A 43,930-nucleotide genomic window follows, 5' to 3' on the forward strand; every position below is an offset into this window, starting at 1 on the left:
CTGCACCGCGTCGGCCCAGGCCATCGCCTGCGCCTCGTTGTCGCCCGCCCCTGCCACAGGCATCGGCGGATCGGGCACGACCAAGGCGAGCGCGAACGCGGGCAGGAACAGGAACGGTGCGGCGATCCGCAGCAGCAGGTCGCGGTCGCGCTTGAACAGGCTCCAGGCGTCGGTGAGGACGGTCGCGAAATCGAGCTTCATGGGGTGACGGATTTCTCTCTGACGGCGACATAGAGCTGCGCGGTGAAGACGGCGGCGAGCGCGGTGAAGGCGGTGGTGACGATCGTCGCGGCGATCCCCGACAGGAAGGTCGCAGTGGCGATCCCGTCGGCGCCGAGCGCGAGGCGGAAGAGGATCCCGGTGACCGCCTGCGCCGCCCAGGTGGAGACCAGCGCCACGATCGCGAACAGGATCATCACGCCGATGATCCGCCACGTCAGCCCCTTGGTCAGCCGGACCGAGCGCCGGATCGCGCCGATGCCGAGACGTTCGTTGAGGACGACCGGGTTGAGCAGCACCAGCCGCGCGCCGATCCAGATGACGGCGATCATGTAGGCGAGGCCGTACAGCCCGACGAACCCGGCCGCACCGGCGCTGGGCGGGGTCATCTGGGCGCTCGACCCGTTCGCGGCGGCGGTGAAGTCGAAGCCCGACTGGATCAGCACGACGATCGGCGGCACCACGAACAGCAGTGCGACGATCATCAGGATCACCGTGATGCCAAGCGCCGGCCAGACGCGCGCGCTGGCCTGACGTCGGGCCGCGGGTGCGTCGGTGGCCGGGTCGGTCGCGATCGCGACGATCGCGAGCTGCGCCCAGATCATCGCCATCAAGGCCACGATCGTCAGCACGCCGCCGACCAGCGCGAACATCGCCGTCCCCGGCGCCGAGAAGGCGACGAAGCCGTCCCGGACGACGCTGGGCAACAAGATGCCGAGCACCGCGATCGGCGCGATCATGCCGGTGCGCCCGTTGAGCACCTCGACCGTGCGATCCCAGACCGTTCCCATCTTCACCATGTGCCGTGCTCCCCCGGTTCCTGCTCTGCGCGAGTTAGCCCAAGCCCCCGCACTTGACCACAGGTTGCAAGTCGACGCGCGGGTGCGCAATTGGGGATCGTGACCACCCTGCCCCCCTCCGCCGCCGCCGGCATCGAATGGCGCACCAGTGCCGGCCTGACCCCCTATGCCGACGCGCTGGCGGAGATGGAGGCACGCGCGGTCGCGGTCGGCGCAGGCGAGGCGCGCGAGCTGTTGTGGATGCTCGAGCACCCGCCGGTCTATACCGCCGGCACCAGCGCGGAGGCAGGCGACCTGATCGACGCGCGCTTTCCGGTGATTCCGACCGGCCGCGGCGGCAAATACACCTATCACGGGCCCGGGCAGCGGATCGGCTATGTCGTGCTGGACCTCACCAAGCGCGGGCGCGACGTGCGCTGTTATGTCCACGCGCTCGAGTCCTGGGTGATCGCGGCGCTCGGCGAACTCGGCGTCGAGGCATTCGCGGTCGATGGGCGGGTCGGCATCTGGACGCTCGATCGGGGACGCGAAGCCAAGATCGGGGCGATCGGCGTGCGCGTGAAACGCTGGGTGACACTTCACGGCTTCTCGGTGAACGTCGCCCCGGACCTGTCGCACTTCGGTGGTATCGTCCCGTGCGGCCTGCCCGAATACGGCGTTACCAGCCTGCAATCGCTCGGCATTCCGGCCGACCTTGCAACTTTCGACGCCGCCCTTGCGTTGACGGTCGATGCTTTCCTTGAAACAGTTTCTTGTCCTCAGCAAAACGAGGCTTGAGGACAAAGCGTTATCGGATTAATGTCCACTACGATTTGGGTATTAAGGGCGAGCAGCCAGCCAAATCCTCTATCTAGGGAGCTTCCACATGCGTGCACTCATTTCCAAGGTCCTGACCGGTTCGCTGATCGCCAGCGCAGCACTCGCCGTTTCGGCTTGCGGTCCTAAGACCGAGACGACCACCGACAACACGATGGTCACCGACATGAACGCCACCGAAGGCATGGACACCATGACCGACAACATGACTGCCGTCGACGGCACGATGAACGGTGGCATGATGGCCAACGACACCATGATGGCGAACGACACGATGATGTCGAACGACACCATGATGACCAACAACGCAATGTAATCTCCGTGGAGATTGCCCGCTTCGGCAGGCAACCTCCGACCGGAATTACATGTTGTGAAAGGCCGCCCGGGCAACCGGGCGGCCTTTTTCGTTCCGGTGCTTCCACGCGTGGGTGGACGGACTTGCGTCACCTGCCGCGATCGTTTCGGAGGCGGCGAATCGAGTTGTGCGATACGCCGCGGACGATGTTCTGCCGATCACCGGAAAAGGTTAAATTCGCTTGGGAGTTTTGCGGAAACGCTCTAGATTCGCGGACTTGAAGTGTGCCCTGGGGAGGTTGGAATGAATGTGTTGCGTACCGCGCTCGCGCTATGCGTGGCGTCGAGCGGGCTCGCTGCGGCGCAGTCGGCGTCGGCGCAGTTCTTTTTGCAGTCGCGCGATTTTTCGGCCGCAGCTGTCACCGGGGATGAGGCCGATCTGGGCCAGCCCCTGCCGGGTGCGACCTCCGCGGAAACGCGCGCTGCGCTCGTCTGGCACATGCGCGCCGCGCTCAACGTCGCCGCGCTGCAATGCCAGTTCGAGCCGACGCTGCTGACCGTGCCCAACTATAATTCGATCCTCGCCGATCATGGCGAAGAGTTGAAAGGCGCGTTCGATACGCTGACCAAGTATTTCCTGCGCGTGAACAAGGCCGCCGGTGCCCGCGCCGGGCAGGCCGCGCTCGACCAGTTCGGGACGCGCACCTATTCCAGCTTCGCGACGGTCGCCGCGCAATACGGCTTCTGCCAGACCGCCGCCTCGATCAGTCGCGACGCGGTGTTCGCACCGCGTGGGCATTTCTTCGAGGTCGCGCTGGCCCGCTCGCGTGAACTGCGCAACAGCCTGATTCCGTGGGGCGAACAGCGCTTCCCGCGCTACATCGGCAACGAGCGGTCGGCGCCCATGATGGTCCGTCTCGACACGATTTGCTGGAACAAGAAGGGCGAATGGGTCGTGAAGAAGTGTGGCGCGCAGAACTGGCCGCCGGTCGGTGTCGGGATTGCCGGGCGGTAACGTCGCTACGGATCCGAACTGCTTCTTGCCGTAGCGTCTGAGGCCAACTGGCAGCGGGCGGCGATCGGTAAGAACGAACACCAGCCCCTTCCTCCAATCCGTCACCCCAGCGAAAGCTGGGGTATCTCACGAGGCGGACGACCGAAGCCGCAACGGGAGATCCCAGCTTTCGCTGGGATGACGGATCGGCGGGTTCTGGGGGAGCCGGCGTCCATCGCGGGACGCCTGCCCCAGCCGATCAGCGCAAACCCAGCAGCTTGTGCGTCTGGAGCGACAACCGCCACTGCGGCCGCGCCATCACCATTTCCACGCACGCCTCGCGGTTCGCCTCCGCGCGCGGATCGTCGAGCGGCTGGAGCAGCAGGTTCGCGAAGTCCCAGGTCTCGACATCGGCGATATCGGTCCCCGGCTGCGGCCAGACCAGCTTCAGTTCGTCGCCGGTGCGCTGCACGACGATGCTGCCCGCCTTGGGGCTGATGCACACCCAGTCGATACCGGGATGCGCGGCGATCGTGCCGTTGCTCTCCATCGCGATCCGGAAACCCTCGGCATGCAGCGCGTCGACGATCGCATCGTCGATCTGGAGCATGGGCTCGCCGCCGGTCAGGACGACGAAGCGGTCGTGCGCGCCCTCCCCCCAGAACCCCGCAACCGCCGCCGCCAAGCCTCGCGCATCGGCGAACTTGCCGCCGCCGAGTCCGTCGGTGCCGACGAACTCGGTATCGCAGAACTTGCACACGGCAGTCGCGCGGTCCTGTTCGCGACCCGACCACAGGTTGCAGCCGGCGAACCGCACGAACACTGCACGGCGACCGGCGTTCACGCCCTCGCCCTGCAGCGTCAGGAACATCTCCTTGACCGCGTAGCTCATCGCGTCAGACCGGCTTTACGGCGTAGCGGGTCGGATCGGCGATGCCCGCCTCGTCGAAACCGCGCGCGCGCAGGCGGCAGCTGTCGCACTCGCCGCAATGGAGCGAGCCCGGTGCCGGATCGTAACACGACCAGCTCAGCCCGAGATCGAGCCCGAGGCGCGTACCTTCGCGGACGATATCCGCCTTGGTCATGTTTTGAAGCGGCGCCTGGATACGGAACGGATCGCCCTCGACGCCGGCCTTGGTGGCGAGTTCGGCGAGACCTTCGAAGGCGGCGATGAACTCGGGGCGGCAATCGGGATAGCCCGAATAATCGAGCGCGTTGACGCCGATATAGATGTCGCGCGCGCCGGCTGCCTCGGCCCAGCCCAGCGCGAGGCTGAGGAAGATCGTATTGCGAGCGGGCACGTAGGTGACGGGGATGCCGCCGCCGTCTTCGGTGCCCACGCCGTCCTTGGGGACGTCGATATCGGCGGTCAGCGCGGAGCCGCCGAACGCGGACAGGTCCATCGGCAGGACGATATGGCGTTCGGCGCCGAGCGCGTCGGCGATCCGGCGCGCAGCGGCGAGTTCGACGCGGTGGCGCTGGTTATAGTCGAACGACAGCGCGAGCAGGCGCTGGCCGGCTTCGCGCGCCATCGCGGCGGATACCATCGAGTCGAGCCCGCCCGAAACGAGCGCGACCGCAAAGGGAGCAGGAGATGTCATGATGCGGAGTGCGCTAGGCCAGCGGCGCGCAAAAAGAAAGGGCCGCCCGGTGGAGCGGCCCTGAGGTTGGCGCAGATCGCGCCACAAGGGAGAAAAAACGTGCCGAATAAAAGCACGTGATCAGGGGTAGCGAAGAGGGGTGAAAAGGACGTTAACGGTCGTCTTTTCCCTCTCCCCTACGGGGAGAGGGAGGGAGCAGCCGCTTGGCTGCGGAAGGGTGAGGGGTAGTTGGGAATGGTGTCCCGAGCCTCACGCCCCTCACCCTCCCACGCGCAAGTACGCGCGGGCCCCTCCCTCTCCCCGGAGGGGCGAGGGTTTTAACCTTCCACCGGTACCGGGAATTTCTTCGCGCAGAACGCGCAGTCGACGACGATGAAGCCGGTCTCGTCCGCCATCGACTGACGCTCCTCGATCGGGAATTTCGAGATCACGCCCTTGATATAGTCCGGATCGCAGCGGCACCCGCGGACGATCGGGATATCCGCGAGGATGCGGACGTCCTCCTCCTCGTTGAACAGCCGCCATACCAAGGTCTCCAGCGGCAAGGTCGCGTCGGTCAGTTCGTCCGCACCCATCGTGTTGCCGAGCGTCGCCACATGCTCCCACTCGGGATGGTCGAGCTTGGTGTGCAGCCGTTCGCGGCCATCCTCGCCCTCGGGAAGATGCTGGAGGAACAGTCCCCCGGCGACACAGCGGCCGTCCGGGCCCTTCGCCATGCCGGTGCGGATCATCGTCGGGATCTGCTCGGACTGGGTGAAATAGCTCTGCGCGGCCTCAGACAGCGTGTCGCCGTCGAGGGGCACGATGCCCTGATAGCGCTCGTTGCTGCTCGCCATGTCGAACGTGATCGCGAGGTAACCGGCGCCGAACAGCGCGAACAGCGACGGCTCGGCGGGGGCTTCGGCGAGCTTGTCGGCATCGTACTCGATATAGCCGCGCACCTCGCCGCCCCGGTAATCGCAGACGAGCAACTGGACGACGCCGTTGTCGGTGCGCGTCTGCATCGTCAGCTGGCCGCTGGCGTCCTTCAGCGTCGAGCCGATCAGCGCGGCGAGCGTGAGCGCCTCGGCGAGCAGCTTCTCGATCGCGGAGGGATAGGCGTGCGCGGCGAGCACTTCGTCGAGCGCGGTGCCAAGCCGGACGATCCGGCCGCGGGCGCTGCGCGCGGGGATCGCGAAGGCCAGCGCGCGGTCGAGATCGGTCATGTTGGGGTCGTTCATCGGAGGGAAGATGGGGAGCGAAGGCGGCGGGTCAACCCGATTTACCATCCGTCACCCCGCCCCGCGTCCGTCACCCCAGCGGAAGCTGGGGTATCCCCGTTGGCGGACGTCGCGGGTTGCACCGGGAGATCCCAGCTTTCGCTGGTATGACGGACGGGGCGAGATTGTGGTCCCTTCACAGGCAGGCGGCGGCTTTTGCCCGTCATCCCCCATGTCCGTCACCCCGGCGGAAGCTGGGGTATCCCTGTTGGCGGACGTCGTGGCTCGTACCGGGGAGATCCCAGCTTTCGCTGGGATGACGGAGGGGCCGGCTGACGTAAACGGCGTGTTACCTCTGCCCTTTCAGCCGATCTGGCCAAAGCACCAGCGCAGCACCGACTTCTGCGCGTGGAGACGGTTCTCCGCTTCCTGCCAGATCAGCGACTGCGGGCCGTCGATCACCTCGGGCGTGACTTCTTCACCGCGATGCGCAGGCAGGCAGTGGAGGAACTTCGCATCGGGCTTGGCCAGCGCCATCAGCGCGGCGTCGACCTGATACGGAGTCAGAGCCGCCAGCTTGGTCTCGGCATGCGCCTGCCCCATCGAAATCCAGGTGTCGGTGACGACGATGTCCGCGCCCTCGACCGCCTCGCGCGGCGTCGACACGATACGCGCCCGGCCCTTGCCCCGCGCCACATCGGCTTCGGTCGGCATATACCCCTGCGGGCAGGCTGCGACGACGTCGAAGTGCATCAACCCGGCCGCCTCGACGATCGACGCCAGCACGTTGTTGCCGTCCCCCAGCCACGCGACCTTAAGGCCGGGCAGCGTCTTGCCGCTCTCGATGATCGTCAACAGGTCAGCCATGATCTGGCACGGATGCGAGGCGTCGGTCAGGCCGTTGATGACCGGCACCGAGGCGTAATGCGCCATCTCCTCGATCTTGGCGTGATCGTCGGTGCGGATCATGATCGCGTCGACATAGCCCGACAGGATGCGCGCGGTGTCGGCGACCGACTCGCCGCGCCCGAGCTGCATCGAGCCTGCGTCGGACACGATCGAGGTGCCGCCGAGCTGGCGGATCGCCATGTCGAACGAGAAGCGCGTGCGGGTCGAGTTCTTCTCGAACACCATCGCGAGGGTGTGGCCGGCAAGCGGCGCATCAGCGTCGGCGCGGCCCTTTGGGAAGCCGGCGCGGGCCGCCTTGCGGTCGAGTGCGTCGGCGAGCATCGCGGCGATGCCGTCGGCTCCGGCATCGGTGAGATTCAGGAAATGGCGGTTGCTCATGGTAACGGACCCCGTAAGAAGTTCCGTTCGTCCTGAGTAGGGGCTGAGCGAAGCCGAAGACCCATATCGAAGGACAGTGCCCCAAGCGGGCCAGTCCTTCGATACGCCACTTCGACTTCGCTCAGTGGCTACTCAGGACGAACGGCATTTAGTGACCGCGCAAAGGCGCTCAATCGTCGGCAGCCGGCACATACACCCGCGCGGCGGTCGACAGCTTGTCGATGCACTCGGCGATGTGGCTCTCGTCGATCACCAGCGGCGGCAGGATGCGAATGACGTTTTCGCCCGCCGATACCAGCAGCAGATTGTGATGATCGCGCGCGAACGCGACGAACGCGCGGCTGTCGCTCTTGAGCTTCAGCCCGAGCATCAGCCCGGTGCCTCGGACGCTGTCGAACAGGTGATCATGGTTCGGGATCATCTGTTCGAGCCCCTGCCGCAACCGGTCCCCCATCGCGGTGACGTTATCGAGGAAGCCGTCCTCGAGGATCACGTCCAGGATCGCCTCGCCTGCTGCCATCCCGAGCGGATTGCCGCCATAGGTGGAGCCGTGCGTGCCCGCGACCATGCCCTTGGCCGCTTCCTCGGTCGCCAGGCATGCGCCGAGCGGGAAACCGCCGCCGATACCCTTGGCGACGGACATGATGTCGGGCGTGATGCCGTACAGCTCGTGCGCGAAGAACTTGCCGGTCCGGCCATAGCCGCACTGGACCTCGTCGAGCACCAGCAACAAACCATGCTCGTCGCACGCCTTACGAAGGCCGGTCAGGAATTCGTGGCTCGCCTGGCGGATACCGCCCTCGCCCTGGATCGGCTCGACCAGGAACCCGGCGGTGTTGTCATCGATCATCGCGAGCGCGCCTTCGAGATCGTTGAAGTTGGCATAGGCGAACCCCGGCAGCAACGGCTCGAAGCCGTCGCGCATCTTGGCCTGATTGGTGGCCGAGATCGTCCCCAGCGTGCGCCCGTGGAACGCGGTGTCGAACGTGATCAGCGTGTGCCGCTGCGGATTGCCGTTGGCGAAATGATAGCGCCGCGCGGTCTTGATCGCGCACTCGACCGCTTCCGCGCCGGAGTTGGTGAAGAACACGGTGTCCGCGAACGTTTTGTCGACGAGCCGCTGCGCGAGATGCTCGCCCTGGGGCGATCCGTACAGGTTCGACACGTGCATCAGCGTCGCAGCCTGCTCGGCGATCGCCTTGGTCAGATGCGGATGCGCGTGGCCAAGCGCGTTGACCGCGATGCCGCTCGCGAAATCCAGATATTGCTGGCCATCCTCGCCATAGAGGTACGCGCCCTCGCCTCGGACCGGACGCACGCCACACCGCGGGTAGACGGGCATGAGCGGGGTGATGGTCACGACGGCAACTCCTTCAAACAGCAAGGGCGACCCGTACCGGCCGCCCGAGCCGTCTAATACGAGCGTGGCAGCCGACGCGTCAACCGGAGGGTTTGTCGACCGTAAGATCGGTCGCCTCTATCCGAGGCACATTCGAACGCACACGAATGTTAGACGCCTTTGCGGAAACCACGTCATAGATCAGGGAATAGCGTTCGATCCGTCGCAGTCCCGGCCTGTCAGCAGCCATGGCTAGCGGCCTGTACAGTCGCTTCGCCAGCGCCGCCTCGACCGCTTCTATCCAACGACCGCGAACGTTGTCGGATTGTCGCACGACATCGACATCCTGTACCGTACCGTCGGGCCGGACCATGAATGCCACGTCGATCCATTGCGGTTCGGGATCGCCGGTCATGAGCACTACGCCCGATCCACTTTTCGAACGCTCGGGCAACGTGACGGCCGGTGCATAGACTAGCACCGCCTTGTCGGTACGCTGCGCCAAAGGGGTCTTTGCGAGTTCGGTCTTTTCGACGTCATGCGCCTTGTTTCCCGCCTGCAGGTGGCGTTCGAGCGTTACCACCGCCTCGCGAAAAGGCGCGAGGTCGGCATCCGTCGTATCCTGTATCCTGCGGATCGCCTTGCGCGCTTGATAGTCATACGCCGGCTCCACGCTCGCCAGCGCCCCATAGAGGACGGCTGTGCGTAACAGGGCAAGCCCTTCCACCTCCTTCAGGCCTGCATCGGCGGCCTGCTTCGCGACCTTGCCATAGACTTCCACGGCCGCGTAAATGCGTCGTTCCTTGGCAAAATTATCACCGACGATAAGACGCTGCATCAGGACACGCGGATCGCTCTTGCCAAGCCCGCTTTTCAGAACGTCCAGCGAGTCGATCGCGTTGATCCGCGACGAATTCGTTTGGCCATTCAAACTGGCCAGTCGGCCATTCGCGCGGATCAGGTCGGCGACGTCAACGGGCAGGTCCTTTGCATATTTCTGGTTGCGGCTGCGCGCTTTCAGCAACGTCCGTCGGGATGCCACATAGTCGCCGGCCAGAAACTGGTTCTCGGCATGCGCAAGCGATGCGTCGATCTCTTCCTTGGGTGGGCAATTGCGCGCGATACATTCGGCCAAGGCGCGTTCGGTACTGGTTAGGCGCTGTCCTACGACGACGATGGTCTTGTCATTACCGAGTGCCTCGGCAGGCGTGGCTGCCGCGGCGGCGGCTTGAAGCATAACGGCGACGAGCAAGATCATCCGGCTAAGCCCTACCCGAGCAACATCCTGCGCCACTGTATCCAACCGTGCACGCTTGTCCATCGACCGTGTTTACAACGACGTCCGAGCTGAATTTACCGGCTCATGCGTCGATCGCTTCCTCGTCCATGCGGCCGGCGTTTTCCTGGATGAAGGCGAAGCGGTGCGCGGGATTGTTGCCCATCAGGCGGTCGACCAGGTCCTTCACCTGCGCGCGCTCCTCGTACTCCTGCGGCAGCGTGATGCGGAGCATGCCGCGGGTGGCGGGGTCCATCGTGGTTTCGCGGAGCTGGCTCGGGTTCATCTCGCCGAGGCCCTTGAAGCGGCCGACATCGACTTTCTTGCCCTTGAACACGGTGCGTTCGAGTTCGGCGCGGTGGGCGTCGTCGCGGGCGTAGACGCTCTTAGTGCCGACTGTCAGGCGGTAGAGCGGCGGTTGGGCGAGGTAGAGATGCCCGCGGCGGACGAGTTCGGGCATCTCCTGGAAGAAGAACGTCATCAGCAGCGTGGCGATATGCGCGCCGTCGACGTCGGCGTCGGTCATGATGACGATGCGTTCGTAGCGGAGCGTGTCGGGCGTGCAGTCCTTCCGCGTGCCGCAGCCTAGCGCGAGCGTCAGGTCGGCGATTTCCTGGTTGGCGAAGATCTTGGCGCTGGTCGCCGATGCGACGTTGAGGATCTTGCCGCGGATCGGGAGGATCGCCTGCGTTTTCCGATCACGCGCCTGCTTGGCCGAGCCGCCGGCCGAGTCGCCCTCGACGATGAACAACTCGGTGCCTTCGGGCGAGTTGGCGGAGCAGTCGGTGAGCTTGCCAGGCAGGCGCAGTTTGCGCGCGGAGGTGGCGGTCTTGCGCTTGACGTCGCGTTCCTGCTTGCGGCGCAGGCGCTCGTCCATCCGCTCCAGCACATAGTTCAGCAGCGCCTTGCCGCGCTCCATGTTGTGGCTGAGGAAATGGTCGAAATGATCGCGGACTGCCTTTTCGACGAGGCCGGCGGCTTCGGGGCTGGTGAGGCGATCCTTGGTCTGGCTCTGGAATTGCGGTTCGCGGATGAAGACCGACAGCATCAACTCGCTGCCGACCATGACGTCGTCCGCACTGATATCCTTGGTCTTCTTGTTGCCGACGAGATCACCGAAGGCACGAAGGCCGCGGACGAGCGCCTGGCGGAGGCCCTGTTCGTGCGTGCCGCCATCGGGGGTCGGGATGGTGTTGCAATACCAGCTGTACGAACCGTCGCTCCATAGCGGCCACGCGACCGCCCATTCGACGCGGCCCTGCGTCTCGCCGTTCGCGCTCGGGAAATCCTGCGAGCCGGAGAAGAAATCTGAGGTCGCGCATTCGCGGCCAGCGATCTGGTCGCGGAGGTGATCGGCGAGGCCGCCGGGGAACTGGAAGACGGCTTGAGCAGGCGTGTCGTCAGCGATCAGATCGGGGGCGCAGTGCCAGCGGATCTCGACGCCCGCGAAGAGATACGCCTTCGAGCGGACGAGCTTGTAGAGGCGCTGCGGCTTGAAGTTCAGTTCGGTGCCGAAGATCTCGGTGTCGGGCGTGAACGCGACGCTTGTCCCGCGGCGGTTGGGCGTCGGGCCGAGATGCTCGATCGGGCCGAGCGTCAGCCCCTTGGCGAAGCGCTGGCGATACAGCTGCCGATCGCGTGCGACCTCGACGACGGTGTCCGACGACAGCGCGTTGACCACACTGATGCCGACGCCGTGCAGGCCGCCCGACGTCGCATAGGCTTTCCCCGCGAACTTGCCGCCTGAGTGGAGCGTCGAGAGGATCACCTCCAGCGCCGACTTGTCAGGGAACTTCGGATGCGGATCGACCGGGATGCCGCGGCCGTTGTCGACGATCGTCAGGCGGTTGTTCGCCTCCAGCGTGACTTCGATCCGCGTCGCATGCCCCGCGACCGCCTCGTCCATGGCGTTGTCGAGCACTTCGGCGGCGAGGTGATGCAGCGCGCGTTCGTCGGTGCCGCCGACATACATGCCGGGGCGGCGGCGGACGGGTTCGAGGCCTTCGAGCACCTCGATCGAGGATGCGTCATAGGTATTGGCGGCGGTCTTGCCGGCGCCGGGCGTCGAGGGGGACGCGAACAGATCTTCAGCCATGGCGCGAGCGTAGCCGGACGCGTTGGACAAAGCCACAGGCTCTGTTTGTTCTCCCTGTTGCCAGAAAGTCACATCCGAGCAGATTGTTGTGCTCGCTGCATAATTTTCCGCGATCGGCCGTTTATGAAAAACCTGTCATGGAATTTCCGGGAGTGAATATGACTAAGACGATGATGGCGGCCCTTGCAGGCGTTGCCGCTTTGGGTTTCGCGGCGCCTGCCGCCGCACAGGACATGACCGACGATGCGCCGTTCAACGGCCTCTATGTCGGCGGCTCGTTCGGCTATGACGTGCAGCCTAACGACAATGGCGAGTCGATCGCATTCGATCGCAATCTGGATGGCGTCTTCGCCGACACCATCTCGACTGCGACCGTCGCCAACGCGTTCTCGCCGGGCTTCTGCAACGGTCGCGCGACCAGCAACACCGCGCCCGCCGCTGGGGGCCGTGGCTGCCGTAGCGACAAGGACGGCATCGGCTATTCGGCACGGGTCGGCGCGGATTACCAGCGCGGCAACATCGTCGTCGGCGTGGTCGGCGAGTTCGGCAAGAACGAGATCAGCGACAGCGTCTCGGCGTTCAGCACCACGCCCGCCTTCTACACGATGACGCGCGACCTGAAGTGGGAAGCATCGGCACGCGGTCGCCTGGGTTATGCGGCGAACACGACGCTGTTCTACGGCACGTTCGGCGTCGGCTATGCCAACATCGACAACAGCTTCACGACCGGCAACACGGCCAACACCTTCACCAGCAACGGTGGCAGCAAGGAATGGGGCATCGTCGGTGGCGGCGGCATCGAGCAGAAGCTGGGTCGCAACTTCTCGGTCGGTCTCGAATATCAGTACCACCAGTATCAGGACAACGACTACCGCGTCCGCGCAGCCGGCGGCCCCGCTGGCGGTCCGTTCACGCGTGGCAACGCGTCGGGCACCGACTTCCGTCGCGACTCGCAGGACTTCCGCTGGCACAGCCTGCGCGCCACGGCTGCGTTTAGGTTCTGAGGCGCAGGGCGGCCTGCACCAAGCTGGTGCAGGACTCGCCCAAGCCCGGCCGGCGCGGCTCGCCGTGGCCGACGACATGGGCTTTGCCCATGGCTAGCGTGATATGAAAAAGGCCGCTTCCTCGGACGAGGGAGCGGCCTTTTTCGTGTTCGCGACTTGTGAGCCAGCGATGGTCCACCCGTTTCGTCATCCTGACGAAAGTCAGGACCCAGAGCCACATACGTTGCCGCTCGGTATCCTGGGTCCTGACTTTCGTCACGATGACGAGAACGCGTTGAGGCGACGCTACTGGGTTACGGACCCCAGCTCTAGAACAGGCTCAACGAGGCCGCGGACCACCAAAGGGAAGCGGCGGAGTCGGGCGGCGATCGCGGCGGGGCAGCTGCGCCTGGTAGGCATGGCCGCAGTGATCGACGCAATACGGGAAGCCCGGGTTCACCGCCTTGCCGCAGAAATGGAAGTCGGGCTCGCCGGGATGACCCAATGGCCATTTGCAGATGCGGTCGTTCAGCTCGAGCAAGCTCGTCTTGTTCGCCATTTCGGGCGACGGCTTGGCGGGCACGAGACGACGCGGCGGCGCGGGCGTGCTCGGCGGCTGCTGTTCGCCGGGCGCCTGGCGCAGGAAGCCGCCGGGACCGACCGAGCGCAGGATCGGCTGCGGCGCACGGACAGGCGCGGGAACCGGAGCGACCTCATCCTCGTCCTCGTCGTCCTCGGGCTCGTCGACGACCGGCTCGGCCACGACCGGTGCGGCGGGCTTGGGCGCAGCGGCGACGGGCGGCGCGACGGGGGCGGGCTTGGGTGCTTCGACTTCGACCGGCTCGAGAGCCGCAGTCGCGATCGAGGCCGATGCCTCCGCCGCAGCAGCAGCAGCCTTCGCCTCGGGATCGTTCGGCTTCACCGGCGACGGACGCGCCTGCAGCTCGAGGCGGTGCGCCTTGCCGATCACGGCGTTGCGGCTGACGCCACCCAGGGCTTCGGCGATCTGGCTGGCGGTCTGGCCGGCCTCCCACATCGTCTTGAGCGTCTGGATGCGCTCGTCGGTCCAGGACATGTTCGTTCCTCAGTCTTGCTCAGCCGGGTTGCGGGCGGCAGCGGCAGCGATTACCCGCAACCCCTATGAGCAGCCAGCCCCCAATCGGTGAAATCCATTCGGCGGTACACTCCGCCCCCGGCGTTCCCGTCATAAAGAGCGTGAACTGGGAGGGATTGCGAACCCTCTATATCAAGGAGGTGCGCCGGTTCTTCAAGGTGCAGCTTCAGACGGTGTGGGCGCCGGCGATCACGACGCTCCTGTTTCTGATCGTCTTCACCATCGCGACCGGCGCGAAAAGCCCGGTTCCTGTCGATGGCCAGATCGTCGCCTTCGCCGATTTCATCGCGCCGGGGCTGATCATTGCGCAGGGGATGATGGGGCCGGCGTTCGCCAATGCGAGCTTCTCGCTGCTGGTCGGCAAGATGCAGGGAACGATCGTCGATTACTTGCAACCACCGCTGTCCACCGGTGAGTTGCTGGCGGCGCTGGTCGGTGGCGCGGTGACACGTGCGGTGATCGTCGGGATCGTCGTGTGGGCGGCGATGGCGTTGTATCCGGGCGTGCACGTGACGCCGCATGCGCCGCTCGCGATCATCTGGTTCGGGCTGCTCGGCGCGGTGTTCCTCGCGCTGCTCGGCGTGCTGACGTCGATCTGGGCAGACAAGTTCGATCATGCCGCCGCGGTCACCAACTTCGTGATCGCGCCTTTGTCGCTTCTGTCGGGGACCTTCTACTCGGTCGACAAGCTTGCGCCGGCGTTCCGCGCGTTCAGCCATGCCAACCCGTTCTTCTACGTTATCTCGGGCTTTCGCTACGGGTTCCTCGGAATTGCCGACTCGCCGGTGATGGTCGGCGGGATCGTGATCCTGGTGATCGACGTGGTGCTGGCGACGCTCTGCTACCGGTTGCTCAAGAGCGGTTGGAAGCTGAAGAACTGATGCACAGGCTCGCGCTCTGGCTGCTGGCGTTGGCGGTAGCGTTGCTGCCGGTCGGTGCGGTGGCGCAGGGGGCTGTGGCGGATCCGGCGCTGCGGACGAAGGCCGATGCGCTGGTCGCGATCCTCGACGGGCGCGGCGCGTATGATACGTATTTCGCGGCGAGCTTCCGCGAGAAGGTACCTAAGGCGCAGTTCTCCACGATCGTCGCGAAGCTGAAGGCGACGCTGGGCGCACCCCAGAAGATCGAGTCGCTGACAGCGACGTGGGCGTGGAGCGCCGATCTGGTCGTCGGTTACGAGCGGGGGACGGCAAGCGTCCGCTTGGCGCTCGATCCGGCAGCGCCGCATGCCGCCACCGGATTGCTGATCACCGGCACAGGTGCGCGGGACGATAGCCTCGCGAAAGTCGAGGCGGAATTTCGCGCGCTGCCGGGGGCCAGCGGGTTGGGGTTGTATGCGCTTGGTGCGGGCAAGCCTGAGCCGATCCTCGAATACCGTGCGGATATCGCCGCACCGCTAGGGTCTGCGTTCAAGCTATGGGTGCTGGCGGAGCTTGCGCGGCAGGTGGCTGCGGACGAGCGTCACTGGACGGATGTCGTGAAGGTGGGTGCGCCATCGTTGCCGTCGGGCGTGTTGCAGACCTGGCCGGCGGAGTCGCCGGTAACGGTGCAGACACTGGCGACGCTGATGATCTCGATCAGCGACAACACCGCGACGGATACGCTGCTGACGACGCTCGGGCGGACGAAGGTCGATGCGATGGCGGAGGCGGCGGGCGGCAGCGTGCCGGTGATGACCACGCGCGAGATGTTCGCGCTGAAGGGTGATTCGGCGCTGACGAAGGCTTGGGCGGCGGGATCGGTGGAGGAACGGCGGGCGCTGTTGGTCGACAATGCGGTGAAGATCGCCACGGCCAAGCTGGATCCGGCCGTGTTCGCGGGGAAGCCGGTGGCGATCGACAACGTCGAGTGGTTTGCGAGCCCGGCGGCGATGGCGGGCCTGATGGATCGGCTGCGCGGGGCGGATGCTACGACTCGGGCAGTGCTCGCGGTGAATGCGGGGGTCGATCCGGCGATCGCCAAGCGGTTTGGGTATGTCGGGTTCAAGGGCGGCGGCGAGCCTGGGGTGCTGAGCTTGAACTACCTCGTGCAGGCGAAGGACGGGCGCTGGTATGCGGCGACCGGGAACTGGCACCGGGCTGACGATGCGGTGAACGAGGTGCGGTTTGCGGGATTGATGGGGCGGGCGCTGGCGCTGGTGGCGGCGCGGTAGGCTTAAGTCTCAAGTCAAAGCACCACCCCGGCGAAGGCCGGGGCCCAATTGGGAGACGCTGCTAACGTCGGGTAGCGCTTCGTTATATCCACCTTTCCACCTGGGCCCCGGCCTTCGCCGGGGTGGTGGATCTGTGGGAATGGCAGCGGTAACTAAGCCCGCCCGGCGGCCTGCCAGCTATCCGCGCACAGCCCGTAGATCAGGCTGTCGCGCAACCCCAGATGCGTTTCCCATTCGTCGCGGAGCAGGCGCTCGCGGCGGAAACCCAGCCGCTCCAGCAACAGGATCGATGCGGTATTCTCGGTATCCGCGTCGGCGAACACGCGTTTGCGGCCTTCCGCGAACAGACGATCGATCACCGCGGACACCGCCTCGCGAGCGATCCCCCGCCCCCAGGCCTCCCGCGCGAGGATGAAGCCGATCTCGGTCACGCCAGCCCCGTCGGCCTCGCTCCCCGAGACCCAGCCGATCGCGCGATCGTCGCCGGTGCGGGTGATCGCCCACGTGCGCTGGTTGCCCGGCGCGGCCTCCTCGGCAAGATAGGTGCGGACGTCATCGACGCTGCCGAGCGGACCGTCCGCGGAATAGGCCATCAGCTCCGCATCGGCGAGCATCGGGTGCAACGCGGTCGCGTCGCCCTCGACGAGCGGGCGCAGGCGCAGCCGCCGCGTCTTCAGGACCGGCGATACGCCAGCGCGGCGTGGTCTACGTCCAGGCTGCCTCATGCGGTCAGTGCATCCACGAGCGCACGGACTTTCTTCTGGCGCCACTGCGGGAGCGGGGCGACGAGCCAATACCCCCCCTTCGACGGCTGCGACTCGCCGATGAGCCGGACGCGGGCCTGCGCGAGATCGCGGCGGGCGAGCAATTCGGGCACCGTCGCACGGCCGAGACCTGCCGCCGCGGCATCGATCGCGAGCCCCGCATCGGTGACGCGGACCAGCGCTACGCCGTCTTCACCCGACCACGCGATCACCGAGTCGCCGTCCATGTCGGGCGCCGCGATCGTCACCATGCCTTCGGATTCGAGCGCCTCGCCCTCATGCTCGCCCGGGCCATCGCCCCAGCGGATCGCGAGATCGAGATTGGCTTCGGTGAAGTCGACATTCTCGTCGGCGGTGATCAGCACGAAGCGGAGTTCGGGATCGGCCTCGGCGATCTGCGCGAGCCGCGGCATCAGCCATTTCTCGGTCAAGTCGCGCGGGGCGGCGATCGTCAGCGATTTGGACGACTGCCCCGCCTGCATAGCCCGCACGGCTTCCTCGAACTGGAGGAACCCGCCACGGAGCGCGCCAAGGCCAGCCTCTGCTTCAGGCGTCAGTTCCAGCCCCCGCGTGGTACGCCGGAACAGGACGACGCCGAGCGTATCCTCCAGCGCACGGATCTGCTGACCCACCGCCGCCGGCGTGACCGCGAGTTCGTCCGCAGCGCGTGTGAACGACAGATGCCGCGCCGCCGCGTCGAGGACGCGCAGGCCGTTGAGCGGAAGATGCGTGCGCTTCATTGGACGTGCCCCTGAGCGGCCAGGAACCGGCCAACATTCGTCACCCCAGCGAAAGCTGGGGTATCCCCGTTGGCGATCGTCGCGCCCGCCCCATGGATATCCCAGCTTTCGCTGGGATGACGGTGAATGTAATGTTCGCGCATCAATGCAGCACCGCGGGGGCGAACAGCGAGAAGCGGGGGATCTCGACGTCGAAGATCGCGCCGTCTTCGCGGACCATGCGGTAATTGCCCTGCATCGCGCCCGAAGGCGTCGCCAGCGGGCAGCCCGAGACATAGTCGAAGCTCGCGCCCGGTTCGATCACCGGTTGTTCGCCGACCACGCCCTCGCCCTCGACCGAATGCCGCGCGCCGCGGCCGTCAGTGATCACCCAGTGGCGGGTGAGCAACTGGACCGTCTCCGTGCCCTCATTCTCGAGGCGGATGTGATACGCCCAGAACCAACGGCCGCGCTCGGGCTCGGACTGTTCGGGCAAATAGCTGACCGACACGCGCACCGTCACCCCATCGGTCGTCGCCGCGTTGGGGAACAGCGCTTTCACAGGCCAGCCTTACTCAGGGCTTGATCGAGGTCGTCGATCACATCCTGCGCGTCTTCGAGCCCTACGTTGATGCGGAGAAGCCCCTCGGTCACGCCCATCTCGATCTGCTTGTCGGGCGAGACGCTGGCGTGCGTGGTCGATGCCGGGTGGGTCATCAGCGAGCGCGAGTCGCCGATGTTGTTCGAGATGTCGACCAGTTCGAGACCATCGAGCAACGCATGCGCCTGCTCGCGCCCCTCGACCTCGAACGCGAAGATGGGGCCGCAGGCGTCCATCTGGCGCATCGCCAGTTCATGCTGCGGATGGCTCGGCAGGAAGGGATGCAGCACGCGGGGCACACGGCCTTCGAGGAATTGCCCGACCTTCATCGCGTTCTCGGACTGGCGGTGGATGCGCAGGTCGAGCGTCTCGAGACCCTTGAGCACCACCCAGGCGTTGAACGGCGAGAGCGTCGGCCCGGTGTTGCGCGTGAACGGCAGCAGCGTGTTGGTGATGAAATCCTCGGTCCCGCAAACCGCGCCGGCGAGCACGCGGCCCTGCCCGTCCATCATCTTGGTCGCGCTGTACGCGGTGACATCCGCACCGAACTCCATCGGTCGCTGCAAGGCCGGCGTCGCGAACGCATTGTCGACCACCGTCGTGATCCCGCGTTCGCGCGCGATCGCGCAGATCGCGGTCAGGTCGGCGATGTCCATGGTCGGGTTGGCCGGCGTCTCGAAGAAGAACACCTTGGTCTCGGGGCGGACCGCGTCGAGGAACGCCTGCGGATCGCGCGCATCGACGATCGTCGTGGCGATGCCGAACTTCGGCAGCAGCGTGTCGGTGAGCCAGCGGCACGAGCCGAACGCCGCGCGGCCACCGACGAGGTGATCGCCGGCCTGGAGCTGGCAGAGCAAAGACGCGGTCATTGCCGCCATGCCGGTCGCCATCGTCCGGCACGCCTCGGCGCCTTCCAGCAGAGCGATCCGCTCCTCGAGCATCTGCACGGTCGGGTTCTGCAGGCGGGAATAGGTCATCCCCTCCTGCTCGCCGGCAAAGCGCGCCGCGGCGTCGCCCGCCTTGTCGTAGCAATAGCCCGAGGTGAGGAACAACGCCTCCGACGTCTCGCCATATTCGCTGCGGGCGGTGCCGCCGCGGATGGCGCGCGTCGCGGGACGCCAATTCTGGGTGATCGAACGATCCTGGCCGGTCTTGCGCTTCATGCGCGCCGCTTTGCCGGGGGGGAGCGGGGATGACAAGCCTTGCAGGTGTCGGGAGCGGTCCGCGTGTCTCAATCCTCCCCCGCCAGGGGGAGGTGGCTGGCTCTTGCCAGACGGAGGGGGAGGTAAGGGAAAACCTCTGTGCCGTACCCTCCCCCTCCGTCACCTTCGGTGACACCTCCCCCTTGCGGGGGAGGATCGCGGGTTCGGTCAGTACCGCCCCCAGGTGAATTTCGACGACAGCGCGTAGTTCCACACCGCGCCGACCAGCACGCCGCTCAGCGCCGAGGCGGCCCACGCCCCGTCGCGCATCTCGTACAGGAACGCGGCGATGCCGACGTTGGCGACCGCGCCGACCGAGCAGATTACCGCGAACGACACCCAACCGTCGACCAGTTGCCGCCAGCCCTTGAGCCGCCGGTCCCGATAGGTCAGCGCGTTGTTGAGGAAGAAGTTGAACGTGAGCGCGGCGAGCGTCGCGACGATCTCCCCAACGACGAAATTCGTACCGAACCCGACGAACAAAGCGGTCAGCACCGCCATGTGGATGCCGACGCCGAGCACGCCGATCGCGGAGAACATCGCGAACCGCACCGGCACGACACGCCCGAACATCCGGTCGTAGATCGCGATCAGATATTCCATCGCGACGACGTGATCGAGCTTGCTCTCGCCCTCGGTGCGGCAGCGGAAGGTGTAGGGGACCTCGACGAAGCGCAGCGGCGTCGGCGAGGCGGTCAGCAAGTCGAGCAGGATCTTGAAGCCGATCGCCGACAGCGATGGCGCGAGGCGGCGGACGATGTCGGTGCGGATCATGAAGAAGCCGCTCATCGGATCGTTGAGATCGCATTTCAGCACGCGGCGCGACAGCTTGGTTGCGAGCGCCGACTTGGCGACGCGGTCGCTGTCCCACTCCCCGGTGCAGCCGCCGCTGACGAAGCGCGAGCCGATCGCCACGTCGGCCTCTTCGTCCTTGAGCAGATCGAGCATCTTCGGCAGCAACGTCTCGTCGTGCTGGAGATCGCCGTCGATCACCGCGACGATCGGGGCGGCGGTGGCGCACATGCCCTCGATGCACGCCGACGACAGCCCACGCCGACCGATCCGCTGGATCACACGCACGCGCTTGTCGAGCCGGGCGATCGCGCGCGCGGCATCGGCGGTGCCGTCGGGACTGTCGTCGTCGACGAAGATCGCCTCCCAGTTGCGCCCGGCCAGCGCCTGGTCGAGCTTGGCGATCAACGTCGGGACGTTGGCCTTCTCGTTGAAAGTCGGGATGACGATCGCAAGTTCGAGAAGGTCGGCGATCACAAGCTCAGCCGAGTTCGGCGAGAATGGCATCACCCATGCCGCGGGTCGACAGCGTACCGCCGAGATCGGGCGTCCGCGCGCCGCCCAGGATCGCGGCCGCGACCGCCGCCTCGATCCGGTCGGCGGCGTCGGGCAGATCTAGCGAGTGGCGCAGCATCATCGCCGCGGAGAGGATCGCGGCGCACGGATTGGCCTTGCCCTGACCGGCGATGTCGGGCGCGCTGCCGTGGATCGGCTCGTACATGCCCTTGTTCGAGCCGTTGAGCGCGGCGGACGGCAGCATGCCGATCGAGCCCGCGCACATCGACGCCTCGTCGGAGAGGATGTCGCCGAACAGATTGCCGGTGACGATCACGTCGAACTGGCCAGGGTTGCGCACCAGCTGCATTGCCGCGTTGTCGACGTACATGTGGCTGAGTTCGACGTCGGGATAGTCGGCCGACACCTCGATCACGACGTCGCGCCAGAGCTGCGAGGTTTCGAGCACGTTGGCCTTGTCGACCGACAGCAACTTGCCCTTGCGGGTGCGTGCGGTCTCGAAGCCGACGCGGGCGATACGCGCGATCTCGGTCTCGTCGTACCGCATCTCGTCATGGCCCTCGCGCAGGCCATCGGCGGTGGTGCGGATGCCCTTCGCGCCGAAATACACGTCGCCGGTCAGCTCGCGGACGATGACCATATCGATCGACCGGGCAATCTCGGGACGGAGTGCGGAGGCATCCTCGAGGCCCGCGAACAGCTTGGCAGGACGCAAATTGGCGAACAGGCCGAGGTCCTTGCGCAGGCCGAGAATGGCTTGCTCGGGGCGGAACTGGCGTTCGAGCGCATCGCAGTCCGGATCGCCGACCGCGCCGAACAGGATGGCGTCGGCGCGGCGGGCGAGGTCGAGCGTCTCGGGCGGCAGCGGATGACCGGCGGCCTTGTACGCGGCGCCGCCGACGAGGCCCTCTTCGTAGCTGAGGTCGAGGCCGAGCGTATCGAGCACCCGCCGCGCTTCCGCGGTGACTTCGGGTCCGATGCCGTCGCCGGCCAGTATCGCGATCAAGGGCATGTGCGTTCCTCCTGCGCGGCCCCTTGCCGGGCGGTGCGCGCTCACGCAACCGCCCTTTTGAGGCGATCGACCAGCCGGTCGCGCGCCGCCAACGGGTCGGCGCGACGGTCGACGAGGATATCGCGCGCGAGGAAATGGCCGGTCAGTCGCAGGCCGTCGAAGATGTCAGACCACGCAGCCTCGCCACCGGTGAGAAGGAAGGGCGGCAATCTGAGCAGCTTGGCCTCATAGCCGAACGCCGCCCCACGCGAGACCGCCGCGCCGCTCTTTGGACTGACGAAGCCGAGATCCTCTTCGATTCCGCTCGCGACGCAGCGGTCGAGGTCGAGTCCGAAGCCGAGTTCGGCGAGCACCAATAATTCGTACCGGACCAGCGCCGCCGCCCAGCCGCGCGCCGATGGTGCTGCCTCGATCGCACCGAGCACGCCTTCGAGCGCATCGTGGATGTGCGGATAAGGCTGCGCTTCGGGCAGCGCGGCGGCGGTCAGCGCGGTGGCCCATTCGAGTGCGCCCGCCGCCAGCGGCTCGCCGTGCATCTGCGCGCGGCTGTGGATCAGTTCGGCGGTCAGCGAGGCGAGTTGCTCGCCGGTCCGCGCGCGCCATTCGCCCAGGATGACGTTCGCCTGGAGCAGCACCGGCCGCATCGCGCGCGACCGTCCGCCGCGGACATAGCCGGGCTGGACACCGTCGTTGCGGGTCAGCGCCCGCACGATCGCGCCGTGCTCGCCGTGTTGGCGGACGGCGACGACGATGGCAGCTGCGCGGAGGTGCATGCAGGTCCTATACCCCGCTCCGCATGGGAGAGGGTAAAAAGGTCTCCACCCCTCTCTCCCTCAGGATGGGGAAACGATCAGCGGCGGATCTTCTTTGCGAGCGTGGCCAAGGCCGGATGCGTTGCGGCGCGTTTGGCCGTCGCGATCGCACGGTCGAACGTCTGCAACGCCATCACCGTCAGGCGGTTCGCCAGCGTTGGCCGCAACAGCAGCACATCGACGCACGCCGTCCCCCCGGTCGAGAATTGCCGCTTGTGCTGCCCTTCCCCCTCGGTGAAGTCGAACCGTGCGAACCGCTTCTCCGCGAACAGCGCGCGCATCGCCTCGACCTGCAAAACCGCGCCCGGCGACAGGTCGTTATGCGCCGGATCATGCCCGACATAGGTGTAACACAGCGATTGGCCATCGGCGGTGCAGCACAGATAGGCGACCGGCACGCCTGCAATGAACGCCAGCCAGGCACGCACCCTGTCCTGCGCCGCGAGCGATACGAGATGGCGCACCGAAGCCGTATCGTCGGGCAGTCCCGATCCGAGCAGCTTCTCCTGATACGTTGTCACCGACACCGCGCGGGCGAGCGGGTGGAAGTCGCCGAACGCCGCTGCATCGTGATAGCGCCGGATATCGAGCACGCCGCCATTCGCTGCGGCGAGCTTCTTCGCCTTGCGCTTGATCCCCGACCTTGCGCTGCCGGACAATCCCGCGAGCCACGCCGCCTCCCCCGCCGCAAGATCGATATGATATCGCACATAGCGCTGCCGAACGAACGCGAGCAGGCCGTGGCGATCGAGACCGCCAAGCATCGGTTCGGGCAACGACGTCACCAGATAGCCATCGGCGTCGTCGGGCAGCGGCGGCAGGATCGGTGCTGTCGGCGCGAGCACGGCGTCGAGCGAAAACGACACGCGCATCAGGTACCGGGGGATGGTCGCGAGGGTCCGGGCGCCGATCTGGAACTTCAGCGGCAGGCGTCGAACCGCATCGTCCGCCATTACAGCCCGCGCGATCGCGGCCGTTCCTCGACCCAGTTCGACCAGAGCTGTTCGGCCTGCCGCCAGCGGGTCCGCAACTGATCGGGCGCGAGCGGCGTATCCGCGCGGTCGAGCGCGAGCGGCGGGCGATCCGCGAAATGATGCGTCGGCAACACTTCGCGCATCTCCGACAACATTCCGCACAACGCCGTGAAGCGCCGCACATGGACCGCGTTGGGCCGCGTGCCGCTCCGGTTCGCCAGTTCGAAGCCGTGGCTGACGATCGTCACCACCGCATGCCCCGACACCGCGGCATGCTCCAGCGCGTCATAGGTCTCGCCAGCCGACAGCGCGCAGAGCTGGAAGGTGCGAATCTTGTCACGCCGATCCTCGATCACGGTGACGGGAACCTCGATCAGGCCCTTGTCCTGCGCACGTCGTACCGGCGAAATCTGCTGTGCGGGCAACGAGATGCGGCTCGTCCCGGGCGCTTCCGACCCGTTGTGGCTGCTGTCGTAGCTGAACCCGAGTGCCGCGAGCGCGGTCAATGTGTCGTCGTTGGCCGCATAGCTGCCGGCACGGAAGGCGATCGGGTGCGGTGCTCCTGCCTCGACCAGCAATTCGGTGGCGCGCATGAGCAGGTCGGTCTGCTCGGCGAGGCTATAGTCGAACAGCGCGAACCGGTCGTGCGCGGCGCCGCGGTCGCCGGCTTTCGCGGTCGTCCAGTTGGGATGAAGATGAAGCTGGACCTCCTGTCCCGCGGCGAGAATCGTCTCGATCATGCGCCGAATGGGGGCGAGGCCGAAGGTGATGCCGGGCATCGGATCGACAAAGAAACACGCTTTCAGATCGTGCCGCGCGAGTTCGCCCAATTGATAGGCGAGCCCGACGCCGGCCGGCTCAAGCGACCGCGCGTAAATCGCGTCGCAGTCGAGCCCGGCGACGTGATGCCGCCACGCGAACTCCGTATCAATAGTCAGGAAGACGGGCGTGGTCACTGCGCCCTCTCTATCCGAGGATAATGAAGATCAGGTTTCGTTTCCTTACGATCGCAGGCGGCGAGCGTCGCCGACGGCCACCGCTCAGCGCGAATGGTAGAAATCATACACCTGCTGCGCCACCCCGGCCGACACGCCGGGCGCCTGTTGCAGATCCTGCAGGCTGGCATTGCGGACCGCGCGGCCGGTGCCGAAGTGCATCAGCAGTGCCTTCTTCCGCGCCGGACCGATGCCGGGGACCTCGTCGAGCGGGCTGGCGCCGATCGCCTTGCTGCGCTTGTCGCGGTGGACGCCGATCGCGAACCGGTGGACCTCGTCGCGGAGGCGCTGGAGGTAGAACAGCACCGGGGCATTGACCGGCAACTGGAACTCGCGACCATCGAGCATGTGGAACACCTCGCGACCATCGCGGCCGTGTTCCGGCCCCTTGGCGATCCCGACCAGGCACACGTCCTCGACGCCGATCTCCTCGAGCGCGGCCTTCACCGTATTGAGCTGACCCTTGCCGCCGTCGATGAGCACCAGATCCGGCCAGTCGCCTGAGTCGCGATCGGGGTCTTCGGCCTGCGCGCGCGCGAACCGCCGGGTGAAGACCTCGCGCATCATCGCGAAATCGTCGCCCGGCGCGGTATCCTTGTTCTTGATGTTGAACTTTCGATACTGGCCCTTGCGGAACCCCTCGGGCCCCGCGACGACCATCGCGCCGGTCGCGGCGGTGCCCTGGATGTGGCTGTTGTCGTAGATCTCGATCCGCTGCGGGGGCTCGGGCAGGTCGAACAGGTCGGCGACTTCACGCAGGAGTTTCGCCTGGGTCGTCGACTCAGCCTGCCGCCGCTCGATCGCCTCGACCGCGTTGCGCGTGGCCTGGTCCATCAGGCGGCGGCGATCGCCGCGCTGCGGGACCTGGATCGCGACCTTGTAGCCGGCGCGTTCGCCCAACGCCTCGACGAGCAGCGCGCCCTCCGGCAATTCGCGGTCGAGCAGGATCTGCTTGGGCGGCGGCACGTCCTCATAGAACTGGCCGAGGAAGCTGGTCAGCACCTCGTCCTCGGGGACATCGTTGGTGTGCTGCGGGAAGAAGCTGCGATGGCCCCAGTTCTGGCCGCCTCGAATGAAGAACGCCTGGATGCCGATCAGCCCATCCTTGCAGGCCATCGCGAAGATGTCGGCGTCGCCCACGCCTTCCGCGTTGATCGCCTGCGTCCCCTGGATGAAGGTGAGTGCGCGAAGACGGTCGCGGAGCAGCGCCGCGAGTTCGAAGTCCATGTTCTCCGCCGCGGCCTGCATCTGCGCACCGAGCTTGGCCTGCACGCCGGTCGACTTGCCGCCGAGGAACGCCTTCGCATCCTCGGTCAGCTCCCGGTAGGCGGCCTCGTCGATGCGGCCGACGCACGGCGCCGAGCAGCGCTTGATCTGATACAACAGGCACGGCCGGTCGCGAGTCTTGAAGAAGCTGTCGGTGCAACTGCGCAGGAGGAACAGCTTCTGGAGCGCGTTGAGCGTGTTGTTGACCGACCCGGCGCTGGCGAACGGGCCGTAGTAATTGCCCTTCGCCCGCCGCGCGCCGCGGTGTTTCTGGACGCGCGGGAACGCATGGTCGTCGCGCAGGAGGATGAACGGGAAGCTCTTATCGTCGCGCAGCAGCACGTTGTAGGCGGGGCGATACCGCTTGATCAGCTGCGATTCGAGCAGCAGCGCCTCGGCCTCGTTGTTGGTCGTGACGATCGTCATCGACCGGGTCTGCGACACCATCCGCTGGAGGCGCTTGGTGAGCCGCTCGACCTGGACATAGTTCGCGACGCGGTTCCGCAGCGCACGGGCCTTGCCGACGTACAGCACGTCGCCGCGCGCGTCCTGCATGCGGTAGACGCCGGGGCGGATCGGCAGCGTGTCGAGCACGTTGCGGATCGCCGCCACGCCCGCCGCGAGATCGGGCGCCTCCCCGCCACCGCGGACGGCGAAGGTGGATTTGTCTTCGTTGAAACGGTCGGGGGAATTGGGAGCGGACATTGACCGGAATCTAGGGGCTGGGTGGCGGTTCCGCTACCGCCCGGACGCACGGGAGCGACGCAGACACGAAAAAGGCCGGTCCGACCCCTGTCGAACCGGCCTCATAGCCTGCGCACCCTGATGGATGGCGGTGCAGCTTACTTCGGTGCGAGCACCATCAGCATCTGGCGGCCTTCCATGCGCGGGTACGCCTCGATCTTGGCGATCTCCGCGACATCGTCCTGGACGCGCTTCAACAGGTTCATGCCGAGCTGGCCATGGCTGAGCTCGCGACCGCGGAAACGCAGCGTGATCTTGACCTTGTCGCCCTCGCCGATGAAGTCGTTCACCTTCTTCATCTTCGTGTCATAGTCGTGGTCGTCGATGTTAGGACGCATCTTGATCTCCTTGATCTCCTGCGTCTTCTGCGACTTGCGTGCGAGGTTCGCCTTCTTCTGCGCCTCGTACTTGAACTTGCCGACATCGAGGAACTTGGCGACGGGCGGATCAGCGTTCGGCGATACCTCGACCAGGTCCAGGCCATGCTCGGCGGCCTGCTCGATCGCTTCGCGCGTGAACATCACGCCCAGATTCTCGCCCTCGTGATCGATCACGCGGACCTTCTGACTCTGGATGAATTCGTTGAATCGCGGGCCGTTCATCGCGGGCGTCTGCATCGGCCGGCGTATCGTGGGAGGACGTATGGGGGTTGCTCCTGAAGTTTCTGACAATATTTGGGCCGGCCTATAGCGCAGAAACATGCGCTAGAACAGCCGGCCCTTGACTTACATATCGGGTGCGCGCGCCTCGATCGCAACCCGTGCGGTCGCATCGCCGACCGCCATCATCTCCTGGCCCTGGCTGCCGAGACGGCGGATCGCGACGGTACCCTCGTCCGCCTCGCGCTTGCCGACCACGAACAGCAGCGGCACCTTCGCCAGCGAATGCTCGCGCACCTTATAGTTGATCTTCTCGTTGCGGAGATCGGTTTCGACGCGGAGCCCGGCCGCTTTCAGCTTCGCCGCGACCTCATGCGCATAGTCGTCCGCGTCGGACACGATCGTCGCGACAACCACCTGCACCGGCGCGAGCCAGAGCGGGAAGCGGCCGGCGTGGTGCTCGATCATGATGCCGATGAAGCGCTCGAACGTCCCCAGGATCGCGCGGTGGAGCATGACCGGGCGGTGCCGCTCGCCGTCCGCGCCCACATACGATGCGTCGAGTCGCTCGGGCAGCACGCGATCCGACTGGATCGTGCCGACCTGCCACGTCCGCCCGATCGCGTCGGTCAGGTGGAATTCGAGCTTCGGCGCATAGAATGCGCCCTCGCCCGGCAGTTCCTCGAAGTTCGCCTTGATCGTGTCGCTCAGGCCCGACTGCATCACCGCCTCGCGCAGTTCCGCCTCGGCCTTGTCCCACATCGCGTCGTCGCCGAACCGCTTGTCGGGGCGCAGCGCGAGCTTCACCGCGTAATCCTCGAAACCGAGGTCCTTGTAGACGCTGTCGAGCAGCTCGCAGAACTTGCGCACTTCCTCGACCAGCTGGTCTTCGCGGACGAAGATATGCGCGTCGTCCTGCGTGAACTGGCGGACGCGCATGATGCCGTGCAGCGCCCCGTGCGGCTCGTTGCGGTGGCAGCAGCCGAACTCGGCCATCCGGATCGGCAGGTCGCGGTACGACTTGATCCCCTGCTTGAAGATCAGCACGTGCGCCGGGCAGTTCATGGGTTTCAACGCCATCAGGTCGCCCTCGCCCGACAGGATCGCGCCCTCGTCCTCCGCATTGGGAATCTCGTCCGGCACGACGAACATGTTCTCGCGGTACTTGCCCCAGTGGCCGGACTGCTCCCACTGCTTGGCGTCCATCAGCTGCGGGGTCTTGACCTCGGCATAATCCGCGGCATCGAGACGACGGCGCATATACGCCTCCATCTGGCGCCAGAGCACGAAGCCCTTGGGATGCCAGAACACCGACCCTTGTGCCTCGGACTGGAGATGGAACAGGTCCATCTCCGCGCCGATCTTCCGATGATCGCGCTTGGCGGCTTCCTCGAGGCGGAAGAGATGCTGGTCGAGCTGCTTCTTGTTGAGCCAGCCGGTGCCGTAGATGCGTGACAGCATCGCGTTCTTCTGGTCGCCGCGCCAATACGCGCCCGACACGCGCGTGAGCTTGAACGCGGCGGGGTCGAGCTTGCCGGTCGAGGCCATGTGCGGCCCGCGGCACATGTCGAGCCACTCGCCCTGGCGGTAGATCGTCAGTTCGTCGCCCTCGGGCAGTTCGGCGGCCCATTCGGCCTTGAAGCTCTCGCCCTGCTGCGTCCAGCGATCGATCAGTTGCTGGCGCGACCAGACCTCGCGCACGAACGGCTCGTTCCGGGCGATGATCGCGCGCATCTCGGCCTCGATCGCGGGCAGGTCCTCGTCGGTGAACGGACGGTCCTTCCCATCAATCTTGGGGGGGGCGAAGTCGTAATAGAAGCCGTCGTCGGTCGCCGGGCCGAAGGTGATCTGCGTGCCGGGGAACAGGTGCTGCACCGCCTCCGCCATGACGTGCGCGAGATCGTGACGGACGAGTTCGAGCGCATCGGCCTCGTCGCGCGCGGTGACGAGGGCAAGCTGCGTGTCCCCTTCGAACGGCCGGTTGAGATCGCGCACCTGACCGTCGATCCGTGCGGCGAGCGCGGCCTTGGCGAGGCCGGGGCCGATCGCGGCGGCGACATCCGCGGGGGTAGTCCCGGGCGCAACCTCGCGGACGGAACCGTCGGGCAGCGTGATTCGGAACATTGCGGACATGGGAGACTTTCTCTCGGGATTGGTGCGTGCGAGCGCGCTGGGCGCCCACTGTCTATTTGGGTGTATATAAGGCGATCCGCGAAGAGGGCTACTCTAGACGGACATGGCGCGCGCGCAGCATGGCGGCGACGGTTGGGAGACGGTAATGTTGGGTATTCTGCTGATGCTGTCCGCCGCCGCTGCGCCCGCCCACGAGCCGGCGCCCCGGTGCACGCCATCCCGGCTCGCGGCGTGTCGCAACACGAACCAGCTTATAGGGGCGCCCGCGTTCAGGATCGCTGTCCGGCGCTTCATCGGCAAACGCAAGGCGAGCTATCTCTACAAGGATGGCGATGTCGCGAGGCAGCAATTCGATGTGCTCGGCGGCCCGCCGGATGAGCCGAAGCGGATCGGCGAACTGTACCGCTTCACCGCGTGCCGCGCGCAGAGCTGCGGCGAGAAGGGTGCAGCGGTGCTCGATCCTGAGGGCAGGATCGTGGCGCTGGCGATCCTGTATTCGCCGTGCGCGACGGCGGACATGCGCGACTGCAGCCGGCGCGACGACCTGATCGTGTTCATGCGTGAGCGGGATCGGTTGCAGCGGGTGGAAGTGGTGGCGAATTTGCGGGCCTGGGCGGTGGAGCAGGCGGCGGAGAGCTATACGATGGCGGGGCAGCCCAAGGTGCGGTTCGGCGGGATGACGGTGATCGATCCGACGGCGAGGTAAAACGCACGAATTCACGTCCTATCCTCTGGCACCAACACAAACCGTCATCCCAGCGAAAGCTGGGATCTCCCGGTTCAAGCCGCGACGTCCGCCAACGGGGATACCCCAGCTTTCGCTGGGGTGACGGTCGGGGGGGGCTGACGGTCGGGGGGGGGGCTGACGGTCGGGGGGATGACGGTCGGGGCTGAGGTCTATGGTCGAAACTTGGTTCGGTGACCTAAGCACGGACGGGACTTCCTCGCAGCCCCCGTTACCCGGACCGCCTCAAGCCACGCCGAATGGGACCACCCGATTCGCCTGCGTGTGACCGACCTCCGCCCGCCCCAGATACGGCACGCTCATGTCGCGGCTCCAGCGGACCATCATATAATCGAGAGTCTCGCCCCAGGGCGGGTCGTTCTCCTGCACCGCGGTCACCGCGCCGAGGCGCAGTCCCGCAATCCCCTTCAACTGCGTGGCGTTGGCGACTTTGAAGAGCATCCGGTCGATCGCGTACATCGGCTCGGACACCTCCTCGACGATCAGGACGTGATCGGTCAGGTCGGGCAACCACGGCGTGCCGATCAGCGAGGTCAGGATGCTGAGGTTGAACGCCGCCGAGGGGCGTCCGTCGAGCCCGGGTTCCAGACCTGCCCGATCGCCGCGCACCATCCAGCCGAGCGACCGCGCGACCGTCGCCTCGCCGTCGTGGCGGTTGATGTCGCTGACCATTGGGCCGTGCACCGGTCGGCCGATCCGCCGGGCGTACAGCGCGCCGAGGAGGAAGCCGACGTCGGAATAGCCGAGATACGTCTTGTGGCGCGCCGCGCGGCCGAGTTCGGGCATGACCATCGCGAGGATGCGGTTCGCGCCATAGCCACCGCGCAAAAACCAGAGCGCGTCGAACGCGGGGTCGTTGGCGTATTCCAGAAACGCCGCCGCGCGGCGAAAGTCGGAGCCCGCGAAATGGCCGTCGGTCTCCAGGCATTGCGGATGGAAGACGAGCTCGACCTCCGGGAACGCGGTCGCCGCATAGGCGGTGATCTTGGCGATCGCCGCGGGATTGGTCCGGCTCGACGCGGCGAGCACACCGATGCGCATTGTTCGTGTTCCCGACCTTGCCCCGTTACCAAACCGCCCATATCGCGGCGTCATGGATATCAGCAAATCTTCATTCGGGCCCTGCTTCTTCGTCGGCATCGGCGGCTCGGGCATGATGCCGCTCGCGATGATCCTCGCGGGGCGCGGCGCGAGCGTCGCCGGATCGGACCGCAACCTCGACCAGGGCCGGGTGCCTGCCAAGTTCGACGACCTTGCCGCCAAGGGCGTCGCGCTGTTCCCACAGGACGGGAGCGGGATCGTCTCGGCAGACCAGCTCGTCATCGCCTCCGCCGCGATCGAGGCCACCGTGCCCGACATGATCGCGGCGGACGCGCTCGGCTGCACCCGCTCGACCCGCGCGGCGATGCTGGCGTCGCTGTTCAACGACAGCCGGTTGCCGATCGGGGTCGCCGGGACGAGCGGCAAGTCGACCGTTACGGGCATGATCGGCTGGATCCTGCACGCGGTCGGGCGCGATCCGACGGTGATGAACGGCGCGGTGATGAAGAACTTCGCCACCCCCGACGCGCCGTTCGCGAGCGCGCTGATTGGCGAGGGCGAGGCGTTCGTCAGCGAAGTCGACGAGAGCGACGGCTCGATCGCGGGCTATGCGCCGAAGATCGCGGTGCTCAACAATGTCAGCCTCGATCACAAGTCGTTGGAGGAACTGCGCCTGCTGTTCGGGGACTTCATCGCCAAGGCCGAGACGGCGGTGGTGAACGCGAACGATCCCGATGCCGCCGCGCTCGCTGCACGCCTGCCGCGCGGTCAGGTTACCACGTTCGCGATCGACGCGTCGGCCGACCTGCGCGCCGAGAACCTCAAGCCCGAGCCGTTCGCGATCCGCTTCGATCTCGTGTCGCGCGGCGTGCGGACGCCGGTGAAGCTCGCGGTGCCGGGGCGGCATAACGTCTCGAACGCGCTGGCCGCGATCGGGGCGGCGATGGCGGCGGATGTGTCGCTGGCCGATGCGGTGAAGGCGATTGCGGGGTTCACGGGTCTGCGCCGCCGCTTCGACCTCGTTGGAGAGGCTGGCGGCGTAGCGGTGATCGACGATTTCGGGCACAACCCGGACAAGATCGCCGCGACGCTCGACACGCTCCACGCGTTCCCCGGGCGGCTGCTGCTGTTCTTCCAGCCGCACGGCTATGGCCCGTTGAAGGTGATGGGGCGCGAGCTGGTCGCGACGTTCGTCGAGCGAATGGCGGAGGACGATGTGCTCGTTCTCCCCGACCCGGCCTATTACGGCGGCACGGTCACGCGGGAGGTTACGAGTGCGGACATCGTCGCGCAGATCGTCGAGCGCGGTCGTGATGCGCGCCATGTCGCCGACCGGGCGGAGGCGGCCGCCGCGCTGGTGGCTGAGGCGAGACCGGGCGACCGCATCGTCGTGATGGGTGCGCGAGACGACACGCTGAGCGTGCTCGCCAGCGGCATGGTCGACGCCTTGGCCGCGCGGTGATACGCTTGGCGCCAAGGAGACCGCCGATGTTTCGCCGCCTGTTCCTCGACCATCCCGCCACCGTCGGCGAGAGCTATGCCGAGCATTTCGGCGTTGCCGGCCGCTTCGGGCTGACGATGATCAAGGGCGGCCTCGGCGCGCTGGTCCACGCCTTCATCCCAGCACTGTGCAAGACGCGGGGGAGCGATACGGTCGCAGACCTGCACCGCCAGATGGTCGAAAAGCGCGGCGCGGTCGCAGTGGATCAGACGCAGATGAAGACGGTCGAATTCATCATCTGACACGCGGCGCGCGGTCGTCCCATCGATCCTCCCCCCGCCAGGGGGAGGCAGTTGGCGCTTGCCAGACGGAGGAGGCGGTACGGGATCACCGGCGTTCCGTATCCTCCCCCTCCGTCACCTTCGGTGCCACCTCCCCCTGGCGGGGGGGGGATCGAGAGGGCCTGTAAAGCGTCGATCGCCGAACTGTTCGGGCTGGCGATCGAAGACATCTTCACCAGCCCGTCAAAGACAGTCTAAAGCCACGGGATGACCGACATCGCTCCCGCCGCTGCGCCCGCCGCTACCACGCCTCCCGCGAAGGAGCGCCCTCGCCTCGCCTATCACCATACTCCGGGTACCGGCCCGACGATCGTGTTCCTGTCGGGGTACGCATCGGACATGACGGGTACCAAGGCGGTGACGCTGGAGGCGTGGGCGAAGTCCGAGGGACGGGCGTTCCTGCGGTTCGATTATGGCGGGTGCGGACAGAGCGAGGGGGCGTTCGAGGACCAGACTCTGGTCGACTGGCGCGACGACGTGCTGGCGATGATCGATGCGCTGGTCGACGAGGCTGCGATCCTTGTGGGATCGTCGCTGGGCGGGTGGCTGATGCTGCTGGCGGCGAAGATGCGCCCCGATCTGGTCAAGGGGCTGGTCGGGATCGCGCCGGCGCCCGACTTTACCGACTGGGGCTTCACCACCGACGAGAAGATGGCGTTGCTGAGCAACGGGCGGATTGAGCGCAAGAACCCTTACGGTCCCGAGCCTACCGTCTACACTAGCGCATTCTGGTCGTCGGGCGAGGCGAACCGGCTGATGTTCGGCGAGATCGCGTTCGACGGCCCGGTGCGGCTCGTCCAGGGCCAGCGCGATCCGGACGTGCCGTGGCAGCGGACCGCGCGACTCGCCGAGCTGTTGCGTTCAGCCGATGTGCAGACATGGCTGGTCAAGGACGGCGACCACCGCCTGTCGCGCGATAGCGACATTTCCCTCATCATCCGGGCGGTCGAGGATGTGATCGCCGCCTTATGATCTCGATTTTGCTTGCCCTCGCCGCTGCCCAGGCTTCCGGCCAAACTGCGCTCCGAGCGCCCGCGGAGGCCGGGCCGCTCGATATCCGCACCGACCGGTTGCAGCGCTGTATCGCGCTCGTCCAGACCGATCCGGCGGGCGCCCGGGCCGAGGCGGCGCGGTGGCGGATCGCGGGCGGGCGCTTCGCGGCGCGCGAATGTGCCGGGCTCGCTTACGCGGCGGAGAAGGCGTGGCCGGCGGCGGCTGGCGAATTCGAGGAGGCCGCGCGCGCGGCGCAGCTCGCCAGGAATGCGGGTGCGGCGACCTATTGGGCGCAGGCGGGGAATGCCTGGCTGGCGGCAGCGGACCCGGCCAAGGCACGCGCTGCGCTCGATTCGGCACTGACCGCGGGGACGCTCACCGGGTTGCCGCTGGGTGAGGCACAGCTCGATCATGCGCGGGCGCTAGTCGCGACGGGCGATCTGGAGTCTGCGCGGACCGATATCGATCTGGCGCTGACCAATGCTGCGGACGATCCGCTGGCGTGGCTGTTGTCCGCGACCTTGGCGCGGCGCGAGGGGAACCCGGTGCGGGCCAAGAAGGATATCGGCGAGGCGTTGCGGCGCGCGGCGGACGATGCCTCGGTGCAGCTGGAGGCGGGCAATATCGCTGCGCTGGCAGGCGACGAGGATGGCGCACGGGCTGCCTGGGGTCAGGCGGCGCGGCTGGCGCCGGATACGCCGGTGGGGCGGAGTGCGGTGACCGCGTTGAAGCAGTTCGATACGGGAAGCAGCGCTCCTCGGCCCAGCACGCCGATCGGACGCTAGCGTCCGCTTCCTTGTTCTCCGGCGAAGGCGGAAGCCCAGACTGGATCCCCGCCTTCGCGGGGAAACAAGCTTCCCTAGGAGCCCTACCCTTTCACGCCCCTGCCCCCGTTCCTATCTGCCGTTCCGAACAACCCTCGGAGCAAGCATGAAATACCTCCACACGATGATCCGCGTGACCGACCCGGCGAAGACGATCGCGTTCTTCGAACTGCTGGGGCTGAGGGAGGTCCGGCGGATGGAGAACGAGAAGGGTCGGTTCACGCTGATCTTCCTGTCGGCGCCCGGCGACGAGAGTGCGGAGGTCGAGCTGACGCACAATTGGGATCCCGAAGACTATGGCGAGGGGCGCAATTTCGGCCATCTCGCCTACCGCGTCGACAATATCTACGACACCTGCCAGCGGCTGATGGACTCGGGCGTGACGATCAACCGGCCGCCGCGCGACGGGCACATGGCGTTCGTGCGGACGCCCGACAACATCTCGATCGAGCTATTGCAGGCGGATGGCGCGCTCGATCCGGCCGAGCCGTGGGCGTCGATGCCGAATACCGGCAAGTGGTGACGCGCTGATGCTCGATATCGTCCGCGTACCGGTGCTGTCCGATAATTATGCCTGGCTGATCCACGACACCGTCTCGGGCGAGACGGTGGTGATCGATCCGGGCGAAGCGGGGCCGGTGATTGCCGCCGCCAAGAAGCGCGACTGGCGGATCGACCGGGTATGGACGACGCATTGGCATCCCGATCACACCGGCGGGAACGCCGAGATGAAGGCCTATGGCGCGACGATCGTCGGCCCGGCGGCGGAGGCGGACAAGATCCCGACGCTCGACGATCAGGTCGGCGAAGGCGATGTCGTGCGGATCGGCGGGCACGAGGCGACCGTGATGACGGTGCCGGGGCATACGCAGGGACACATCGCGTTCCACTTCGCCGACGATGCGGCGATCTTCACTGGGGACACGCTGTTCGCGATGGGCTGTGGGCGGCTGTTCGAGGGGACGCCGGCGGATATGTTCGCGAACATGCAGCGCTATGCGGTGCTGCCCGACGAGACCGAGGTGTTCTGCGGGCATGAATATACGCAGAGCAACGGGCGGTACGCGCTGGTCGCCGAGCCGGACAATGCCGACATCGTGACGCGGATGGCCGAGGTCGATGCGGCGCGCGCGAAGGGCGAACCTACCGTGCCGACGACGATCGGGCGCGAGCGCGCGACCAACCCGTTCCTGCGGGCAACATCTGTCGAGCAGCTTGCCGCGTATCGTGCGGCGAAGGATGATTTTCGCGGGTAAAAGGCGTATGAGGATGGCGGGGATTTTGAGGAGCGTTGCGATGCGGATGCGGACCCTGCCACTCTTGATGCTGCCGGCTTTACTTCTTGGCGCGTGTACGCAGACCCAAGCGGATGTCGAACGCGCGCAGGTGCGTGAGGCGGGTGTGCAGGAGAAGCTCGCGAAGGAACTCGCCGGGCTGGTGCCGGGCAAGCCCGAGACGTGCATCAGCCAGTTCCCGCAAAAGCAGAGTTCGGGTTACGGCGCGACGATCCTGTACCGCGTCAATAAGGGGCTGGTGTATCGCAGCGATACCGTCGGCGGGTGCGAGGGGATCGGGCGGGGCGACATCCTCGTGACGCGGACGCCGAGCGGTCAGCTTTGCCGCGGCGACATCGCGCAGACGTTCGATCAGTCTTCGCGGTTTCCGACGGGGAGCTGCAGTTTCGGTGAGTTCGTGCCGTATCGGAAGCCGTGATGCGCGCGATGATCGTTGCATCGCTGGCATTTGCTCTGGCGGCTGGAAAGTCCGATCCGCTCGGCGGACGGGTCGCGGGCAAACCGGTGCAGTGCATCGATATCCAGCGCAACAGTGGGCCTGAAATCATCGATTCGCAGACGATCCTGTACCGGCAGTCTGGCAAACGGATTTGGAAGACCGGACCGGTCGGCGAATGCCCGTCGCTGCGGCCGCTCGATACGCTGATCGTCGATGTGTATGGCGGGCAATTGTGTCGCAACGACCGTTTTCGGACGGTGTCGCCCGGCATGTCGATCCCGTCGGGATATTGCCGGTTTCGAGATTTTACGCCGTATGACAAGGTGAAGTAGCGGGGCTTCTCGTCCGCGCTGCCCTTGCCTCGCATCACGCGGGTATCCGTGTCGCACCACCCCCGCGGAGGCCGGGACCCAATTGGGAGACGGTGCTGACTGAGAACGGCGCTCCGTTACATCGGCCTTGCCAATTGGGCCCCGGCCTTCGCCGGGGTGGTTGCAAGTGGGTAGCGCCTTTCGATCACAAGTCCCCTCCCCCTGTCATCCTGACGAAAGTCAGGATCCCGGATTACAAAGGGCTGCGCGCGGTACTCTGGGTCCTGACTTTCGTCAGGATGACGGAATACGGGTGGGTCACCCCGGACAACGGCAGGTCCACGCGATCAGTCGGCGAACACTGCTGCGCGCTTTTCCATGTTGGCCCGCACCTGCTCGACCTGGTTGGGGGTGCGGATGACCTTCAACTGCTCTTCGGTCTCGGCAAGCAGGACCGTCGCCGCGTCCGCATCCGCCGCGAGGTTGTAGAGGCGCTTGGAGCCCTGGATCGCGTGGGGGTTCCTCGCTGCGATCTCGCGGGCGAGCATCATCGCTTCGCCGAGCGGGTCTTCGGACAGCCGCGTGACGAAGCCGTGTCGCAACGCCTCCGCGCCGTCGAACTCGCGCGCGGTGTAGGTCAGTTCACGCAGCACGTCGTCGCGGGCGAGCGTTCGCCAGAGGGCGATGCCAGCCATGTCGGGGACCAGGCCCCAATAGCTCTCGCGGATGGCGAAGCGCGCGCCCGGATGCGCGATGCGGATGTCGGCGCCCGACATGATCTGAAAGCCGCCGCCGAACGCGACGCCGTGGACTGCGGCAATCACCGGCATCGGCAGCGTGCGCCAGCCCCAGGCGACCTGCTGGGGAAGGTTCGCGCCCTCCTCGGTCCGGTCGCCGAGCGCGACCCCCGAGCCGCCGCTCGCCATCGAGGCCATGTCGAGGCCGGCGCAGAACGCCTTGCCTTCGCCGGACAGCACGACGCAGCGGACGTCCGTCATCCCCTTGAGGCGGTCGATCGCGGCGGCGATGCCTTCGAACATCGCCGGATCAATCGCGTTCATCTTGTCGGCGCGGTTGAGGCGGACGTCTGCGATGCCCTCGGCGACGGTAATCGTGACCCGGTCGTTCATTGTGGCGATCCTCTCGAACTTTGCACGAACGCTAACCGGCCCCGCGCGCGCCCGCAATGTTGCGCGCGCTCACACTGCGTGTAGAGGCTCGCGCATGGCTGGTTTTGATCCACAATGGTTTGCGACGCGCGGGTTCGGCGGGCACGGCGCCGCGCTGGGGATGCGCTATCACGCGCATGGCGAAGACTGGGCGGAGCTTGCGCTGCCCTATGACGAACGGCTGATCGGCGATCCGGCGAGCGGCGTGATCGCGTCGGGCCCGATCATCACGATGATGGACATGGCGACGAGCCTGGCGATCTGGATCAAGCGCAACGCGTTCGTACCGCATGCGACGCTCGACCTGCGCGTCGATTATCTGCGGCCGGCGACGCCGGGCAAGACGGTGATCGGGCGCGGCGAATGCTACCGGATCACGCGCTCGATCGCGTTCGTGCGCGGACAGGCGCATGACGGCGACCCGGACGATCCGCTCGCGCATGTCGCGGGGACGTTCATGGTTGTGGGCGATGTCGCGGGCATGGGTCTCAACAGGAGGACCGAGGCATGACCATCGGTTTGCCGCCCTATGCGGAGATCCTTCGCGTTTCGGTCGAAGCCGAGGACGGCGCGCCACCGGTGTTGCTGATGCCGTTTGCGGACGACGTGCTGGGGCGACCGGGGTTTCTGCATGGCGGTGCGATCTCGGGGTTGCTGGAGATGGCGGCGATTGCGGCTTTGCAGCATGCGTTGGAGGCTGAGGGTGGTGCCGACGCGCGGATCAAGCCGGTGAACGTGACGGTCGACTTCATGCGCGGCGGCCGCGACAAGCCGACGCGCGCGGCGGGCGTGGTGACGCGGCTCGGGACGCGGGTGGCTAACGTCGAGGCGACCGCGTGGCAGGACGAGCGGGAGAAGCCGATTGCCGCGGCGCGAATGAATTACCTGATCGTGCGCGATTAGCCGCTTCTGCTCCCCTTCCGCTTTGCGGGAGGGGTCGGGGGAGGGGCGTGCCTAACCGACCGGACGCCAGTACGTACGTCGCGCCCTCCCCTGACCCCTCCCGCAAGCGGGAGGGGAATTGAGGTCACTTCGCGGTCAGTTTTATCAGGCGGCCTTGCGATTCGCCGCCGTCTTCAAGCACCCAGATCGCGCCGTCGGGGCCTTGTTCGACCTCTCGGATTCTCGCGCCCATGTCCCATTGGTCGCCCTTCGCGGCGTTCGTGCCGTTCAGGTCGACGCGCACCAGCGACTTCGACGACAGGCCGCCGATGAACGCGTCGCCCTTCCACTGCGGGAACATGCTGCCAGAATAGATCATCAGGCCGCCGGGCGAGATCACCGGGTTCCACGATACCTTGGGCGGTTCATAGCCGTCGCCGGGCTTGTGATCGGGGATGTCGCGGCCGTCGTAGTGGCCGCCGTTCGAGGCATTGGGCCAGCCATAGTTGAGGCCGGGCTTGATCAAATTGACCTCGTCGCCGCCCTTCGGCCCCATCTCCTGCTCCCAGAGATTGCCCTGAGCGTCGAACGCGATGCCGAGCAGGTTGCGGTGGCCGTAGCTCCAGATCTCGGGTGCGAAGCCCTTTGCGGCGAGCGGATTGCCGGGTGCGGGTTTGCCGTCGAGCGTGAGGCGCAGCACCTTGCCGAGCGTGACCTTCGGGTCCTGCGCCGGCGTGAATTTCTGGCGATCGCCATTGGTGAAGAACAGATATTGGCCGTCCGGCGAGAAGGCGATGCGGCCGGAGTAATGACCGTTGCCCTCGACGAAGGGCCGCGCGCTGAAGATCGTCTCGATCTCGCCGAGACGCTCGCCGCCGCCGCCGTTCGCACGCAGGCGACCGCGCGCGAGGACGACGCCCTTGCCGCCCTCGCCTGCGGTCGAATAGCTGAAATAGACGCGCTGGCTGGTCGCGAAGTCGGGGGCGAGGACGACGTCCATCAGCCCGCCCTGCCCTGCCGAATCGACCGTGATCGTCGCGACCGTCTGGCGCGACTTGCCGTCGGCGGACACGAGCAGCATCTGGCCCTGCTTCTCGGTCACCAGCATCCGCTTGTCGGGCAGCACCGTCATCGCCCACGGCGAATCGAAATCGGCGACCACCGTCTCCTTGAACGGCTTCCCCCCCGCTGCCGGTTGCGCCGAACAGGCGGTCGAGGCGAGCAGCGTGGCGGTCAGTAAACCCGTGGCGAACAGCGTTTTGCGAATCATGATCTTCTCCCGGAAATCTCTCCGCCAACGCGGCGTTACCGATGAAGGTTGCGCCCGCTTGCGGACCAGCGCCACCCCGCGTATAGAGGCATCACTTCTCTACATCGCCAGATGAAGAGGCTGCAGGGCTTGCTCCGCGGCGGCAATCACCTGTGCTTTGGCCCTGTTTGGAATTTCGATGGCGAATATCGCCCTGCTGACCGACCTGATCGAACCCGAGGCCACGGCGCTCGGCCTCAGCCTCGTGCGTGTCCGCATGCAGGGCGGCAAGTCCGATCCGACGTTGCAGGTCATGGCCGAGCGCCCCGACACGCGCCAGTTGCTGATCGACGACTGCGCCGAGCTGTCGCGCCGCATCTCGGACAAGTTCGACGCGCTCGAGGCCGAGGGCAAGGACCCGGTCGGCGAGGAGGCGTATCGTCTCGAAGTGTCGAGCCCCGGTATCGATCGCCCGCTTACGCGGTTGCAGGACTTTGCCGACTGGGAAGGCCAGGAGGCGCGTATCCGCCTCGTCGAGCCGTTCGAGGACCGCAAGCAGATCTCGGGCAATCTGATGGGCGTCGAGGGGACGAAGATCACCGTCGACGTCAACAAGCACAAGATCATGACGATCGACTTTTCGCAGGTCGCCGACGCCAAGCTCGTCATGACCGACCGACTCATCGCCGCGACCGCGCCGCTTTCCACCGAAGGCGCGGACGAAGTTTTCTATCAAGACGTGGCCGAGCCTGATGCTCAGGGCACCGAGACCGAAGAAGGACAGCATTGATGGCCACGGCAGTCACCGCAAACCGCGCGGAACTGATCGCGATCGCGAATTCGGTCGCGTCGGAGAAGATGATCGACAAGGCGATCGTGATCGAAGCGATGGAGGACGCGATCCAGCGCGCCGCCCGCTCGCGCTACGGCGCCGAGAACGACATCCGTGCGAAGCTCGATCCGAACACCGGTGACCTGCGCTTGTGGCGCGTCGTCGAAGTGGTCGAGGCGGTCGACGATTATTTCAAACAGGTCGACGTCAAGGGCGCGCAGAAGCTGCAGAAGGACGCGGCGCTGGGCGACTTCATCGTCGATCCGCTGCCCCCGATCGAGTTCGGCCGCATCGCTGCACAGGCCGCCAAGCAGGTCATCTTCCAGAAGGTCCGCGACGCCGAGCGCGAGCGCCAGTTCGAAGAGTATAAGGACCGCGCGGGCGAGATCATCACCGGCGTCGTCAAGCGCGTCGAGTTCGGCCATGTCGTCGTCGACCTGGGTCGCGCCGAGGGCGTCATCCGCCGCGACGCGCAGATCCCGCGCGAAGTGGTGCGCGTCAACGACCGCATCCGCTCGCTGATCCTCAATGTCCGCCGCGAGAACCGTGGTCCGCAGATTTTCCTCAGCCGCGCGCACCCCGACTTCATGAAGAAGCTGTTCGCGCAGGAAGTGCCCGAGATCTACGACGGCATCATCGAGATCAAGGCCGCGGCCCGCGATCCCGGTTCGCGCGCGAAGATCGGCGTCATCTCGCATGATTCGAGCATCGATCCGGTCGGGGCGTGCGTCGGCATGAAGGGTAGCCGTGTTCAGGCCGTCGTGCAGGAAATGCAGGGCGAGAAGATCGACATCATCCCGTGGTCGCCCGACATCGCGACCTTCGTCGTCAACGCGTTGCAGCCGGCCTCCGTGTCGCGCGTCGTGATCGACGAGGAAGAAGAGCGCATCGAGGTGGTCGTTCCCGATGACCAGCTCAGCCTCGCGATTGGTCGTCGTGGCCAGAACGTGCGGCTTGCGTCGCAGCTGACCGGCAAGGCGATCGACATCCTCACCGAGGCCGATGCGTCGGAGAAGCGCCAGAAGGACTTCGTCGAGCGCTCGGCGATGTTCGAGAAGGAGCTCGACGTCGACGAGACGCTCGCGCAGCTGCTGGTCGCCGAAGGGTTCACGAACCTGGAGGAGGTCGCCTATGTCGAGGTCGAGGAGATCGCCGGCATCGAGGGCTTCGACGAGGACCTGGCCGGCGAGTTGCAGAACCGTGCGACCGAGGCGCTTGAGCGTCGCGACGCCGCGAGCCGCGAAGAGCGTACCGCACTTGGCGTTGAGGATGCGCTTGCGGGCATGCCGTATCTGAACGAGGCGATGCTGGTCACGCTCGGCAAGGCGGGCATCAAGACGCTCGACGACCTCGCCGATCTCGCGACCGACGAGCTGGTCGAGAAGAAGCGCGTCGAGCCGCGTCGTCGTAACGAGGATGCGCCGAAGCGGCCTGAGCCTAAGGGCGGGATTCTCGCGGAATATGGTCTGAGCGACGAGCAGGGCAACGAGATCATCATGGCCGCCCGCGCGCACTGGTTCGAGGACGAGGCTCCCGAGGCTTCGGCTGATGACGTCGAGGCGGACGAAACTCCGGTGGAAGAGGCTTCGGCTGACGACGCCGTGGTCGAGGACGCTGCGACTGAAGAGACGACGGCCGACGAAGCCGTGGCTGAGGACGCTTCGGCGGACGACGCCGTGGCTGAAGACGCTGCGGACAAGACCGACACGAAGAGCGAGGGCGACAAGGCCTGATGCCCTTCGTCAGCATCCGCATCTCGGGGTCCGCCACCAAGGACCAGAAGTCCGGCATCGTCGCCGACGTCACCCAGTCGCTTGTGCAGCGGCTGGGAAAGAACCCGGCTGCGGTGCAGATCGTGATCGAAGAGGTCTCGACCGAGAATTACGGCGCGGGCGGCCAGCTGCTGGTCGACCGCGACGCCCCGAAAGCAACTCCGGTGCAGGAGGACGCAAATGCGGAACCCTCCCGATGAGGCGCTAGGCGCTACCGACACCCTACCTTCCTCCCCTCCCGCAAGCGGGAGGGGACCGAGGGGTGGGCGCCCGGCTTCCGGTCAAGCTAAGGGCAGCAATGGGAGAAAGCGCGAGCCCAACCCTAGCCCCTCCCGCATGCGGGAGGGGGATGATGATGCGCCCGTACGCAAATGCATCCTCTCGGGGGAGCGCGACGTGCGGCCACACCTGGTGCGACTCGCGTTGTCGCCCGATGGGCAGATCCTTCCCGACGTGCGCGCCAAGGCTCCCGGCCGCGGCGCCTGGATCGGTGTCACGCGAATCGAGCTCGAAGCCGCGATCAAGAAGGGCAAGCTCAAGGGCGCTCTCTCCCGCGCGTTCAAAACGGGCGAGTTCACCATCGATCCCGAGCTTCCGGCCAAGATCGAAGCCGCGCTGGAGCGTAATGCGCTCGACCGGCTCGGGCTCGAATCGCGGTCGGGGACGGTGTTGATCGGCTCCGACCGGATCGAGCAGAACGCGCGCCAGGGGAAGCTGAAGACGCTCTACCATGCGTCCGATGCGGCCGAGGATGGCAACCGCAAGCTCGATCAAGCGTGGCGCATCGGCAACGATGTCGAGGGCTCGGGTTTGCGGGGGTTGGCACTCCCGGTGTCGCGCACCATATTGGCGTTGGCGCTGGGACGGGAAAATGTGGTACACCTTGGCCTGACAGACCGCGCTGCAGCAAAGCGGGTGAGCGAAGCGCTCGACCGTTGGCTGCATTTTATCGGCTCCGAACCTTCTTCCGTGTCTTGCGAAACGGCCTCGCAGGGCGCATCGGCGTCACAAAATATAGGGGCGTCCGGATCGACCGGACAACGCCCGGCCGTGGACATGACTGAGGAATTTGAGTGAGCGACACGGACAACGAGAAGCCGAAACTTGGCATGCGCGCACCTTTGGGTGTGAAGCGCACGGTCGAGACCGGCCAGGTGAAGCAGAGCTTCAGCCACGGCCGATCGAATACGGTGATCGTGGAAACCAAGCGCGCGCGCGTCCTGCGCCTGTCTCTTATACACATCTGACGCTGCCGACGATCGCTATGAGGTGGAGATCTGGGTAGGCGCTGGTACAGG

Annotated in this window: 46 protein-coding genes and 1 pseudogene (1 of these 47 only partly in view); 22 read left to right on the top strand and 25 right to left on the bottom strand. The window is 66.3% G+C overall.

What is annotated here, in order from left to right; all coding sequences use genetic code 11:
* Both SPHN_RS07090 and SPHN_RS07095 read right to left on the bottom strand, forming a co-directional pair.
* Positions 1–201: the start of a hypothetical protein gene (locus tag SPHN_RS07090; RefSeq protein ID WP_248522286.1), read on the bottom strand. The gene continues 540 nt to the left of window position 1, outside the view; only the first 201 of its 741 coding nucleotides appear in the window; its start codon is at positions 199–201; its stop codon lies beyond the left edge, outside the window.
* On the bottom strand, positions 198–1,019 hold the full coding sequence (locus SPHN_RS07095) for a hypothetical protein (protein WP_248522288.1): 822 nt from the start codon (positions 1,017–1,019) through the stop codon (positions 198–200). Before SPHN_RS07095 ends, SPHN_RS07090 begins: the two co-directional genes overlap by 4 nt.
* A 99-nt stretch (positions 1,020–1,118) precedes the next feature.
* Between SPHN_RS07095 and lipB the strand changes: the two genes are divergently transcribed.
* The 3 genes from lipB to SPHN_RS07110 all read left to right on the top strand — a co-directional run bounded on the left by lipB (position 1,119) and on the right by SPHN_RS07110 (position 3,144).
* Entirely contained in the window at positions 1,119–1,796 is a 678-nt protein-coding gene (gene lipB, locus SPHN_RS07100) for a lipoyl(octanoyl) transferase LipB (protein WP_432715062.1), read from the top strand.
* Positions 1,797–1,884: 88 nt separating this feature from the next.
* The gene (locus SPHN_RS07105; protein WP_128455324.1) at positions 1,885–2,151 is read left to right on the top strand and encodes a hypothetical protein; all 267 of its coding nucleotides are present in this window, start codon (positions 1,885–1,887) and stop codon (positions 2,149–2,151) included.
* A 282-nt stretch (positions 2,152–2,433) separates the two neighbouring features.
* Positions 2,434–3,144: a hypothetical protein gene (locus tag SPHN_RS07110; protein ID WP_248522290.1), complete on the top strand. Its 711-nt coding sequence runs from the start codon at positions 2,434–2,436 to the stop codon at positions 3,142–3,144.
* A 238-nt stretch (positions 3,145–3,382) separates the two neighbouring features.
* Here the strand turns inward: SPHN_RS07110 and queE are convergent, their stop codons facing one another.
* From queE to parE, 7 genes are all read right to left on the bottom strand, one after another.
* Positions 3,383–4,015 (bottom strand): 7-carboxy-7-deazaguanine synthase, encoded by a 633-nt coding sequence (queE, locus tag SPHN_RS07115; protein WP_248522292.1) that lies wholly within the window; start codon positions 4,013–4,015, stop codon positions 3,383–3,385.
* A gap of 4 nt (positions 4,016–4,019) precedes the next feature.
* Positions 4,020–4,724, bottom strand: a complete 705-nt coding sequence (gene queC, locus SPHN_RS07120; protein ID WP_248522293.1) for a 7-cyano-7-deazaguanine synthase QueC — start codon at positions 4,722–4,724, stop codon at positions 4,020–4,022.
* Between the two features lie 317 nt (positions 4,725–5,041).
* Entirely contained in the window at positions 5,042–5,929 is an 888-nt protein-coding gene (locus SPHN_RS07125) for an Hsp33 family molecular chaperone HslO (RefSeq protein WP_248522295.1), read from the bottom strand.
* Between the two features lie 357 nt (positions 5,930–6,286).
* Positions 6,287–7,210 carry an ornithine carbamoyltransferase gene (argF, locus tag SPHN_RS07130; RefSeq protein ID WP_248522297.1) on the bottom strand — a complete coding sequence of 308 codons (924 nt, stop codon included), beginning with the start codon at positions 7,208–7,210 and terminating at the stop codon, positions 6,287–6,289.
* 169 nt (positions 7,211–7,379) lie between these two features.
* A complete protein-coding gene (locus SPHN_RS07135; RefSeq protein WP_248522299.1) occupies positions 7,380–8,570 on the bottom strand; it encodes an aspartate aminotransferase family protein in 1,191 nt (396 codons plus the stop codon).
* Between the two features lie 79 nt (positions 8,571–8,649).
* Complete coding sequence (locus tag SPHN_RS07140) at positions 8,650–9,870, bottom strand: hypothetical protein (protein ID WP_248522301.1); 1,221 nt, start codon at positions 9,868–9,870, stop codon at positions 8,650–8,652.
* Between the two features lie 40 nt (positions 9,871–9,910).
* A complete protein-coding gene (parE, locus tag SPHN_RS07145) occupies positions 9,911–11,920 on the bottom strand; it encodes a DNA topoisomerase IV subunit B (RefSeq protein ID WP_248522303.1) in 2,010 nt (669 codons plus the stop codon).
* A 158-nt stretch (positions 11,921–12,078) separates the two neighbouring features.
* On the opposite strand from parE, the gene SPHN_RS07150 reads away from it, so the two are divergent.
* Entirely contained in the window at positions 12,079–12,924 is an 846-nt protein-coding gene (locus SPHN_RS07150) for an outer membrane protein (RefSeq protein WP_248522305.1), read from the top strand.
* Between the two features lie 319 nt (positions 12,925–13,243).
* On the opposite strand, the gene SPHN_RS07155 is transcribed toward SPHN_RS07150, so the two are convergent.
* The gene (locus tag SPHN_RS07155) at positions 13,244–13,978 is read right to left on the bottom strand and encodes a GcrA family cell cycle regulator (RefSeq protein ID WP_248522307.1); all 735 of its coding nucleotides are present in this window, start codon (positions 13,976–13,978) and stop codon (positions 13,244–13,246) included.
* 65 nt (positions 13,979–14,043) lie between these two features.
* On the opposite strand from SPHN_RS07155, the gene SPHN_RS07160 reads away from it, so the two are divergent.
* Both SPHN_RS07160 and SPHN_RS07165 read left to right on the top strand, forming a co-directional pair.
* A complete protein-coding gene (locus SPHN_RS07160; RefSeq protein WP_248522309.1) occupies positions 14,044–14,898 on the top strand; it encodes an ABC transporter permease in 855 nt (284 codons plus the stop codon).
* A complete protein-coding gene (locus SPHN_RS07165; RefSeq protein ID WP_248522311.1) occupies positions 14,898–16,169 on the top strand; it encodes a serine hydrolase in 1,272 nt (423 codons plus the stop codon). Before SPHN_RS07160 ends, SPHN_RS07165 begins: the two co-directional genes overlap by 1 nt.
* Positions 16,170–16,321: 152 nt before the next feature.
* Here the strand turns inward: SPHN_RS07165 and SPHN_RS07170 are convergent, their stop codons facing one another.
* From SPHN_RS07170 to thrS, 12 genes are all read right to left on the bottom strand, one after another.
* The gene (locus tag SPHN_RS07170) at positions 16,322–16,894 is read right to left on the bottom strand and encodes a GNAT family N-acetyltransferase (protein WP_136190993.1); all 573 of its coding nucleotides are present in this window, start codon (positions 16,892–16,894) and stop codon (positions 16,322–16,324) included.
* The gene (locus SPHN_RS07175) at positions 16,891–17,673 is read right to left on the bottom strand and encodes a LysR family transcriptional regulator (RefSeq protein ID WP_248522313.1); all 783 of its coding nucleotides are present in this window, start codon (positions 17,671–17,673) and stop codon (positions 16,891–16,893) included. Before SPHN_RS07175 ends, SPHN_RS07170 begins: the two co-directional genes overlap by 4 nt.
* A gap of 142 nt (positions 17,674–17,815) precedes the next feature.
* On the bottom strand, positions 17,816–18,214 hold the full coding sequence (apaG, locus tag SPHN_RS07180; protein ID WP_248522315.1) for a Co2+/Mg2+ efflux protein ApaG: 399 nt from the start codon (positions 18,212–18,214) through the stop codon (positions 17,816–17,818).
* Positions 18,211–19,416, bottom strand: coding sequence for a trans-sulfuration enzyme family protein (locus SPHN_RS07185; protein WP_248522317.1), 1,206 nt, complete (start codon positions 19,414–19,416; stop codon positions 18,211–18,213). Before SPHN_RS07185 ends, apaG begins: the two co-directional genes overlap by 4 nt.
* A 207-nt stretch (positions 19,417–19,623) precedes the next feature.
* Positions 19,624–20,721: a glycosyltransferase family 2 protein gene (locus SPHN_RS07190; RefSeq protein ID WP_248522428.1), complete on the bottom strand. Its 1,098-nt coding sequence runs from the start codon at positions 20,719–20,721 to the stop codon at positions 19,624–19,626.
* Positions 20,722–20,728: 7 nt separating this feature from the next.
* The gene (gene leuB, locus SPHN_RS07195; protein ID WP_248522319.1) at positions 20,729–21,775 is read right to left on the bottom strand and encodes a 3-isopropylmalate dehydrogenase; all 1,047 of its coding nucleotides are present in this window, start codon (positions 21,773–21,775) and stop codon (positions 20,729–20,731) included.
* A gap of 41 nt (positions 21,776–21,816) precedes the next feature.
* Entirely contained in the window at positions 21,817–22,548 is a 732-nt protein-coding gene (gene recO, locus SPHN_RS07200; protein WP_248522320.1) for a DNA repair protein RecO, read from the bottom strand.
* A 77-nt stretch (positions 22,549–22,625) separates the two neighbouring features.
* Entirely contained in the window at positions 22,626–23,540 is a 915-nt protein-coding gene (locus SPHN_RS07205) for a GNAT family N-acetyltransferase (protein ID WP_248522322.1), read from the bottom strand.
* Entirely contained in the window at positions 23,540–24,517 is a 978-nt protein-coding gene (locus tag SPHN_RS07210) for a polysaccharide deacetylase (protein ID WP_248522324.1), read from the bottom strand. The genes SPHN_RS07205 and SPHN_RS07210 overlap by 1 nt, the downstream gene beginning before the upstream one ends.
* Before the next feature lie 84 nt (positions 24,518–24,601).
* Complete coding sequence (uvrC, locus tag SPHN_RS07215) at positions 24,602–26,527, bottom strand: excinuclease ABC subunit UvrC (protein ID WP_248522326.1); 1,926 nt, start codon at positions 26,525–26,527, stop codon at positions 24,602–24,604.
* Positions 26,528–26,664: 137 nt separating this feature from the next.
* Complete coding sequence (gene infC, locus SPHN_RS07220; protein WP_248522329.1) at positions 26,665–27,168, bottom strand: translation initiation factor IF-3; 504 nt, start codon at positions 27,166–27,168, stop codon at positions 26,665–26,667.
* Positions 27,169–27,291: 123 nt separating this feature from the next.
* Complete coding sequence (gene thrS / locus SPHN_RS07225; protein ID WP_248522331.1) at positions 27,292–29,298, bottom strand: threonine--tRNA ligase; 2,007 nt, start codon at positions 29,296–29,298, stop codon at positions 27,292–27,294.
* Between the two features lie 103 nt (positions 29,299–29,401).
* On the opposite strand from thrS, the gene SPHN_RS07230 reads away from it, so the two are divergent.
* Positions 29,402–30,004 carry a hypothetical protein gene (locus SPHN_RS07230; RefSeq protein WP_248522333.1) on the top strand — a complete coding sequence of 201 codons (603 nt, stop codon included), beginning with the start codon at positions 29,402–29,404 and terminating at the stop codon, positions 30,002–30,004.
* Positions 30,005–30,268: 264 nt separating this feature from the next.
* Here the strand turns inward: SPHN_RS07230 and SPHN_RS07235 are convergent, their stop codons facing one another.
* Positions 30,269–31,084: an LD-carboxypeptidase gene (locus SPHN_RS07235; RefSeq protein WP_248522335.1), complete on the bottom strand. Its 816-nt coding sequence runs from the start codon at positions 31,082–31,084 to the stop codon at positions 30,269–30,271.
* A 52-nt stretch (positions 31,085–31,136) separates the two neighbouring features.
* Between SPHN_RS07235 and SPHN_RS07240 the strand changes: the two genes are divergently transcribed.
* From SPHN_RS07240 to SPHN_RS07275, 8 genes are all read left to right on the top strand, one after another.
* Complete coding sequence (locus tag SPHN_RS07240; protein ID WP_248522337.1) at positions 31,137–32,546, top strand: glutamate ligase domain-containing protein; 1,410 nt, start codon at positions 31,137–31,139, stop codon at positions 32,544–32,546.
* A gap of 26 nt (positions 32,547–32,572) precedes the next feature.
* A complete protein-coding gene (locus SPHN_RS07245) occupies positions 32,573–32,827 on the top strand; it encodes a DUF6356 family protein (protein WP_248522338.1) in 255 nt (84 codons plus the stop codon).
* A gap of 246 nt (positions 32,828–33,073) precedes the next feature.
* Entirely contained in the window at positions 33,074–33,838 is a 765-nt protein-coding gene (locus tag SPHN_RS07250; protein ID WP_248522339.1) for an alpha/beta fold hydrolase, read from the top strand.
* Complete coding sequence (locus SPHN_RS07255; protein WP_248522341.1) at positions 33,835–34,644, top strand: hypothetical protein; 810 nt, start codon at positions 33,835–33,837, stop codon at positions 34,642–34,644. The genes SPHN_RS07250 and SPHN_RS07255 overlap by 4 nt, the downstream gene beginning before the upstream one ends.
* Positions 34,645–34,789: 145 nt before the next feature.
* Positions 34,790–35,206 carry a VOC family protein gene (locus SPHN_RS07260; RefSeq protein WP_248522343.1) on the top strand — a complete coding sequence of 139 codons (417 nt, stop codon included), beginning with the start codon at positions 34,790–34,792 and terminating at the stop codon, positions 35,204–35,206.
* 7 nt (positions 35,207–35,213) lie between these two features.
* Positions 35,214–35,939, top strand: coding sequence for a hydroxyacylglutathione hydrolase (gene gloB / locus SPHN_RS07265; RefSeq protein ID WP_248522345.1), 726 nt, complete (start codon positions 35,214–35,216; stop codon positions 35,937–35,939).
* Positions 35,940–35,979: 40 nt separating this feature from the next.
* Positions 35,980–36,396 (top strand): hypothetical protein, encoded by a 417-nt coding sequence (locus SPHN_RS07270; protein WP_248522347.1) that lies wholly within the window; start codon positions 35,980–35,982, stop codon positions 36,394–36,396.
* The gene (locus SPHN_RS07275; protein WP_248522349.1) at positions 36,396–36,749 is read left to right on the top strand and encodes a hypothetical protein; all 354 of its coding nucleotides are present in this window, start codon (positions 36,396–36,398) and stop codon (positions 36,747–36,749) included. Before SPHN_RS07270 ends, SPHN_RS07275 begins: the two co-directional genes overlap by 1 nt.
* A gap of 326 nt (positions 36,750–37,075) precedes the next feature.
* Here SPHN_RS07275 and SPHN_RS07280 read toward each other — a convergent pair whose 3' ends face one another.
* On the bottom strand, positions 37,076–37,858 hold the full coding sequence (locus tag SPHN_RS07280; RefSeq protein WP_248522351.1) for a crotonase/enoyl-CoA hydratase family protein: 783 nt from the start codon (positions 37,856–37,858) through the stop codon (positions 37,076–37,078).
* Between the two features lie 94 nt (positions 37,859–37,952).
* Here SPHN_RS07280 and SPHN_RS07285 point away from each other — a divergent pair, with 94 nt between their 5' ends.
* Together SPHN_RS07285 and SPHN_RS07290 are read left to right on the top strand one after the other, a co-directional pair.
* A complete protein-coding gene (locus SPHN_RS07285; protein WP_248522353.1) occupies positions 37,953–38,408 on the top strand; it encodes a PaaI family thioesterase in 456 nt (151 codons plus the stop codon).
* Positions 38,405–38,800, top strand: coding sequence for a PaaI family thioesterase (locus SPHN_RS07290; protein ID WP_248522354.1), 396 nt, complete (start codon positions 38,405–38,407; stop codon positions 38,798–38,800). The genes SPHN_RS07285 and SPHN_RS07290 overlap by 4 nt, the downstream gene beginning before the upstream one ends.
* 124 nt (positions 38,801–38,924) lie before the next feature.
* Here SPHN_RS07290 and SPHN_RS07295 read toward each other — a convergent pair whose 3' ends face one another.
* Positions 38,925–40,049 (bottom strand): PQQ-dependent sugar dehydrogenase, encoded by a 1,125-nt coding sequence (locus SPHN_RS07295; protein ID WP_248522356.1) that lies wholly within the window; start codon positions 40,047–40,049, stop codon positions 38,925–38,927.
* Between the two features lie 178 nt (positions 40,050–40,227).
* On the opposite strand from SPHN_RS07295, the gene rimP reads away from it, so the two are divergent.
* The 5 genes and pseudogenes from rimP to SPHN_RS07320 all read left to right on the top strand — a co-directional run.
* Positions 40,228–40,818 carry a ribosome maturation protein RimP gene (gene rimP, locus SPHN_RS07300; RefSeq protein ID WP_248522357.1) on the top strand — a complete coding sequence of 197 codons (591 nt, stop codon included), beginning with the start codon at positions 40,228–40,230 and terminating at the stop codon, positions 40,816–40,818.
* On the top strand, positions 40,818–42,593 hold the full coding sequence (gene nusA / locus SPHN_RS07305) for a transcription termination factor NusA (protein ID WP_248522359.1): 1,776 nt from the start codon (positions 40,818–40,820) through the stop codon (positions 42,591–42,593). The genes rimP and nusA overlap by 1 nt, the downstream gene beginning before the upstream one ends.
* Positions 42,593–42,832: a tautomerase family protein gene (locus SPHN_RS07310; RefSeq protein WP_248522361.1), complete on the top strand. Its 240-nt coding sequence runs from the start codon at positions 42,593–42,595 to the stop codon at positions 42,830–42,832. The genes nusA and SPHN_RS07310 overlap by 1 nt, the downstream gene beginning before the upstream one ends.
* Before the next feature lie 136 nt (positions 42,833–42,968).
* Positions 42,969–43,709, top strand: a complete 741-nt coding sequence (locus SPHN_RS07315) for a DUF448 domain-containing protein (RefSeq protein ID WP_248522363.1) — start codon at positions 42,969–42,971, stop codon at positions 43,707–43,709.
* Between the two features lie 32 nt (positions 43,710–43,741).
* Positions 43,742–43,855 (top strand): annotated as a pseudogene (locus SPHN_RS07320) (translation initiation factor IF-2 associated domain-containing protein); the annotation flags it as partial.
* Positions 43,856–43,930 lie beyond the last annotated feature (75 nt).

Origin of the sequence: Sphingomonas faeni (assembly GCF_023195535.1) — a bacterium.
GTDB lineage: Bacteria > Pseudomonadota > Alphaproteobacteria > Sphingomonadales > Sphingomonadaceae > Sphingomonas > Sphingomonas faeni_B.

What these genes read in the sequence shown, in the direction of transcription:
- queE (WP_248522292.1), bottom strand. Translation starts at nt 4,015, where the DNA reads ATGAGCTACGCGGTCAAGGAGATGTTCCTGACGCTGCAGGGCGAGGGC.
- SPHN_RS07205 (WP_248522322.1), bottom strand. Translation starts at nt 23,540, where the DNA reads ATGGCGGACGATGCGGTTCGACGCCTGCCGCTGAAGTTCCAGATCGGC.
- SPHN_RS07155 (WP_248522307.1), bottom strand. Translation starts at nt 13,978, where the DNA reads ATGTCCTGGACCGACGAGCGCATCCAGACGCTCAAGACGATGTGGGAG.
- SPHN_RS07250 (WP_248522339.1), top strand. Translation starts at nt 33,074, where the DNA reads ATGACCGACATCGCTCCCGCCGCTGCGCCCGCCGCTACCACGCCTCCC.
- thrS (WP_248522331.1), bottom strand. Translation starts at nt 29,298, where the DNA reads ATGTCCGCAATGTTCCGAATCACGCTGCCCGACGGTTCCGTCCGCGAG.
- SPHN_RS07170 (WP_136190993.1), bottom strand. Translation starts at nt 16,894, where the DNA reads ATGAGGCAGCCTGGACGTAGACCACGCCGCGCTGGCGTATCGCCGGTC.
- SPHN_RS07295 (WP_248522356.1), bottom strand. Translation starts at nt 40,049, where the DNA reads ATGATTCGCAAAACGCTGTTCGCCACGGGTTTACTGACCGCCACGCTG.
- SPHN_RS07245 (WP_248522338.1), top strand. Translation starts at nt 32,573, where the DNA reads ATGTTTCGCCGCCTGTTCCTCGACCATCCCGCCACCGTCGGCGAGAGC.
- infC (WP_248522329.1), bottom strand. Translation starts at nt 27,168, where the DNA reads ATGAACGGCCCGCGATTCAACGAATTCATCCAGAGTCAGAAGGTCCGC.
- SPHN_RS07160 (WP_248522309.1), top strand. Translation starts at nt 14,044, where the DNA reads ATGAGCAGCCAGCCCCCAATCGGTGAAATCCATTCGGCGGTACACTCC.
- SPHN_RS07105 (WP_128455324.1), top strand. Translation starts at nt 1,885, where the DNA reads ATGCGTGCACTCATTTCCAAGGTCCTGACCGGTTCGCTGATCGCCAGC.
- SPHN_RS07125 (WP_248522295.1), bottom strand. Translation starts at nt 5,929, where the DNA reads ATGACCGATCTCGACCGCGCGCTGGCCTTCGCGATCCCCGCGCGCAGC.
- SPHN_RS07280 (WP_248522351.1), bottom strand. Translation starts at nt 37,858, where the DNA reads ATGAACGACCGGGTCACGATTACCGTCGCCGAGGGCATCGCAGACGTC.
- SPHN_RS07185 (WP_248522317.1), bottom strand. Translation starts at nt 19,416, where the DNA reads ATGAAGCGCAAGACCGGCCAGGATCGTTCGATCACCCAGAATTGGCGT.
- SPHN_RS07290 (WP_248522354.1), top strand. Translation starts at nt 38,405, where the DNA reads ATGACCATCGGTTTGCCGCCCTATGCGGAGATCCTTCGCGTTTCGGTC.
- leuB (WP_248522319.1), bottom strand. Translation starts at nt 21,775, where the DNA reads ATGCCCTTGATCGCGATACTGGCCGGCGACGGCATCGGACCCGAAGTC.
- gloB (WP_248522345.1), top strand. Translation starts at nt 35,214, where the DNA reads ATGCTCGATATCGTCCGCGTACCGGTGCTGTCCGATAATTATGCCTGG.
- uvrC (WP_248522326.1), bottom strand. Translation starts at nt 26,527, where the DNA reads ATGTCCGCTCCCAATTCCCCCGACCGTTTCAACGAAGACAAATCCACC.
- SPHN_RS07230 (WP_248522333.1), top strand. Translation starts at nt 29,402, where the DNA reads ATGGCGCGCGCGCAGCATGGCGGCGACGGTTGGGAGACGGTAATGTTG.
- SPHN_RS07110 (WP_248522290.1), top strand. Translation starts at nt 2,434, where the DNA reads ATGAATGTGTTGCGTACCGCGCTCGCGCTATGCGTGGCGTCGAGCGGG.
- SPHN_RS07150 (WP_248522305.1), top strand. Translation starts at nt 12,079, where the DNA reads ATGACTAAGACGATGATGGCGGCCCTTGCAGGCGTTGCCGCTTTGGGT.
- SPHN_RS07240 (WP_248522337.1), top strand. Translation starts at nt 31,137, where the DNA reads ATGGATATCAGCAAATCTTCATTCGGGCCCTGCTTCTTCGTCGGCATC.
- SPHN_RS07275 (WP_248522349.1), top strand. Translation starts at nt 36,396, where the DNA reads ATGCGCGCGATGATCGTTGCATCGCTGGCATTTGCTCTGGCGGCTGGA.
- SPHN_RS07260 (WP_248522343.1), top strand. Translation starts at nt 34,790, where the DNA reads ATGAAATACCTCCACACGATGATCCGCGTGACCGACCCGGCGAAGACG.
- SPHN_RS07255 (WP_248522341.1), top strand. Translation starts at nt 33,835, where the DNA reads ATGATCTCGATTTTGCTTGCCCTCGCCGCTGCCCAGGCTTCCGGCCAA.
- SPHN_RS07310 (WP_248522361.1), top strand. Translation starts at nt 42,593, where the DNA reads ATGCCCTTCGTCAGCATCCGCATCTCGGGGTCCGCCACCAAGGACCAG.
- SPHN_RS07140 (WP_248522301.1), bottom strand. Translation starts at nt 9,870, where the DNA reads ATGGACAAGCGTGCACGGTTGGATACAGTGGCGCAGGATGTTGCTCGG.
- argF (WP_248522297.1), bottom strand. Translation starts at nt 7,210, where the DNA reads ATGAGCAACCGCCATTTCCTGAATCTCACCGATGCCGGAGCCGACGGC.
- SPHN_RS07235 (WP_248522335.1), bottom strand. Translation starts at nt 31,084, where the DNA reads ATGCGCATCGGTGTGCTCGCCGCGTCGAGCCGGACCAATCCCGCGGCG.
- SPHN_RS07175 (WP_248522313.1), bottom strand. Translation starts at nt 17,673, where the DNA reads ATGAAGCGCACGCATCTTCCGCTCAACGGCCTGCGCGTCCTCGACGCG.
- rimP (WP_248522357.1), top strand. Translation starts at nt 40,228, where the DNA reads ATGGCGAATATCGCCCTGCTGACCGACCTGATCGAACCCGAGGCCACG.
- nusA (WP_248522359.1), top strand. Translation starts at nt 40,818, where the DNA reads ATGGCCACGGCAGTCACCGCAAACCGCGCGGAACTGATCGCGATCGCG.
- SPHN_RS07165 (WP_248522311.1), top strand. Translation starts at nt 14,898, where the DNA reads ATGCACAGGCTCGCGCTCTGGCTGCTGGCGTTGGCGGTAGCGTTGCTG.
- recO (WP_248522320.1), bottom strand. Translation starts at nt 22,548, where the DNA reads ATGCACCTCCGCGCAGCTGCCATCGTCGTCGCCGTCCGCCAACACGGC.
- SPHN_RS07095 (WP_248522288.1), bottom strand. Translation starts at nt 1,019, where the DNA reads ATGGTGAAGATGGGAACGGTCTGGGATCGCACGGTCGAGGTGCTCAAC.
- queC (WP_248522293.1), bottom strand. Translation starts at nt 4,724, where the DNA reads ATGACATCTCCTGCTCCCTTTGCGGTCGCGCTCGTTTCGGGCGGGCTC.
- SPHN_RS07315 (WP_248522363.1), top strand. Translation starts at nt 42,969, where the DNA reads ATGCGGGAGGGGGATGATGATGCGCCCGTACGCAAATGCATCCTCTCG.
- parE (WP_248522303.1), bottom strand. Translation starts at nt 11,920, where the DNA reads ATGGCTGAAGATCTGTTCGCGTCCCCCTCGACGCCCGGCGCCGGCAAG.
- SPHN_RS07270 (WP_248522347.1), top strand. Translation starts at nt 35,980, where the DNA reads ATGCGGATGCGGACCCTGCCACTCTTGATGCTGCCGGCTTTACTTCTT.
- SPHN_RS07285 (WP_248522353.1), top strand. Translation starts at nt 37,953, where the DNA reads ATGGCTGGTTTTGATCCACAATGGTTTGCGACGCGCGGGTTCGGCGGG.